The organism is Nitrosopumilaceae archaeon (assembly GCA_035631875.1).
Classification (GTDB): domain Archaea; phylum Thermoproteota; class Nitrososphaeria; order Nitrososphaerales; family Nitrosopumilaceae; genus TA-20.
Genome location: DASQHX010000010.1, coordinates 1 through 56695, shown reverse-complemented (window position 1 = coordinate 56695; position 56695 = coordinate 1). Strand labels below are relative to the sequence as shown.

The following is a 56695-nucleotide window of genomic DNA, read 5'->3' as shown; positions in this document are numbered from 1 at the left end:
CCTCCATGGGATCTAGAAAATCCCACAGAGTTTGAAACTTGGCTCACGCACCCAATAGATATTAACCATGATACAGTTGCGTCAAGTGTGGCTTTTCCATCAACAACATGCATATCTACAACATTTCAATGGCATGTCCACACCTCATCTTCTGATACATGGGTGGACGCAGCAGTAGAGATAAAATCTGACACTTCGAGCGGTGACACAACAGTTCTAGACAGTACATCTAACAAGAATTTTTTCTCTCCTGTCAATCTACCCAATTGTGGACAAGTTTTAGGGAAAATTGGCGGAGGTACAACTCTTAATGGAGTAAATCAACTTTTCGTTCAAAACACTACTCTTACTGGAATGCCTTTACTTAATCATCCAAAAACAGTATCAATTTGGTATAACGCTCCCACACCAGTTGCAAAAGAAGACTTCTCTTCCTTACAGCAAGATGTTACACCATATCCATCAGCTAGTACGTCAACTGCCTTCAGAACGGGTTTTCAGACAACAACTAGTATGGATGCATGGAAATTCTCGCCAAGCGGTACAACAAACATGCTGACAAAAACCCCCATACCTTTGGCGAACAGTTGGCATTATGCTGTTTATACTTACAATGGAACGACAAACATATGGTATGTTGATGGTGTAAGACAAACCTCCTCAAATACTGTTCCCCCAAGTGGTTTGCCTAATTCTCTTTATGTAGGTGCTTCTACTTCTACTAATAACGCCAATACACTAGCAGAATTTTTTAAAGGAAGTCTAGACGAATTCCGATACTCGACTACTGCTCGATCTGCTTCATGGATTGCTACAGAATACAACAATCAAGCATTTCCTAATACATTTTACAAAGTAGGGCCTCCTGAAAAGGTCACAGATACGAGAAGCTCTCAATAGAATTTTTTGCATATATTATTTTTTTGTAGTTAATGCATAAATTCCACCTGCACCATATGCAATTGCAATTAAAATTCTAGATGTTATCACAGCAATAGTTTGACTTGTAATGAATCCAGAGCTATCAATTACTATTGCAATAGGAATAGCAACAAGTGATATTATTGCAACAATTATTTGTTCACGGTTATCCAATCCACTATATTTTTTCATAAACAAATAAGTCGAGAGATTTCCCAAACCTATTCCTAGTAATATCAAATATTGATAAAAACTTGGAACTGCACCTATTGCAGCAAATGGCGCTGCCCAACACACGCCGTTTACAGCTTTGATATTTCTTGACCATTTTACACTATTTTTCATTCTTCCTTTAATTGATGAAATTATTTTACGAAACCTGCCAAAAATTATCCCAAACGTAATTCCAAAACTACCAAACCATATTATTCCATAATAAAAGGTTGCAGTTTTATTTACAAAAACAATTTCACTTAGGATAGATGCAACACCAACAGCTATTGAGACACCAATAAATAGAAGTCCAAATGCTCGTCTTACTTCAAGAGGATTTTGTTGCATAGATAATACTTGTTTTTCCTTTTTATGATAATTTAAAAGTTTGAAATTTGTTAATTTAATTAAGATTACTTTTCTTTATCATCGTACATGTCTGCCCAATGTTTCCTTTCTTCCATGTTTAAACTAGTATCAACACCTTCTGCTTTTTCTTTTATGAATTCAACTGCTCTTTGAGTTTCTATTGTTACATCTTTCGTAATTTTTCCAGACAGGAAACCTGCCATTCCTGTAAATTTATAATCTAAAACAGATTCAAGGTATGTACCACTGCCTCTTGGTATAAGGATAATATCTTTGGTGCCCTTGATTATTCCTTTTGTCCATTCTGTGTGTACTTTTTCTTTGGGATATAGAGTGATTGTCTGCAGGCACTTGTTGGTTTTGGCAAGTGTGACCTCACGTTTTACTTGGTTACTCTCATGAGAAATATTCCTTATCGAAGTAATAGAGGTCCAAAATTTTGGATCTTTATCAAGATCAGATACAACTTCCCATACCTTATCTACAGAAGCATTAATCTCAACAGCCGTTTTTATTTCAGTCATGCGTAACAGTATGTGCTTACATGATATATGTTTTAATTATCAAAATATATCAAATTCCAATTCGCTGGGTTTATTAAAATTCAAAGTAGAATGATCTTGTGAGTTATTCAAAAAAACCACTTGTTGGTATCATTATGGGTTCAAGTTCAGATAGCAAAATAATGCATGGAGCAGCTATTGTTTTAGAGGAATTTGGGGTAAAGCATGAAGACCAGATAGTATCTGCACATAGAACTCCAACAAGACTGTTAGATTATGCGAAACATGCAGAAAAAAACGGATTCAAAGTCATAATTGCAGGAGCTGGTGGTTCAGCTCATCTCCCAGGAATGATTGCGTCTCACACTATAATTCCGGTAATAGGCGTACCTATAATGGTGTATAACGACAAGTCTGGCAATTCGGATCGCTTCAAGTTTTCTGCATTTGGAGGATTGGATTCATTATTATCCATATCAGAGATGCCAACAGGTTCTCCAGTTGTAACGGTAGGAGTAAACAAGGCAACAAATGCAGGACTGTATGCTCTAAAAATACTTGCTAATGAATTTAGTGATATACAGCGAAAACTCAAGCAACACAAACAAAAACAACATAGTTTAGTGCTTAAAGAATCAGATGAGCTAAAAAAACTTGGATTAACTAGGTTTACAAATAAAAAATTCAAGAAATAAAATTATTTATCTTTTACAAACAAGTGTAATCTTTTATTACACACACAAATACATTTACAAATCTTCTTAACACAAAATGTTACAGATTGGCTTCTGGAAAAGTTTCTACCGAAGAAATATGGAATACAATTCAACAATATGGATTTGATCGAGAGTCTCTGGAACAATCACGACCAACCCACAATGAAATCTTGAAATTATATAACATGATTAAGAAAATCAAGGAAATAAAAAGAGACCATGAAACTATCAGACGCTTAAGAGAACATGTTGAAAAAATAAAAAACAGTAATGAACGTATCAAAAATTGAAGAATTAAAATTATGTTTTTTTAGATGCTTTGATTCTTTATTGTTCTAGTACAAAGAACTCTATTGATTGTTGTTTAGATCTGGTTCTGTTTTTTATTATTTCGCATATATGCGAGCCAGTACATGAGGCCAATAAAGACTGAACCTCCGACAATATTTCCCAAGGTAACAGGTAGCAGATTACTAACTATGCCCATATAATCAAGATGAGAAGTATCTACTGTTACCCCTGCTGTTTGCATGGCTGACAATAATGAAGGGTCGTTTTTTATCAGTGATGCGAATGTTAAGAAGTACATGTTTGCTACACAGTGTTCAAATCCCATGGCTATGAAAGCCGCAGTTGGAAACATTATTGCCAAGACCTTATCGCTAACCTTTTTGCTACTAGCTGCAAGATATATGGCTAAACAGACAAGACTGTTACAAAGAATTCCCAAGAAAAATGCGTCAACAAAACCAAGACTTACCTTATGGCTTGCTATCATCAATGCTTTTATTCCAAATTGATAACCATTACTAGTCCAGGCTTTGCTCATGTAGAGAACTCCCGCAGTTGCAGCCGCCCCTACAAAATTTCCAACATATACTATAATCCAATTTCTTAACAGCTTGGTTGGTTTTAGTTTTCTGCTTGCGATATTCATCATGCCCAAAGTATTTCCTGTGAACATTTGGGCGCCTGTAATGACTACAGCCATAAGTCCAAAGCTAAATAACAAACCACCAAATATTTGCGTAAAAGTACGAGTTACTATTATCTGACTTGTGGCAAATGTAAAGTAAACTCCAGCAATAGCAATTAATGCACCCGCCAGTATTGCAAGTATGAATGTTGAAAAGGTATTCGTATTTACCTTTTGCATATCTATTTGTGCTACTTTTTCTGCTGTTTCATTGGGTAATAATGAATTTGAAGAATCTGTTGGTAGTGCATTAGATGTTTCTTTAATGTTATTATAGAAATCTAAACTTCTCATATTGTCATCAACTTTAAAAGTTCCCAACTTTATGGCAAGAGCTATTTCTTTTGCATGATCTATTATCATTTCAGCTTTATTTGCACTTGTTTGCGCAATTTGGTCTTTTTTAAACAAATATTGTTTACCAAGAATCACTTTAAGTGCTTCATTGCTAGGGTACAACTCTTTTGCTAACAGCCGCACTTCAAAAAGGGACTTTAATAATAAATTCACTTCAGTGTTATTTTTTACTAGATTACTATCTCGTCCTACAAGTTTTTGGATCTTTTCTCTTAGCTCAAAACCTCCGTCGCGTTGCATTAGGCACAAATGCAATTCCCTGCTAATAAAGGAGGAGATGTAAATTTTTGTTTTACCCTAGTTTTATATAATTATATGATTCAGTAGGTATATGTCAAAATCAAACATGAACAAAAAGACAGGATTATGTGAAATAACTTGTGGTCTCCATACAATGCATGGTAACCTAATGAATCATGGGGTATTTCAAAAATGAAAGTTCTAGGCATAGATGATAATTCTGACATCAACATGCTTCTTGGGACTGTTCTGACTGCGTCTGGACATCAGTATACTTCTGTAACCGATGGAAGAGAAGGAATCAAACTACTTAAACAAAATCCATATGATGTTGTACTTTTAGACTTAGCCATGCCAGAGTTTAGTGGATTTGATGTTTTAGATTCCTTAAAAAAAGAAGGATTGATTGAAAAACAAAAGATCATACTACTTACTGCATCATCAATTACAGATGAAGAAATCAGTGAATTGTTAAAAACCGGGGTTCGTTCATATCTTAGAAAACCCCTCGATATAGATATTTTCGTGGAAAAAATTCAACAGGTTTACAGTGGCCAATGAATGGAAAAACACATTCAAAATCCAACAAGAGACTGGATGACCTACAAATACGTTCCAAGTCTATTGGAAAAGGCAAAATAAATATCATTAAGTCAAACGGTAAGACCAAAGAAAATAAAAAACGCCATCGACAACAATTATCGCAACTACAAAAATCAGACAACATTCTTACCACAGTTGAGCAAAAATACAAGAATCTATACGATAGCACACCTATTTTATTACGTACTGTTACAGTAAATGGCATCATTTTAGACTGTAATGAGGCATATGCAAAGGCTCTTGGTTATACAAAAGAAGAGGCAATAGGAAAGTCGATTTATGATCATACTGCGGAAAGAAGCATCGAAGCTATGAAAAATAATTTTAAAGAATGGATGAGCACCAAAAAAATTACAGAGGCAGAAATTTGGGCGAAAAGAAAAGACGGTAGTGTTTTTCCCACTCTACTAAGAGGTGGAAGTTTATACGATGAGCAAGGCAATTTGGTTGGACGAACAGTAGCATTGACAGATATGACAGAAACTTATCGTGCAAAAAAAATATTTGAAGAAAACCAAAAAGAATTACATGCACAGGTAAACCAACTAGTAAGATCAAATAGCCGCTTAAAAATAGCTGAACAAAGATACAGGACACTATATGAAAAATCTCCTGGTTTGCTGAGGACTATTTCTGTGGATGGAATTATTTTAGACTGTAATGAGGCATATGCAAGGGCACTTGGCTATACAAAAGAAGAGGCCATAGGAAAGTCGATTTTTGATCATACTGCGCAAATAAGTCACAAAGATATGATTGATAATGTAGAGATATGGAAGAAAACTCGTGAAATTTCACACCTAGAAATTTGGATGAAACGTAGAGATGGCAGTGTTTTCCCTGTTTTGATGAGTGGTGGAACCCTGTATGATGAGAATGGTAACCTAAGCGGAAGAACTGTAGTTTTAACTGATTTAACAGAAATTCATGAGACAAGAAAAAAACTTGAGCATGACGAAGCTCGCATACGATCCCAGTTTGAGGAGCTTGAAAAATCACATGGATTACTTTCACAAATGGAGCAAAAATACAGGACATTATATGAAAAAGCTCCAGGTCTGTTGCGTAGTATTACAACAGAAGGAGTTCTAACTGATTGTAATGAAACATATGCAAAGGCTCTTGGTTATACAAAAGAAGAGGCAATAGGAAAGTCATTTTATGATCATACTGCAGAAAGAAGTATCGATGATTTAAGGGAAAATCTTGAAGCGTGGAAAAAAAATGAACAAGTAGAACAAAAAGATATCTGGATGAAAAGAAAAGACGGTAGTGTTTTTCCTGCGATGTTAAATGGAACCAGCTTGTATGATGAGAATGGCAATCTTATTGGAAGAACTGTAGTTTTAACTGATTTAACAGAAATTCATGAGACACGAAATAAACTAATAGAAAAAGAAAATATGATAAGAGCACAATATGATGAACTCAAAAAATTAGACATTGCAAAAGAAGAATTTACCTCAATGATCTCCCATGAACTAAAGACTCCACTCACACCAATAATGGGGTGGTGTCAAGCACTCAAGAATCCAAAGATAATGGGACAAATTAATAATGCACAATCAATGGCTATAGATGCAATCTTATCTAATGCAACCAAACTCAGAGATCTGGTTACTGACATGTTAGATGCCCAAAAACTTGACATGAAGAAAATGAAATTTGATCACAAAGATGTAAATGTGACTGAAATGTTAGATTTCTTATCAAAGAATCTCCTTGTTGCCATGGAACCAAAGCATATTGAATTTATTAATTCAACCAAGGAGAATTTAATATTAAAAGGTGATCGCTCTAGGTTGGAGCAGGTTTTAAACAATCTTATTCTTAATGCTGTAGACTTTGTACCTGCCAATGGAGGAAGAATTGAAATGAGAGCAGAAAGAAATGATGACAAGGTTCTATTCACAGTCAAGGATAACGGCATGGGAATTCCAAAAGATAAACAACATCATCTTTTCACACAATTCTATCAGTTGGATACTTCTGCTACTAGAAAACACGGGGGTTCTGGTCTTGGTTTGTCAATATGCAAAGGCATTGTTGAAGCACTAGGTGGAAAAATATGGCTTGATAGCGATACTGGCAAGGGAACTTTATTTTATTTTACTATTCCAATAGAAACAAAACCTGAAATATTAGAGATTGAGAAACAAAACCAATTTTCACCTAAACCGGGGATCACGTAAAGAGTATTTTTATGAATAATCTAGACAGGTTTAGAGAAGAACTTCTTGCGTTATTCTCACATGAATTGAAAACTCCATTAACTCTGATAACAGGATGGTGCCAAGTTCTAACAAATCCAAAAATAGTAGGAAAATTAAATCATGAACAATTACAAGCATTAAATGTTGTATCAGCTAATGCAGCAAGATTGAGGAATGAAATAGACGATATACTTGATACCAATAAATTGATTTATGGAACAATGTTATTTTTATTTGAAGATATTGATGCAGATAAATTGGTTCAAAGAATCATAGGAAAACTAAAACCTGTTACAGATGAAAAAAATATCAACATTGTAAGTCTAGTTAAAGAAAAAACATTGCTTAGAACAGACCCATATAGATTAGAACAAATCATAACTAATCTTATTCTTAATTCAATCGATTTTGTGCCAAAGAATAACGGCATTATTAAGATAGGTGTGAAGGAAGAGAGTGAGCAAGTCACATTTTTTGTAATAGATAATGGAAAAGGAATACCTAAAAAAATGCAGGAAAAAATATTTGAAAAATTGGTCCAAGAGGATTCATCTTACAGAAGAAGACATCATGGACTGGGCTTAGGATTATTTCTATGTACAGGCATTATAGAATCTCTTGGTGGAAAGATATGGGTTGAAAGCAAATTGAACAAAGGATCAACCTTTTATTTTATTCATCCAAAATATGGAAATACTGGACGATTCTCATTATTACGACAAAAATCACACATGGCCATATCTGAATTATATCAATTTACTGAGAAAAAAATTCATCGCGAAAGGGAACAAGAGATGATTAGGCGTTTGAGAGCATATGTTGAAAAAATGAAAGATGAAGAGTTTGTGAAGTCAGTAGAAAAAATAGCGATATAAAAGAAACTTATCATTTCCACTTTACATCACATATTTGCAAGTAGATTCATTATTATCGTTGAGAAAAGATGATTCAAGTATTTGTGACCTCGTATTACAAACTAAATCAATTTAAGAGAGGTGTCAAACTCAGAAATTAAAAGCTTTCAATGACAATCATTTTTTATGGTTTAAATAAATCATGTACTCATTAAAATAATTAAAATTCCTTAAATTATGAGAAAATCATTGCAGTTGTAAAATTGTCAAAATTATGCTAGGTATTAGTGGTTCACCTTCTGGACGAATTGATTCTATACCCAATCCTTCATCTGCTACCTCTGCTGACATCATTATATTCAGTGCATCACCTTTTCTTAGACGTACAACCGATTGGTTAACGATTACATCTTTTACTGCAGGATCAGATATCACTGCTCTAACATTAGAGTTACGTACATCAACACCATTTAATCTCAGCCAAAAATCTATCCAACGCGGTTTGTCGCCTATTATCTTGCCAATTTGCAAACCAACAATAGCGAGATACATGCCTGATTGTTTTATGATAATATCTCCTTTTTCATTAAACTCTATAGGATGTTTTTCACCAAATGTATCTTCTTGAGAATGTAATATGACTTTTACAGGATCTAAACTGAGCGGTCTTTGAGTTATAGAAGACGAGAATTGACCAAATGCTTTCTGTTCTGGAATTGACATATGTTGAACTATTAACTGCAATAAAAAATTAATTAAACTTTCCTATTCAGAGTCTGTACAAGTTTAGTACATACACAGACATATTCATTGTTGATCAATTATAGAAGAATAAAACACAGATAACATAAAATCAGATATGAAAAATATGGTGCTAAAAAAATTAACTAAAATTTAATTTTGGTTTAATATGTAAAACTAAATTTATAACTGTCAATGATTTTGTAAAAAATAATTATTATCGCCATTAAGAAAATATCATCTAAATTCTTCACGGTACAATTCATATGTTAACATAAGCGGATTCAAATCTGATCATGTAACATCATATATTAAAATATAATTTAAATCCGTTTATTTTTGATATATTACAATTTGTTAATAATAAGTAACATGTGTTAATTTAAAATCCGTAAGACATATTCTAGTTCACTGTAAGAATCATAATACAAACCAACTCTATGTTAAATCTTTTTTTATATAATCTAGAAATCATTTTTATCATCCACAAAAAATTCTAATCAATATTAATCATAGGAATAATATTGAAACATTTTATACAATTATGATTTTATAGATTTATAAATAATTAACATCTATGCTAATTACAAAACAAGGAAATTATCACTATAATCTTTGCATCATAGAAAAATACCATATGATTTCATTTTACTGCATTTTGCGTCAAAGTCATTTCCATTTTTGGTAGTTGGTATTTTTATAACTCTATAGACATAATTTGAGTGAAATTGGTTCACATTACACTAAAACAATGTAATAATGCAAAATTTCAGGTGCAATGACATATGGAACAGATAGGATACCATAATGAGCATACTACTGTCCTAGAAAGAATATTCCCATGGACACAATCTGGTGCAACTATCAGAGTTTCTAATAAACCAAGCTACAATAAATTAATGAAAGACCAAACAAATGCAAGAGGGCCTACCCTATCAACCATATCTCAAACAGTACTCAAGAGACCAGATATGCCTCAATTAAATAAAGAAGAATTAATTGTAAATAAAGAAGAACCAATTGTAAATAAAGAAAAATTAATTGTAAATAACAAACAGAAATTCACATTGTCTAATGATCAAAAAGCTACATCAGTATTTGAAATGTGGAATCTAATTGAAAGTGTTGGCATTAAAAGAAATATGCTTAATAAAATATTTACAACTGATGAAGCCACATCGGAATTGTATCACGTTATTGAAAATAGAATACATTATGAGAGAGAGCAAGAGATGATTAACCGTTTGAGATCACATGTTGCAAAACTAAACGAATCTAATAAAATGAAAAAAGAAGTGATCAAGGAGGCTAAAATATGAAATTAATAGATAATAATATTCAGATTGGAGTTTTTGCATCTGCTGATGATGATTCTAATCTACAAGAACACCAAATGAGATTAGAAAAAATAAAAAATGAGCTTTTAAAATATGGATTAACATCAAATCAAGCCAAAGTTTTCATATTTCTTGGAAAACATGGACCAAAGTCTGGACCTGAAGTTTCCAAATCTCTTAATATAATAAGAACAGAAGCGTATCAAATTCTACATGCATTAGAAGGTAAAGGGATCATAACTGCTAAATTTTCATCTCCAACCAAATATGTCCCACTACCATTTGAACAAGCAATCTCTTCTTTAATTAATACTGAAAAAGAAAAAATAAACACACTTGCAAAAGAGGAAGATAATCTTACAGAATTATGGAAGAAAATACCTGCATATACAGTTGAAACAAATGAGATAGAAAATGAAAGATTACAGATGCTGGAAGGAGCTGCTCCGATTTATTCAAAGATTAAAAGTATGATAAAAAATGCAGAGAAGAGAATTACCATATTAGGAAGTGAAAAAGATATTGCAAGATTTCATTATGCAGATATTTTCGAAACGATTTCAGATTCTTTAACAGATGTAAGAATAATTCTTTCTCCTTCAACAGCTTTACCTAATTTTCTTGCTCGATTTGACAAGAAAAAGATTAGATTAATGTCTGTAGAAAAAACAGGCAATAGGTGCTTTATTATAAAAGATGATAATGAAGCGATATTATTTTTAAGAAATGCTACACATAATTCAGATAATGTATTTGCAATATGGTCAAACTCGAAATCTCTAACTGATTCAATACGTACCTTATTTGATTATTCATGGGCAAGTTCCAAAATTTGCTAATAATTTAATTATTTCAATGATTATATGTTTGATGATCATATGCACCGTTCAGTAGATGAAATGTTACAAGTCATTGAAAGTACTGGCATGAAACGAGAAATAATTGATCAGTATTTTTCAACAGCTGAAGATATCACAGAATTATATAATATAATTGAAAAGAAATTGCATGCCAAAAATGAACAAGAGATGATTAATCGATTAAGAGCCTATGTTGAAAAAATGAACTATGATTTATTAAAATTATTAGAAGCAGAAAATCAAAATACAAAAGGAAAGAAGATAATCAGGTAAATCTCTGAGTTATAATTAGATTTTACTGATAATATTTTAATTGTTAAATTCAAAGTGATTCTTAAACTTAACAAGAAAATTAATTAACCCATTTTAGTGGCGTAAAATCGTTGCTAAAAAATATCTTCAAAGTCAAAAAATATCACAGTTAGAAACAGGATTATTTCTATATTAAAAGAAATATCAACAAAATATTTATTCTTATTACATTTCAGATAAAGTTCTATTATGGAAATTAAAGAAATATTATACGATTCCATCAGAAATTATCAAGAACATAAAATAGTATCAGATATTGCACAAGGCGATAGCCCGCAGACAATAAATGCATTATGTAATGAATGCATGCCTATTCTTGAAAAAATAGAAGGGAAAAGATCTGAAAAAATAATTTCTTTTGCAGAGGCACTAATTCATTATCTACTAACAGTAGCATTAATTCCCAGCCAAAGAAAAATCATATTTTCCTCAATAGATGTAGATATTGTAATTCCGGATATCTCAACTCTTTCCTCAGTACCAGAAAACGCTCTTGTAATATCATTTCTAAAAACAAATGATCCGGTATCAATAAAGAAAAGAGTTACAGAATTAACAAAAATTCAACCACATAAAGAAAATATATGGTTTGTTCTCGAAAATGAATTTCCATTAGAAGTGAAAACCTACAAGATTGATAACAGTGACAAAGAACCATTTATGAATATTATAAATGACATTATTTGGTTTACCTCAAATAGAAAACAATCAAAACTTAAAATTTTTAAGATATAAGAGATTTTATATCGATATTTTTTTCAACATGTTCAACTAACTTTGTAGTATTATTCAAATCTCGGATAAAAGGAATTGTACCTAAAATTGGGATATTGGTAAGTTCATAAAGTGATGCTGGTGAATTTTTTTCTGCAGGTGTTCCTTTCTCATCAAAGTTATTTATGACAAGACCACGGATCTTAATTCCATAATCCTTACACATTTTACACGTCATTATAGTATGATTTAATGTACCAATTGTTGATCTTGTTACAATAATGGTCTCTATACCCATTTCTTTTATCATATCAGCTACAAAGAGATTTTTTGCAATGGGTGTCATAATTCCCCCAATTCCTTCAACTAATAATACTTCATGCATTGATAACAATTTTTTAAATTGTACAAAAATTAAAGGCATGTCAACAGACAATTCTAAAAGTTTTGTTGCGTCATAAGGCGAAGTTGGAAGTGGAAGAAATACAGGATTTATTAGATTTTCAGGATCTTTTATGGAAGTAGCCTCAACAAGTTTAGCAACATCAGATGATTTGAAACCTGTTTTGTTTTGATATCCAGTGGCAATTGGTTTCATTACCCCCACATCTATGCCTATCTTATGCATGGAACCGGCAAGACCAGCAATAATTGAGGTTTTTCCAACCCCAGTATCTGTGCCTGTTATAAAATAGGCCTTCACATAGGACAATTATCTCTGATCCTTAATAATTCACCGTACCATTATTATTGCCAAAGTTAGAATTTTTACTGATTGAATTCCAAAGATTTTGTGTGGCATCCATATACACAGATGAATGAATGGAAAAAATTTGATGTCATAACAAAAGGTAATGGTATGTGGCTAGTAGATTCAGAGGGAAACAAACTTCTTGATGGAGTAGCAAGCATGTGGTGTAATGTGTGGGGGCATTCTAAAAAAGAATTAGTTAATGCAATGATAAAACAAACAAAAAAACTGCAACATTCATCATTGTTTAATCTTACAAATGATCAAGCAGAGTTACTTGCTGAAAAACTTGTCAGGATTTCTCCTGGAATGAGCAAAGTGTTTTACTCTGATGATGGTTCAACTGCAATGGAAATTGCAATCAAAATGGCAATTCAATATTGGCAAAATATTGGACATAAAAACAAAATAAAATTTGTCACGTTAGAAAATGGATACCATGGAGACACTGTTGGTGCAATGTCAATTGGTTATGTTCCAACCTTTTTTTCCAAATTTAAAAACATATTATTTCCTGTAATTAAAACACCAACACCGCATAAATATAGAATGCCAGAAACATTTATGTTTAAAGAATATCAAGAACATTGTCTTGAAAAAATAGAAAAAATATTTGTAAAAAATAAAGATCTTGCAGCATTTGTAATGGAAAGTGGAGCGCAGGTTGCAGGCGGAGTAATAATTTATCCACCTGAATTCCAGAAAAAAATAAGTCAGTTATGTAAAAAATATGATGTTCTTTTTATTTTAGATGAGATTGCAACTGGTTTTGGAAGACTGGGTTCATTTATAGAATATCACACTCAAAAAAGCATTCCAGATATAGTCACCTATGGAAAAATGCTCACCGGAGGATATTTGCCACTTGCAGTCACTTTAACAAATCAGAAAATATACGATTCGTATCTAGGGAATTACAAGGAAATGAAGCATTTCTTTCATGGTCATACTTTTACTGGGAATCCTCTTGCATGTGCCACGGCCATTACAAATCTTGAATTATATGATAAAAATCATCTAATTTCAAAAAATAAAATTAAGTCAAAACAATTTGAAAAACGAATTAATGAGATTTCTAATTTGAGTATTGTAGGAGATGTGAGACACAAAGGCATGCTTATGGCAATTGAACTTGTAAGTAATAAAAATAAAAAAACTCCAATTAATCCAGATAAAAAAATACATCAAAAAATTTTCTTGGAAGCTAAAAAACATAAAATTTACTTGCGAACGTTGGGTCATATCATAATGCTTGTACCACCACTTGCAATATCTGAAAAAGAATTGGATTTCTTACTTGATGGTACTATGGATACTATAAAAAAAGTCACGAAGGATGTTTGAGAAAACTATCTCCTTCGCGCTCGTCTAAGTTTCATTTCGAGCTCCCTTATTCTGCGGTTGCGTACTGCAACAGACAATTTCAGTCTGTTTCCTTCTCGCCTTGCCATATCATGTGCTCTTCTAGCTCTGTTTAGAGCTGCATGCACTGTGATCATTTGTTTGCGTGTTGGCGCAGGCTTAGCTCGTCTCTTTGCTTTTTTTGATCGTCTTTTAGAAGCCATGCAAAACATGCAATGAGGAAATAATTAAGCATGACGCAGTAATTGTTTTCATTCAGATACACTTTAACGTGATGTGTTGTCATTTATGAGATAGATCTTAACCAATGCCGCAGATCCGTTCATGTCCAATATGTAAAAAAATACTGCAAACAAATGAAAGTCATAACTGTACCAAATCGAATTCAGAGTTGGCAATATGTAATAAATGCGGACAAAGATACAATGCATCACAAGGACACATTTGCCCTACTATGATCAATTGATTCCTTGTACAGACTAATAACGATGAAAAAAGCGTAAACCATCTATATTTTTTAGGTTTACAATTACAATAATCTTATTAATGGAATCAGAAAAACACTGACTATGAATTCAGAACAGATATTCATTTTACAATGCAAACAAAAAATTCTATCTAATCAAAAAATTAATGCAGACGAAGCTGCATCACTTATCAATGTTTCAGAAGACTCATTGAAATTCTTATCAGATGCAGCAAATGAAATTACAAGAAAATTTAATGGGAACGTAATAGATGTAGAGACATTAATTAATGCAAAAAAGGGTACCTGTCCTGAAGATTGTTCTTTTTGTTCCCAATCAGGATTTTATAAAACTGGTATTGACACATACAAGCTATTGCCGGCAGAAACCATAATGGAAAATGCAAAAATTGCAAAAGATAACGGAGTTAAAAGTTTCTGCCTTGTTTGTGCATGGCGAGGACCGTCTGAAAAGGATTTTGAGCAAATCTGTGAAATAATTAAAAAGGTAAACTCTGAGGTTGGAATAGAAGTAAATTGTTCACTTGGATTCATTAATGAAGATATGGCTATGCGTCTTAAAGAGCTTCATGTAAAAAGATACAATCATAATTTAGAGGCAGCAAGAAGCTTTTTTTCAAAGATATGTACTACTCACACTTATCAAGAAAGAATTGATACAAACAAAATTATCAAAAAAACAGGTCTTGAGCTTTGTTGCGGTGGAATTATTGGCATGGGTGAAACCAGAATACAAAGATTAGAACTTGGTCTTGACTTAGCAGATCTAAGTCCAGAAGAATGTCCAATTAACATTCTAGTTCCGCAAAATGGAACTCCGCTTGAGCTTCAAACAAAATTACCACTTTCAGAAATATTACGCACAATAGCTGTGTTTAGATTTTTAATGCCAAAAACAATACTAAAGATAGCAGGTGGTCGAGAAGTTCATCTTGCAACCGAACAAGAAAAAGCTCTTCTTGGAGGCGCAAACGGAATCATAACTGGAGGATATCTAACTATTGGTGGAAACACAGCTTATGAAGACATGCAGATGATTTCAAGAATAGGTCTTGACACATAAATTTAATTTTGTAAATGAAACCCTTGAAAAAATAAAAACAAGGAATCTTTACAGAAAACTACAAGACAATCGTGTGCAGGGGCAATACATATTATTTAAGAAAAAAAAACTTGTCAATCTTTGTTCAAATGATTATCTTGGACTAGGTAATGATAAAATTCCAAACATGCAATTGCAATCAAGTTCACGACTGGTAGCAGGAAATGACATATCCTTTAGCATGTTAGAGAAAAAACTTGCACGTCATAAATCCAAAGAATCTGCACTCATATTTCCCACAGGATACATGGCTAATCTTGGTTCAATACCACCACTTACACAAAAAGGAGCTCTAGTTCTCAGTGATGAGTTGAACCATGCAAGCATAATTGATGCATGCAGGCTCTCTGGGGCAAGAATCGTCGTTTACAGGCATAATGATATTGCCGATCTAGAGAAAAAGATTCGGCAAAAAGCAGATCGCAAGTTCATAGTTACAGAAGGTGTCTTTAGCATGAATGGTGATTTTGCAGAATTAAAGAAGATTTCAGAGATTGCAGGTAAAAACAATGCCACACTTGTCTTAGATGATGCACATGGAGATTTTGTAACAGGTCATGATGGAAAAGGTTCTGCCGAACATTTTGGTGTTGCAAATAAGATCGATGTCTATGTCAGCAGTCTAAGCAAGGGTCTAGGAGCTTTTGGTGGATATGTTGCATCGAGAACTGAAGTAAGAGATCTTATCGTAAATATATCTAGACCTTTTATCTATACTTCGGCATTACCAAGTTTTCTTGTGGAACTTGCACTAGAACGATTTTCTTCTAAACGTGAAAAACATAGAAAGAAACTCTGGAAAAATATCAAAATGATGCAAAAAGGACTCGATTCCATTGGATATGCTTTCAATTCGTCTAGTCACATAATTCCGATCATAATAGGATCTGAAAAGAAAGTAATGGAATTTGGCAAATATTTATTTGACAATGGCATATTTGCGCAACCAATCAGATATCCTACAGTGACACTAGGTTCAGCTCGAATAAGAATTTCGGTGACAGCATTACTTGCAGAAGAAAATATTGAAAAATCAATAGATGTGTTTGAATATGCTGGCAAAAAATTCGGAATTATATAAAATCAAGACGATTTGGTACAGATTTGGAAGAAGGCATTAATAATAAAACAGCAAAATTAAGTCATGGCAGACATTGGAATAGGTATAGCGGCATTAGCGGGTCTTGGTTCGTTTCTTGCTCCATGTATACTACCTATGATACCTGCATTTTTGGCATATATTTCTGGAACTACGTTGACTGATCTTCAAAGAAATAATGGAACTGTCAACATTGTTGCAAGCCGAATAAACATTATGCTTAATACGATTTTTTTTGTTCTTGGATTTTCAGTTGTCTTTTCTGTTATTGGCGTGATTTTAAACAGTGTTTTATCTAGCACAGCTGGAAACATTCTTGCCGGATTCAATCACATAGGTGGAATCATAATAATTGCGTTTGGTGTGTTCATGTTGTTATCTACTAAGCTTAAAAATCTAAATTTTGAAAAAAAATTTCTTCCAAACAGAACAAAAGCAAGTTATCCAATGTCATTTCTTTTTGGATTGGCATTTGCAACAGGTTGGACTCCATGCATTGGACCAATTTTAGGAAGCATACTTACATTAGCTGCAACATCACCAGGTCATGCATTTACATTATTGCTTGCGTATTCACTAGGGTTAGGAATTCCATTTCTTTTGATGGGGATTTTCTTTTCTAGATTTACAAGAATCATAAAAGCAATGAGCAAACATTTGAAATATTATTCAATAATTATGGGAGCTTTCATTATTTTATTGGGATTTCTAGTATTTACAAACCAGCTTGCAGCAATAGCAAGTTTTCCACTTTTGAACAATTTATTGTTAGGATGATAATATGAGATCAGAAATTAAAAGTGCAGTCATAGTTGGAATAATAGTAGTGGTTGCAATTGGAGCGATAGGCGCATATTTTAATTCCTTAGACATGTCAAAACCAACATCTACGCCTAATCAATCAAACAATATTCAGGCTACAAATGAGACAATACAGCCAAATGGTAACACACTTGCAACTCAACCTATGGCAAATACTACACTCCTTCCTATAGATGAAAGCCATAATTTTAAAGCTCCAGATTTGGTAGGAATATCAGGATACATCAACACTACACCAGATGATCTAAAGAATACTATGAAAAATAAAGTAATACTTTATGATTTTTGGACATATAGTTGCATAAACTGTATCAGAACACTGCCATACATTACTGCGTGGAATGAAAAATATGCAGACAAAGGATTACTCATAATAGGTGTTCATTCTCCAGAATTCGAATTTGAAAAAGATATTAACAATGTGAAATTTGCAGTTCAAAAATTTGGTATTAAATATCCTGTTGTACTTGATAGTGATCATCAAACATGGGCTGCATTTGGTAATCAATATTGGCCAAGAGAATACATTACTGATTATCAAGGCTACATACGACATGATCATATCGGAGAAGGAAATTATGATGAAACTGAAAAAGTAATTCAACAACTTTTAGATGAACGCAGTAAACATCTTGGATTAAATATTCAAGCGGATCAATCACTTGTAAACATGCCAGAATATCAATTTTCTAATTCTCAAACCCCAGAACTTTATTTTGGATATAATTTTGTGGAAGGAAGAAACTATCTTGGAAATTCCGAAGGATTCAATCCAGGTCAAACTGTAACATATTCTTTACCGACTCAGCAAAACAGGGACAATTATTATCTTGATGGAAAATGGCAGAATCTTCCAGATAGTATGAAACTTGTTTCAGACAATGGAAAAATTGTGCTTTCTTACTTTGCAAAATCAGTTCACATAGTAGCTGCAAATAATTCTACACTTCAGATCTCGCTTGATGGAAATTCGATAAAACCATCAGACTCTGGTGATGATGTTCAAAATGGAATTGCCCATATTTCTGAAAATAGATTATACAATATTGTTTTGACAAGTCAGGCAGGTCCACATACTCTAACTATAACAGCTAATCCTGGTTTTCAGATATACACATTTACCTTTGGCTGACAGCATTCAAAAATAATATTTCACAATTCGAATTTAGAAACATTATAAATCAATACATGTGACAATAAGAAATTGTAACCATAGATATCTGTCACTGCAGTTACATCATTGGGAAGAACATGACACCTTAAAGCCTAAAGTTTAATCACATTCAGTCAGAAATCATGAACTTTACCAATAAATGGAATCAGCAAAAAGAGAGTATATCTCAAAGAGTAATTGACAAGGTAAAACCAGACACACCACTTAAACCAAAAATTGATGAAGCGCAAAAAAGACTACAGCTTCAGATAGTAAAACTTGATTCCATAACTGCAAAATTACAAGAAAAAGATAATTTTATTTTCAAAAAGGTTGTTGAGGCAGTAAAACTTCAAAACAATCCATATTCACAAGCTTATGCTACAGAATTACATGAAATTAGAAAAATGAACAAGATGGTAACAAGTGCAAAACTTGCCATGGAGCAAATTCAACTCAGATTAAACACAATTTCTGAACTTGGTGATGTTGTAGTAACACTGAGTCCATGTATGTCAATAATAAAGGGATTAAGTGCTGGACTCGGTGGCCTTATGCCAGAAGCTAATTCATCAATGCAAGATCTCTCTAACATATTAGGAGATATTATGGCAGGTGCGTCAGTTAATGGAAATGCCAGCATTGCAATAGAGACTCCAAATGTGGACACATCAACCATATTAGAAGAGGCACATGCAGTATTAGAAGGTCAAGTGAGACAAACCATTCCAGATCTACCTACTTCTCTACCTTCCACTACACGCACTCAAGAGCCAACTACTTAGGTTTTTTCTTGCTTATTTCTTGAAGGATTTTTTTTATCCTAGAAATAGTTGGATAACTGTATCCTAATTTCCTATAATTTGCAATCATCATCTTCCAATTTTTTAATCTCCACTGTGCTTGTTCTGAAGTTATTGAGTGAATTTCACGCTTGATTATGCTTTTTCGTCCTACTTTTAGCACACCTGCATCTTTTGCAATCCATCTATTTTTTGCAAAGTGCAAACCTGCCAGAATTTCTTCAATAGGTATTTCGTTAAAATATTCTTGCATTTTTCTGATCTGTTGATCGGTTAGTTTTTTACTTGTCTTTAATGAAATTTCAAATTTTTCCATGCTTTGATTATTGAATTGATATCTAAATGAATTATGTGTTCTTTTATAATTAAATTGACTTTAAGCTAATCTAAAACATTATTTTTTACATCGTTGACAATCACAGTCAAATAGACCCATTTTTCCTAGACACTCGATATGCTTCTCATCAGAGCACTTGTAGCAAAGAACCATTCTAAACTTGAAAATATCAAAGTCACTATAAATTGCTATCATATCATATAAAATCAAAAGGCTTACAGGTAGTCAATTTACATATTACAATATGGAACGTAAAATCCCCGCACCAGATAAAAAAACATTGGAACACATGGCTACTCTAGACTGGAATGATCTTATGATATTCATGCATAAAAAATATGGTAAGAAATTTACTCAGGATTTTCTAAGAAATTACACGTATCGGTTACAAAAATTAAAGTGGCGTAAAAATCAAAAATGGAAATAAACGATAGAGAATCCCATATTTTGTTATTTTAAAGTTAAAAATAGGTGCTCTTTGTTTGCAATGCAATTCAATGCATACAGAGAGATTAAATCTTACGATAACATAATTAACTATCGGTAAGAAAATGGTGTCAGGGTATCATAATTCTGAACTTTTGAACTTCTTTGGAATAAAAGAGACAAGAAAGTATATTCGTATTTGCATAAGATGTGGTTCTGATAACATTCAACAAGAACAAAACTGTATTGAATGTAAAGATTGTGGCAAAATCCTTTCTACCAAACATAACTAATAGATTAGTTATGGCTAAATGAGTAGAATAAACGAGTAAAGTTTGGTATTTTGTGACATTAAATGGTACCAAATAATGTATTTTTTTAGAACATACAAGAAATTATGAATTACTAGTTCCATAGTAATACCAAGTCATTCGCCGATTGGGTCATATCATGTAACCCTTATCCCAGACCCTGACCCAACGGCTTTTTTATCCATTAATTTTATTTTATGAAAATTACAAATACTAATGATTTATCGAATAATTGATGGCCAAAAGCAGGGTGTTTACCAAGGAAGATGTAGTGGAATAAGGGAAGAGACCTATTTGGACCAAAAAATGAATCCGACAGATGAGGAATTTGCCTCTTTTGTAAGAATCAAAGAAACCATTCTTGATAAAGACGGTCAAGAGAGGAGCTTGTTACTGTCAAGAAGATGGATCCTATGTTCAGTGTTTGGATGAGGAAGAAAGAATTGCAGAACCCTAAAGGTGTTTTCAGAGACATAAAAAGTAATGAGAGTAATGGATCATAAGGAATCTGCACAGAATCTAATAGACGCTATGAGAATACATTACAACTTTATCAACGACCATAGTTCAATTAAGAAAACTCCTGCCTAACAAGCTGGGAATCAAGCTGGAACGGACAAAATAAGATTGAAAGTTTGATTAAACTGGCTTCAAAGCGATAGTATGTGACAATTTCTTTCTATTAGATTTGTATTGTGCAAGAACATCCACGTTATTAATAATCAATTTTAGATAGTTATGTAGAAATGGAGTCAGAAACATCTACAAGAGTAAGTAGACCTAAAGGGATCATTCCTATTGCGATTATCTAACACAATTGCAGGATTATTGTATACTACAAATGGTTTGTTGGCTAAATCACTCTCTGTATTCGAAATAACGATTGGTATAATTTGGTTAGGAACGGCGGTAGTTTTCTTTATTAGAAAAAAATGGTCAAGAATAATCATACTGGTAGTTGTCGGATATGAAATAATATCAACTTTCTATGTTCTACCGAATAAATTCAATTACCATGAAATAATACAAATTATACTCCGTGTATTCATTTTCTGTTACATGTGTAAACCAAGTGTCATTTCATATTACAATCAAAAAGATAGCATATCAACACCTGAAACTGAACAAAAAGAAGATCAGTAGTCTAACACCCAACTATTGAACAGAACTTAAATTCAAAACATCCAAATCTAAATGCCAAAAATCCATGAAAAAAGACCCAAGAATCTTGATAAAACTATGACAAAAGACGGGGTTGAGCTTTTAGTCATACCATAAAAGATCAGACCAAGTCTTACCAGGTAATGGGGATGTTTTTACCATTGGCTAGCATATGTACGCACAAATGTTAAACCCCCCACAAAAAATCGATTTTTTGAAAATATCACCCAATGTACAACATAGAGGAAATCAAGAGGGGTTTAGCTTTTATGACTAATTTTGAATTTTTCTAATTTTTCAAGTTTTATTGTTCTTTTACTTTAATTTGTAACTTGTACTTTTTCCCTTGCTTGAACTATCTCTATTTCTACAGTTTCTATGGGTTCATCTACAACATTTCTCTTAATGGAAAACATCTTTGGTTTATCAAAATCTTTAGTGCAGTCTGGACAAGCATAAACCAGTACCCTATGTTCGTTAGGAGCTTTTGGGTTAGAAAGACGGGGGTAATAGACTAATCTTCCCCCACAATCCACACAATATCTATTTGCGCGTCTTGTTCTGGCCAATGCGGACCTCCTGCATATATCCAGATGTTATGATCGGTATAAGATCTAAGTAGTCTAATAGAATAAACACAAATGTGATCGCATAACAATATTTCAAAACTCGAGTTTTGAAATATAAGGCACAAACACTAATTTTTAAAAAATAGAATCGTCGTAAACAAGATATAATATTTCATAATTCGAATTTAGAAATATAATAAGCGCCGCCCGTCAGACTTGAACTGACGACCAGCTGATTAACAGTCAGCTGCTCTACCACGCTGAGCTAGGGCGGCAATAGGTTTGTTCGTAGAATATGCGGATTTAATCCTTGCTAAGATTATTTTTGAATCCCATCAGATTTTTCAAATAAATAGATCCCATCTAAGAAAACTCTATGATCTTTGTTTTTGACTTTGGTATTTTGTTGTAAACTTGCTGCAGTTTGAGATACATCAGTTAAAACGGAACCTGTTATTATCACATCATCCCCTTTTGTAGTGACTTTGGTATTGCCTACTATCTTTGAAATACGAGCTGCACGCTCACCTTGAAAATTCTCTACTAGTATATTATCATCTTTTACTTTTACTGTTATTGGAAAGTGGGCATAAACTATCTTCATCTTGAAGGTATATCCTTGTTGAATACCTTTGATGAGAGTTTTAATGATGGATTCGGAGGTCTTGAATATAGCATAGTCTTTTTTTCTTATTCCAAGTGATTTTAGTATGATGTTTTTTCCGTTTACTTGCAAATCTACTGGTATTTTTTTAAAGTTTTTTCTTGTTTTACCTAATGGTCCTTCAACATTTAGTATTCTGTGTTTTTCGGTAACCTTAACATTCTCAGGTACCGGAATTGTCAATTCGTGGACTTCGATTTCTTTAGTAGACATATCCTATCAATAATCCTCCCAATCCTTTTGTTGTTGCTTCATGATGAGACATTACACCCTGATTTGTAGTAACTAAAAGCATACCACGCGAATATGAAGGAAGGTATTCATGTTCCCATTTAGCATAATCGTCTTTTTTTACTTTGAATCTAGGAGTGATTGCACCACATTTTGTTATTTTTGCTAAAAGTTGAATCTTGAATTTACCGCCTTTTTTATCATCAACGTGTTCAAATTCCCCAATATAGCTATGATTTTGAAGTGTCTTTAGTATTTCCATAGCAAGTTTTGATGATGGCAATACAATACACTCATCTTTTCTTCTAGCTTCAGTATTGAAAAGCGTAACAAATAGGTTTGAAATTATATTATTTGAAGGCATATTCTCACTTGAATTTTCTAAATCCTAATGATACCGCAACTTCACGAAAACAACGTCTGCATAAGTCTAGATCATATTTTTGAATTACAGCATTATAGTCTCCACACCGCTTACACCATCTCGAACCTTTGCCAAATTTGTGTACTGTTCTTCCTGTTACTGCATAATCTCTATTTTTTACCATTTATACTACCTCTATTCCAAATTCTTTGATCAGAAATGCCTTTGCATCTTCCCTTGTAATTCTGTGATGACGTCCAACGCTTGCCTTGTGTTTACTTCTAAATCTAATATTAAATCCAGGCCTAGCTAATGAAATTGATACATCCAATCCCAAAATACCAACATTAGGATCATATTTCACTTTCGGAATGTCGATATGTTCTTTTATTCCAAATGAAAGATTCCCAAAATCGTCAAAAGATGAGCCTTTTATCTGGTTACCTTTTGCTTCAAATAATCTTTTAATTAATTCAATTGCCGATTCTCGTCTAAGGGTTACAGCTACACCTATGGGTTCACCTTTGTGGACCCCCCAATCTCTTTGTGTTGCTTTTGCCATACGAGGACTTGGCTGTTGGCCAGCAATTTGTTCTAATGCACGCTTTGCTTTTTCAATTGGTTCACCTGATTTACCTACACCCATGTTTAATACTACTTTTGCAACGGTTATTTTCTTCATTTGGGATTCTAGTTTTTGCGACATAATATTCACTCTATTTGTATCACAGGCTTGTCTTTTCCTATTGCCATCACAAGCTCCGATGGAATATCAATTTGTCTTTCACCAATATCTACCAATGCACGTCGTGGAAGTACAAATGTTCCTTCTTTTATCTCAATAACTTTACCAACATGACCTGCATTAATTCCACTTTTAATTATGACCTGGGCACCTTTTTCTAATTTTATAATATCAAGAATTTTAGTCTCTGGAACTTGTATAACGCACGTATCACCGATATTTACTTTTGCGTCAGAGATCAGAGTACGACCATCATGAAATCCAATTTGCATTTTAGAATTTTTTATTGTAGCTTTTTTTGTTACTTGAAGTAATTTCTTAGTCTTTTCAGATGGATTTATCTTAATTGGCTGCAGTACAAAGGAATTCTTTGGTACCAGTCTATAAACATCTTGAATTCCTTCAAGCTCTATTACATCCATAAGACCAATTCCGTGGTGTAAAGAACGGCGTGTAACACCATCTACCTTTACTTTTCCTCCATAAATTACTGATTTTACTTCTCTTAGTGTATTTACAAGTTTTAAAGTATCACGTATAAAGACCGCGCTTGGTATTGCAAGATGTTTTGAGTGACCCCCAGGTTTTACAGTTACTACAAACCTAGAATTCTTTCTAGTTATGCCCCAAAAAACTGGAGCCATTTGACGTTTTAATTTCTTGCTTCCTGCTATGCTTACCATTACTTAGTCTCCTTTTTTACCGATTTAGCTGCTTTTGTTTGTTTTCCTTTTTTTTCTGGTAGTTTTTCTGATTTAGTAATTTTCTCTTTAGACTTTGTTGGTGTTTCTTTGATTTGTTTTGGTTTTTCTTTAATTTCAGGAAATTCTTTTGGTTTTGAAATTTCTTGAGATTCTATGGATTTTTCTTTTAGAGTTTTTGTTTTTTGTCCCTCAAGTCTGTTTTGTCTCCATTTATCCTCTAGATTTAAGCTAGTAATCATAAGATTTGACGTATGAATGTAAAGATCTACATTACCACCTTTGAGCTTTTCACGTTTTATTCCTTCAATTGCTACTCCATTTTTTTCTGAAGACACTTGAGTTACCTTACCTTCTATTCCTTTGAATTCGCCACGCATTACTTTTACATTATCGCCTTCAACTACACGCGCACTGTTTTTATTATATTTTTCTTGTAATTCTTTTGAAAGCATTGATCCCAGTTGTTTACTTTTAAAATGATGTGGTGCTTGGTAAATCATTCTGTTTCGTATTATTGTTGGCTTCATTTTATACCACCATGGATGCAAGGTTTGCTATTCTTGGCCACTTTTCTGATGCTTCTGCTGCAACAGGGCCTTTGATCTCAGTTCCCTTGATCTCCCCTTCAGGTGTAACCAATACACCTGCATTATCCTCAAAACAAAGTCTTACTCCACTTAATCTCTTAATTGGATATTTTTGTCTTATTACAACGGCTCCAAAAATTTGACCGCGTAATTCTCCTGGTCCTTTTTTGACAACTACATTTACAAAATCACCTACTGCCGCAGAAGGATATCTTGAAACTCTGGTTTTTGTTTTTTGTACCATTATAATTTCTAAAACTTTTGCGCCTGTATTATCTGCACAAATAATTTGAGCGCCTAGTGGAAGTGCTCTAGTAATATACGGTCTAAATTCTTGAACACCTTTTGCAGATACTGCACGACTTTTGGTTGCACCCATTATGATTTGACCTCCACGACTACAAATGAGACGCTCTTTGAGATAGGTTTACACTCTGCGGTTAGAACGATATCTCCTTCTTTTACATCAATGCAAGATGGTTTGTATGCATGTGTTTTGCTTTGACTTCTTGCGTATCTTTTGTATTTTGTAATAAACTTTGGAGTTTCTTGTTGAACAACAACCATTTTTGGAGCCTTGGCACTTACTACTTTGCCTTGAATCAATTTACCACGTACACTAAGCGTACCATGAAATGGACAAAGATGGTCAGTACATTCTGTTGTAGGAACAGTTACTGGAATTCCAATATTACGTGTCATGCCTTGCCTCCCAATCTTTCTTGCGGTCTTTTTGTTAGTAAGTTCCCGTTTACTATAGATTCATTTTTATCAAAAGAAAACTTCCACATAGTATTTTCTTTTGGTATTTTTTTAATGCCGTTTACTGTATTTAGAAATAACATTGATTTTGTTTCATCTAGAATCTTTCCTGAGATGCCAGTGATTTGTTCATTATTACTTTTCATTATCATAGCTTCTAAGCCTATTAGTTCGTGTTGGGGCAGATTTTCTTGAGTAATCATTGTTTTTTCATCTCGTTTAGTCTTGTTAACATTCTAGCAATATCTCTTCGCAATGGTTTCAATTTACCACTTTCTTTTTTAAGAGTACCTTTTGATGACTCTATGCGTAATTTTGTAAGTTCTGAACGAAGTTGTTCTAATCTACCTTTTAGATCAGTTTCATTGAATTGACGTATTGTTTTCATTTTCATTCGTGCCATTACTTTAATTCCTCTTCAATTTCTTCAAATGTCTCTACTTGTTCAACAAGTTTTTCTTCGATTGCAATTAATTCACTTTCAGTTCGTGGTTTTGTCGGATCTGCCGGAATTTCTGCTATTTCTTCTATTTCTTTTTCTTCGATTTCTTTTTCTTCTATTACCAACGGTTTTGCTATTACTGCTTCTTTTTTCATCGTTCTAAGTTCAAATTCTGGAATGTATCTTTCTTTTATTGCAATTCTAATTCGCACTCCAATCAGGCCCATCTTTGTTTGAACGTGGACAATATCTTCAGAAACTATAACATCTGCAAAATGACCAGCTCTAGGCAAAATTCCTTTACTATGTTTTTCAAAAGAGGAACGATCGCCTCTTAATTTTCCTGAGGTTGTAATTTGCACACCCATTGCGCCAGCATTCATTATTGTTTGCATGGTCCACATCACAGCACGTCTAAATGCAGTTCCTCTTGCAAGATGTTGAGACATCCTATTACACATCACACTTGGTTGAAGTTCTGGTCTAATGATTTCTATAACTGAAATTTGTGGATTTTTAAGATCAAAGTCTTTTTCTAAGACTTTTGTCAGATCACGTATTCCAGAACCTTTTCTGCCTATTACTATACCAGGTCTTGTAACATGCAACCCGACACGAGTTCCTGTCGGTGTCTTTTGTATATCAACTTCAGAAAACCCTGCTTCTTTAATTGCCTCTCTAAGATAATCTTTTAGAAGCATGAGTTTGTAACTATCATTTATCACATTTTTTACTGATGACATCTTAAATCTCCTGAGCTACGAGCTCTACATGTGTTAGTATGTCAACTTTTGGAGATGCTCTTCCCATTGCACGTGGAGTAAACCTTTGAAGTTTTCTTCCTTTATGCACAGTGGCATTTATTATTTTTAGTCTATCCAAATCCATTCCACGGTATTCTGCGTTTGATTCTAAATTATCAATAAGTTTAACAAATTCAGTGGCCGCTTTTTGTGGATATCGTCCAGCCATTACTCCTGTATCTGATTTATGTCCCACTTCGTTGTTATATCTTCTAAATGGCACTGCACGTTTCAATTTTATGACATCTTGCAGATAATCTCTGGCAGTTTCAATCGACATGCCTTTTATTTTAACTGCTATTTCACGTGCGTGTTTATGAGAAATTGTTTTTTCCCTAAGTGAAGCGCGAACGTGTCTTGTCCTATCATAATTTTGAAAAGAGTATTTGAATTGCATATTACTCACTTTAATGGCACATACAAGCTAGAACGTGATGCTCCGACACCTGGTGCTCCGTGTTGAACCCTTTTGTTTGTTAATGAAAACTCACCCAAATAGTGACCAACCATTTCTGGTTTTATTATTACTGGATGAAATTCTTTACCTGTGAAAACATTGATTGTAAGTCCTATCATATATGGAAGAATTATTAAATCTCTAAGATGAGTTTTAATTGGTGTGGCATTCTTCCCTGCTTTTACCAACTTTACTTCCTCTAGTAGTTTTCTTTTATTATCCGTAATGCCTCTAGTAAGAGACCTTCTAGCTCTTGCTGGAAACAGCTCAAAGAGTTTTTCTAAGGATAGAGTCTGTAATTCTTCTGTAGGCACTCCTCTATACTTGAATTCTTTAACCACACATATTCACCATCATTCGAAATGATTCAAAGCAGACCATATTATAGCATTCCTATCTTCGTTGCAAGATCCCTTGCCTTTTCTACAGTTTGGAATTTGACAAATGCCTTTTTACCATAAACTGTTCTGCAAACATTTACACTTACAGGTTCTTCTTTGTAAAGAATTTTTACTGCTTCCATGATTTTTGGTTTAGTAGAAGTGTCCTTAACTAGAAAACAAATTCTGTTTTCATTTTCAACTAGTGCAAATGTCTTTTCTGTAACATACGGTTTGAGTACAATGTGATTTGCTTCTTCTACATTCATCTTTTTATCACCATTAACTCCAAATGTGGAGATTTTATCTTTGCCAATTCCTCAATTGCGCCCTTTGAAAATACTGTTAGTCTTATTGGCTGAGCACCAGGAGCTAGATCTAATACACTCAAACTATTCACTGCTTTTACATCTACACCTAAAAATGTCCCAGTTGCTTTTGACAAATTCTTAGAGTCTTTTACTACAATCAATATGCTTTTTCCAATTTTTGATTTTCTACCCCTCAACTGAGGTTTTCCAGAACGACGCTTTAGTCTATTTTTTAATCTATCAATATCCTGTGTCAGATTAAGCGCTTCAAAAAATTTTGCAAGTTCTTTTGATTTTGATATAGATTCAATTTCATCAGAAACAACAATTGGAAACGATTCAAGTTTATCAATTTTATGACCACGTAATTTTACTAGTGATTCAGATGTAGTTGCCGCAATTGCAGAACACAAAGCAAGTTTATTTTCTTTTTTATTTAACATCTTGTAAGTCACTTTTTCTGTGGTAGGAGGATGTGCTTGTCTTCCACCTCGCACCATTGCAACACCGCCACCTTGGCCCTGTCTACCACCACCACCTCCATGCATCCTAGCAACTCTTGATTGATGATGACCTGTTGGAGGACTATTTGATTCTGCTACAACATTCATACCAGCAAGTGGATATCGTCCTTGAGTTTGAAACTTATGTGATTCTAAATTTATGTATGCACGATGTAAAAGATCTGTTCGCAGTGGTGTAGAAAAAACAAGTGGTAATTCGATCTCTTCTTGTTTTGAGCCATTTATTGAAAATACTTGTATGGTCATATCATTATCTCCAAAACTTTTGGCTGTGTAATTTTAGAAGTTCTGTGACGCATTGGAGAACGTAGTTTAACTAATCTTCTATAAGTTCCTGGAATTGAACCTCGTATTACAACAAAATCTCCTTCTACTAATCCAAAATGTTTGAATCCTCCTGCAGGATTAATTTTGAATTCAGAATTTTGTGTGTTACTCATTATCATTATCCTATTGTTGTATTGTGTTCTTTGATGAAAACCTCGTTGACCAGCTCTTGGAACAGTATACATGATAGTTGCCGGACTAATTGGACCTAATGTACCAAGTGCTCTTACACTTTTTCTTGATTTGTGTTGTTTCTTTTTTACTCCCCATCTTGTAATCGGGCCTTCAATTCCTTTACCTTTTGTTATGGCTGCAATATCAACATCAGCGCCTTTTTGAAAAACTTGATCAACTTTAACTTCTTTACCTAAAAGATCTTTAACAAACGCAAATTGTTTTTGTATATCTCCACCTTTTACTGCTATCTCAAAAACATAAGGTTTTTTTTGATCAATACCTGCTTGTCCTGGCAAAATGGCTGCAATGGCAAAAATTTCATCAATTCTTCCAAGTGATTTTTCTGCATGTTCAAGACTTTTTTCGTCAGATTTTGCTGTAAATAGCCTAGGCAATTCTTTTGGTAATTCTTTTGCATAAACATCAAAAGAAGAATCAATACCGTATCTATCTTTTGAATATCCTCTAACTCCAATTATAACAATTGGCGGTGTGACAACTACGGTTCCAAGGCTAACAAGTTGTTTGCCAAAGTTTGGAGTTTTATCTCGATCATCAATACTTGCTATTCTAATACAACCGGCTTTGAATCCAGCATGCGCCAAGAGTTTTGGCTGATCGCCTTCTTCTTGTGGCCAAGTACGAATTCTCGCTTCCATGCTCTTTGCTCTACCTCTTGGAAGATATGCAAGACTTCCTCGCCTTGGCTGACTATGTTTTCTATGGCCCATTGATAAACGCTAAATGTCGTAAACCCCATTATAAGTCTACTATTTAAAATACCAAATTATAGTAATTTTTTGCAAAAACGATCTAAAAATTATAAATGTGAAATCATAAACACAATAACAATACCACCTATTACAACACCAGCTAAACCAGCAATTATTGCAAAAAGTAATATGCGTTTTTGTTTAGACAATAAAAAATTATTCTATAAAACAATAATAAACTTACTTGCGAGTAAGAACATTTAAGATCGCCAAAGTACCAAGGATTGCTTCTTCTAGTCGTACAGTTTCAGTAGCCTGTTCAGGAAAGAAATTAAGATTCTGTGATTTTGGAATTTCTTTTATCGACACTCCAAGAATTTCATGTATTCCTCGTTCAGGAGTACCAAACACAACCAGTACTGGATTATTTGAAATTTCATCGAAATAATTTTGTGCTTTGTGTATGGGTTTGCCTTTTCTTGAGGTCAATATCACATTAGAATTCCATCCAGAAAGAAGTGCACGTAAATTTGCGCTTTCTTTTACCTCATATCCCCAATATTGCTTAATTTCGTTTCTAGAGATTTGCTTTGCCAAAAGTTCTGGATATCCAGCCTTAAATTGCATTGTGACTCTTTTTCCTACTTCATCATGTCCAGAATACAAAATGAGTTGTTCAAGTCCTACATCTACAGATTTTTTACCTCTTGCAAAAACTATCATTCCTTCTCTTATGTCTCCAGCTTTTACTTGTCTTGAATCTGATGTGTAAGAATGATGTGGAATTTTTAATGGACTTAAGCTTCCAGCAAACCGTAGTTCTGAAATTCTTTGGAAAAGTCCTCTTCTAAGATATTGCGGTGTTTCAAGATATTTTAAAATGGTGCGTATTAATGTTCTATCGCTATCACTTCCAGAGCTTTCATGATAAATGTAAATAGATTGTACACGAAAAATTGCACATGCCCTAGCTATTAAAGAAATTTTTGTTGATTTACCAAGATTTGTTGATTCATCACTTACTGAAGAATCTGGAATTGCAATTGAAAGTTTCAATGAAATAAAATCCTCTGTTGGATTATAAAATAGTAGAGATTATTTTTGTCTTTTAGCTGCAGAATCTTTTGCCTTTATAGCATATTTTTCAATATCTTTTTCTAAAGTTTTTGTTAGAACCTTTGTGTTGTTTAGTATTTGTGCCATTTTAACATGTTTTGTACCTTCTTTTTCTTCACTTACAAGATATATTGATTCAATGGCAAGTTCTGCTGCTTCTTCTAATGACATATCTTTTTTGTAATATTTTTCTAGGTATTCGGTTACCTGATCTGAACCAGAACCAATAGCAACCGCATCGTATGAGATGTATGTGCCACTTGGATCAGTCAGAAATACTGAACTTCCACTCTTGTCTATTCCAGCAATAATCAATGCCACTCCAAAAGGCCTAACTCCAGCATATTGAGTGAATTGTTGACATTGATCTGCAAGATGTTTTGCTACTGATTCTACCTCTATTGGTTCATCATAAATCATTCTGTTTGATTGTGAAAAAAATCTTGCATTATCAACTTGTGACCTAGCATCAGGAATGTATCCTGCAGCAGCAACTCCTATATGATCATCTACTTGAAATATCTTTTGCGTGATTTCTGAATTTTGTAATTTTCTTGGTTTTTCTTCAACTGCAAGAATTATTCCATCTTTACATTTTATCCCAATTGCAAGTGTTCCACGTCTTACTGTTTCAATTGCATATTCAACCTGGTAAAGTCTTCCATCTGGTGAAAAAACAGTAATTGCTCTATCATAACCTGCAGCCGCTGGTAACATTTCAATTTTCATACCTTTGAAGGTTTAATTTAAGTCTATACAGATGTGCGATCATGCATTTTGAGATCTTGTTTAACGGTCACAAAAATATTAGATCACTTCATCCAAAAACAATTGAGATAACAACAGAACCAAATCTTACATTAAATGGAGATTGTATCATTGGAGTTGAAGCATCTTGTGGTTGTAATGACATACCAGAACAAATGAAAACTCTTATGCTAAATTCTAAATCAGAAATTTTTTTTACAATATCAGTAAAAGATGTTTCCTTTAAGGTCAAAGGTAACGGCCATGAGAATTTAATTTTAACAAATCCTCATGACATTGTAATTAGAAAAAGCTCTTTTATCTGCCCTAGGACATTGGCAATTAATTGTGATCTGGCTTCAAATTCCATTCCTCGTCAAATGATCAAAACTCTACAAAATCCAGATTCAAAAGGAGTTTTTTCTATTGACATAAACTAGAATAATTTACTTTTTTTGTATAAAATTAGAACTATGATTTTCTAAGACTTTTGTTAGTGCCCTATTTACTATTTCTATTAAGAGGTATTGGTCATAGTTTTGTTCTGCACTAGTACGTTTTTCAATATTTTTCTTTTTTGATTTTGATATATTATTTTGAACAATATTTTTTATCATCTTTTGTATCGTTATAGATGCATCATCTATTGTTTTAGAATAATCAGAATCAAAGTTTGGAGGTACATCATATCCCAGAAGCTTAATTGATGTTCCATAAAATTTCATTACAGCTCCTCGAATTTCTTCCATTTTTACAATTTCCACAAGACCTGCCCGTTTTAAAACATCCAAATGATGTCTGATTGTAGTGGTAGCTTTATTGTAACCAGTTTTGTGCAATTCTTCCACTATTTGTTCTGCAGAAAATTGTTTATGATATAGAATTTGCAGGATCTTAATTCTTGCAGGGTCATCTAGTGCTTTTGCCTGCTCTATGTTAGTTGTAACGATTCTATTTATTTTGATTTCTTTTTGGAGTAAGGTCGACATTTCCTCCTTTGAATTATAATTATTACTAAAAGATCATGACATCATATTTTGTTATCTAATATGTTACTTTTTTTTATGTTACTAAAAATATTATTAAGGTTTTAAAAATATATCACTACTACTATTAAGAATACTTTATACTCACTAACATGCTAGTATAATTATCAATATTATACCATTCTTATACATATAGTACCATTACAAAAATTCCCAAAAATTTTGTAAAAAATAACATTTTGGGAAATTCTGGTCATCATGATATCACATAATTAGCAAAATAAGAAATTTTAAGGTTCGGTCTAAATTGAAATTCGAGTTAAAGTGAGTTACCAGTAATACGTTCGTATGCAGTAATGTACCTAGATGACATTTCATGCGATAGTTCGGATGGCAATTCTGGTGCTATTGGTGCTTTACCAGCATTTCTATCGTCTTCAAACTTTTTTTGATACCCATGTGTTGCCAACCAATCACGTAAAAGTTGCTTGTCAAAACTTTCTTGTATTTTACCTACTTGATATGCAACCTTTGGCCACATTCTATATTCATCAGGACCAATAGAATCACCTAACAATATTTCATTAGATGATTTTCCAAATTCTAATTTCAAATCAGCTAAGATGAATCCAGCTTTTTCTGATATTTTAGACATGTTTTTGTAAATATTAATAGATGTTTCTTCTAACCAATCATAATCTTTTGAGCTGATAAGACCCATATCAATAGCCATGTTTTTGGTAATTGGAAGATCATGTGTTTCCGATTTTGTTGTAGGATCAAATACAGGTTCAGGCATCTTTGCCGCAATTCTAGTATCAGTATTTTTCGGGATTGTGACTTGACCTTCCTTCCATCTCTGAATCAGACTCCCATAGAAATATCCTCTAACAACACATTCTATTGGAATCATTTCCATTTTTTTTACAACTATTTTGTCTTTTGTTTCTGTTCTTACATAGTGATTTGGTGTCTGAATTTTTTTGAACCAGAATTCAGCAAATTTGCAAAGAACTTCTCCTTTTCTTGGAATGGGAGTAGGAAACTTTACATCAAATGCAGAAACCCTATCACTAAAATGGAAAAGCAAATTTCCATCATCTAATTCATAAATGTCTTTTACCTTACCTGAACGAAGAAACTTCAAACACGCGTCGTTGATCAGCGTTAGATTTAAACTGATACAAAATACGTTCTGTTAGGAACCCATCATGCCTGGCATATTTATGGGAGTTCTATATGGTTTAGTAACATTGACTCCCTGATCTGTTGTTACAGTAACTTCCTGAAGATCACTTCCTGCAGATGGTGAGAGTATTACTTTTTCTCCAGGTTTTAACAATGGAATAATATCAGGTTTGCTACTCCCTCCATAGTCCACTCTTACATTAGTAAGAGACTCTTTTCCTATATTTCGAACTGTTACATGAGTATCAGTAACCAGTGATTGCTTATCCTTGAAAGGATCTAAAAATATAGCATATTTCTCAGTTGGTCCTTGTACAATTAACAAGACTGTAACTATTACAACGATAACAATACCACCACATATTACTGCAAGAAAATCTTTTCTCATAAAATAAAATAATTTATGGTTAATTATAAAGTCTATTTATAGTCTTGACTAGGTATAACAGAAAGAGTGGTGGTAGATAGAACGTTACTAACCCTACGGATCTTTTTAGTAATTATTAGTTCAATCTCCTTTCTTGTTTGAACTTGAACTTTTACAAAGATATCGTATTGACCATAAGTTCCAAGAACCTCCTTTACACCATCTATTTTCAAAATGGCATTCATAACATCTACCTCGTGTCCCATTTTGGCTTTTACCAACACATATGCTAATTCCAATTTATTCGCCTTTAATTTCAGCTCTGCTCTTAAAGATAGGTTTTATTCCAAGCGGAGAATAATCACCAGTAGAACAAGTAAAGCACATAGAATTAGTATCTATTCCAATCGCGTTTGCCAAATTTTTTGCATCATTATATCCCAAGAAATCTGCACCAACAACTTGTCGTACTTTTTCTACCATTTCTTCTTCAGAATATTCACCACTTTTATCAAAAAACGTCACAAGTTCTTCTTGTGAAGGAAAATCGATTCCAGCATAACACGGGTATTTTATTGGCGGAAATGTTATTACCATACTAATTTTTTTTGCTCCTGCACGTCGCAAGGCCTTGATGATCGCCTTTGAGCTTGTTCCTCTCACAAGACTGTCGTCAACTACAACTACGTGTTTACCATCAATAACTTGGGTAATCGGTATTATCCAACGGTTTATTTCTACTCTATCACTTTGATGCGGTTCAATAAAACTTCGTAATGGCCCCTTTCTACTGTATCTATCTTTTAACAAACCTTCTTCAAATTGAATTCCCAACTCCTGAGCATATCCTAGTGCTGCAGGTCTTGCTGAATCAGGTACAGGAATTACTATATCTGCATCTTTAATTGGAAACTTTCTTGCTAGATACTGTCCGATTTTTTTTCTTACCATGTAAATATTAGAACCTTCCATAACGCTAGAGGGATGTGCAAAATAGGTGAACTCAAACGAACAATGAGCCGGTTTTTTTTCTTCAGAAAACATTTCAGACTCTAAACCAGCATTACTAATTTTTATCAGCTCACCTGGCTTTACATCACGAATTAGTTGTGCTCCAACCGCTGCAAGTGCAGCAGATTCTGAAGCTACAATATATGTATTAGTATCTTTTCTAAAGCCAACAACCATTGGTCTAAATCCTTTTGGATCACGAGCTGCATATACTGCATTGTCATCAGATACAAAAGTAAAACAAAAAGATCCTACCATTTCATTTTTTAAAATTGATAATGCATTACCAAGCTTACCGTTTTCTGACATGAGTGAGACCAATCGCTTAGCAGCAATCAACGTATCACTAGCATTTTGTGGTGTAAAAGTACATCCTCCTACCATTCCTGATAATTCTTCAACGTTTGATATTGTACCATTATGTGCAATACAAAGATCTTTTACCTTTAATGGCTGAGCATTTTCCAAATTACTTCCTCCCATAGTAGAGTATCTTACGTGACCGATTGCAGCAGGAGATGCATACTCTCTTGTAACTTTGTCAAATTCTGAAACTGCAGAGGATACCAATCCAAGCTGTTTGTATGGTTGTTTTTTTGGAACCGCTACCCCCCATGCTTCTTGTCCTCTATGTTGAAGTGCTCTTAGAGAATCAATTATCATCGGAATAACATTTGCACCATCAAGACTGAAGATGCCTACAACTCCACAGTTTTCCTTAACCATGAGTAATCAGCGACTCCAATGAGTTTAGCCATTTGTCTTGTGCCTTATCAATCCTTAGATTGATAATTGTTTTTGTTTTGTTTCTAAATATTATACCAGAACCAGAAAATTTACCAATGAACGCATATGAGACATTTTTTTGTTTTAATAGAGATTTTATTTTATCAGAGTTCTTTGGGTCTATAACCAACAGATAACGAGAATGAGATTCAGAAAATAAAATCTCGTCAGGTTTTAGTTTTTGGCCGGGTATTTTATCTATTGATACCACACAGCCCATATTATTTGTAATACATAGTTCAGATACCGCCACTGCAAGACCGCCTTTTGAACAGTCATGAGCAGAATTTATCAATTCTTGATTTATCAGTTCCAATACGATTTGTTGATTTAGTTTGGAATATTTCATATCTACTGTTGGAGATTTTCCACCAATGATATCATGGACATATTCATAATATTCTGAACCACCAAGTTCATCTTTTGTTTCTCCTACAATAACAAGCATGTCGTTATTTGCAATTTTTTGTGCAAGTAATGGTTTTTTATCTATCAACCCAAGAACCCCAATCAACGGAGTAGGCTTTATTGGACCGTTGTCTGTTTCATTGTAAAAACTAACCTTGCCTCCAACACATGGAATTTCAAAATATTTTGCAAATTCTGATATTCCCTCTAATGATTCTTTAAATGTCCAAAAAATTTCAGGGTCCTCTGGATTTCCAAACTGTAAATGATCAACCATGCCAATTGGAGTAGCGCCAGTACAAACAACATTTCTACACGCCTCTTCAAAGCACCCTATGGCGCCTTGACGGGGATCAATGTAACATTGTTTAGAATTACCATCAATCTTTACGGACAGGAATTTACCGTTATCTAATCTGAGGACAGATGCATCGCACCCTGGTTTTATTACAGTTCTTATTCCAACTTCATGATCATACTGCCCATACACCCAGATCTTGCTTGCAATGTTAGGATTTGTAAGCATTTGAAGAAGTGTTCCAGTTAGGTTTTTTGGGGTATTTGGTTTTTTTATCTCTCTGATTTTTTTTAGATATTTTGGTTTTGATGCAGATCTATCTAAAAGTGGCGCATTTGCAATTACACTACTAGGCAGATTTGCTATTGTGTTTGTCTCAACTCTGACTTGCATCATTCTATCTTCTTTTACTTTGCCAATAACAGAATATGGGACTTTGAATTTTTCACATATTTTTTTTAATATTGGAAGTTTTTGTCTGTCCGTTATGACAAGCATTCTCTCTTGTGATTCTGAAACCATCAACTCTGTTGGGGACATACTAGCCTCCCTCTTGTGAATACGTGCAACGTCCATCTCTATTCCAACAGATAATGCGTCAGATGTTTCGGAAATAGCGCAAGAAAGACCTCCACCACCCAAGTCTTTCATTGCTTTTATGCAGTGTTGATCTCTTGCTTCAAGTATTGCTTCTATAACCAATTTTTCTATAAATGGATCTGGTATTTGAACTGCTGAACGGTTTTCTGATTCTAGCTTATCTGATGCAAATTGTGAGCCGCCAATTCCATCACGCCCAGTAGAACCTCCAATTAAAACAACAAAGTCGTCTTTATCTGCTCTATTTTTTATGAGTTTTTCTTTTTTACCAAATCCAATAGCTGCGACATCAACAAGTGCATAGTTTGTAAAACACTTATCAAATTCAATTTCACCGCCAATTGTTGGAATCCCAAGGCAGTTACCATAGTCTGCAATTCCACGCACTACATTTTTGAAAAGCCATCTTGCATGAGAATCTTTTTCAATGTCACCAAATCGTAAACCATCAAGTATTGCAATTGGCCTTGTTCCTGCAGATAAAATATCACGGATAACACCACCTACACCAGTAGCCGCACCACCATAGGGTTCAACAGCAGAAGGATGATTGTGACTTTCAATGTGTACTGTTACAACATAACCATCACCAACATCTAGAACCCCTGAGTCATAACCTGGACCAGAGATTACTCTATTTCCATCTCTAGGCAAAAGTTTCAAATGTTTTTTTGATGATTTGTATGAGCAGTGTTCTGACCATTCTGCTGCAATAATCTGTAATTCTACAGGACTAGGTTTACGACCAATTTTCTTTTCAAGAAAAACATGTTCTTGTGGAGTGAGACTCATTGTGCTACACCCAATGTATTCAACAGGGATTCAAAAATTAATGAAGCCGGTTTTGAATTCTTTGGATTAATAATAGATTCTGCAGATCTTTCAGGATGTGGCATCATGCCAACGACATTACCTTGTTTATTGCATAATCCAGCAATATCAAGCGAGGCCCCATTTACTTCCTCACCATATGTAAAAACAATCTGATTGTTTTTCTTTAATGATTTTAGTGTCTCCTTGTCAGCATAATACCTACCTTCTCCATTAGCAATTGCAATAGGAATTCTTTGATTTAGTTTTAATTTATTGGTAAATGGAGTCCTGTTATTTTTTACTATAATCTCAGTCCATTTACACATGAATGTAAGTGATGTATTTTTAAGAAGTGCTCCCGGTAAAAGTTCTGCCTCTACTAGAATTTGAAATCCGTTACAAACGCCCAGAATCGGCATCCCTTTTTCTGCCATTTTTTTAATGTCAGAAATTACAGGACTGTGAGCTGCAATAACTCCAGCACGAAGTCTATCACCATATGAAAAACCTCCTGGAAGAACTACCGCATCTATATTTTTTGGAAGTTCATCAGTATGCCAAACAAGTTCTGTTTTTAATTTAAAGACGTCTGAAAGTACATGATGCATATCCCGATCGCAGTTACTTCCTGGAAATACAATAACAGCAACTTTCACATTTCTTCATTGCTTGACAGTATTATTAAATTGAATCGAATGAAAATGAAATCATTTTTATCCTAATACTTTTTGGTACTAGCTATGGGTCAAGTACGTGACATCATGGTACGTAACGTGATTACCATAGAACATGACAAGACTGCAAAAGATGTCGCATTTTTACTTGCAGAAAAAGAAATCAGCTCCCTTGTAGTTATAAAAGACGGCACCCCGATAGGATTGGTTACAGAAAGAGACCTTGCTCGTAAAGTCTCAACTTCAGATAGGAAAAGTTCAGACGTGCCTCTCTCTGAAATAATGTCACATAATTTTCGATGGGTAGAACCTATGACTCCAATAGAGGATGCAGTTCAAAAAATGATTAATAAAAATATTCGTAGACTCCTTGTTCTTGAGAATGGGAATCTTGTTGGAATCATAACTGAAACAGACTTGGCAAAATACTTACGAAGTAAACTGTTGATAGATGGGGCCCTTGAGGATACCACTGCCCTTAACCGTAAGGTAGTAAAAAGTAGTTAGGCATCAAAACTTTCAACAGATACTTTACTTACAAGTGGATTATAAATTCTAAATTCATTACATAAATCCATTACAATTTTTTCAGCAATCTTTCGGTTTTTTGCATCTACATCAAATTTGAGTGTCTTTGCAGAGCGAACCTTTTTCACAGAAACGTTATGATCTTTTAGAACCAAGTCATTTAATATAGTATCGCCTTCAGGATCACTTATTTCTGGTTTATTTTCTATTGTCACATTCACTTTGAAAAATGTCATGTGATTTGTTTAATTGTAATTAATTTAAGCTTTGGCTATTCTGATTTTGTTTAATCAAAAAAACATACATATCTTCTCAATACCTCTGAAATTATAAACTAAAGTTCAACAATATTTTGATCAGAAAGGATTAACTTTAATAATATTATCAAAACAATTATGAGTTCAACGTTTAATCCAATTGAATACAAAATCAATACTAGAGCAAATTGGAATACTGTTGCGTCCCAATATCATAATAATTGGGCAAATAGTGATGCTGGACCTTTTAAATCTACAAAAGAATTGGTAAAAGCTGCAGAAATCAAACCTAGTGATTCTGTATTAGATGTAGCATGTGGAACTGGTGTAGTTTCAAAAGAAATTTCACGCCTACTTGGGAATTCAGGAAATCTTGTTGGAATAGATATCTCACGAATAGCGTTAGGTATTGCACAAAAATCAATTCAATTTAAAAATACAGATTTTATTGAGATGGATGCAGAAAATCTTGGCTTTCATGTAAATTTTGACAAAATAGTTTGTCAGTATGGTTTGATGTTTTTTCCAGATGTATACAAAGTACTAAAATCAATTAGAAATATTATGAAAAAAGATGGCAGAATAGCAATAGCAGTTCATGGAACACAGTCAGGTGTACCATATTTTAGTTGTATAATGAATTCAATTCTACACCATATTCCAGACATAAGAGTAAAAGGAACTCCAACGGTTCACAGATTTGGTGATCCGGAAGATTTGAAAAATGAAATAGGCACAGTAGGATTTGTAGATATAAAAATAATGAAATTCACTTTTGCTTATCATATAGGCAACTTTGAGGAATATTGGACAGATTACATGAATTCTACCGCAAATTCAATTTGGCAAAAAATTAAAACTAAGGGAATTGAAATAGTTGATGCAATAAAAAAAGAAGCAGAGCAAAACACTTCTCAATTTATTAAAAATGAAAAGATAGAATTTCCATGGGATGTTTTGATTGCTACAGCATCCAGATAATGAACTTTTGAATATAACACGATTCTTGTAGTCGTAATATCGTTATGATATGTTCTTTGCAAAAGTTTCCAAATCTGAATCAAACCATATCGTTTTTGCTTCTAGCCCTGCAGAGGTAAAGGAATTAATTGCAATATGGGAAAATTTTTGTTTTTTATTTATAGAACCATGTACATGTAAAGTATGTTTTGGAATGTAGACAACATCTCCTTTTTTAAGGAGAGTTTTTGAAAACTGCCTAATTTTCAAGCCTGTTTTTATAGTACCTCTAATTTTCTCATATGTGACAAGTATTCCCCTACCTTCAATCACAATTAGCGTCTGCCCTGCCTCATGGTAATGCAATTTAGTTTTAGCGCCTTTTTGGAAAGTTACATGGTATATTTTTTGTTCAAGTGATTTAATTATACGTGAAATGTCGTGTAGTAATACATTACCTACAAAATACTTCTTTTTTTGCAAAACAAGATTTCTATCTACATGTATAATTGAAATATTGTCTTTTTTCACTAGTGTTATTGATTTTTGATATTAAATAGTTGTTACGCTAATTATTTTTTAATACATCATCTATTAACTTGTCAATGTAATAACATTTTAAACCACCCTAACTTTCCTCTTACTTAATGCCAACGTAGCTCAGCCTGGCTAGAGCATCTGACTTGTAATCAGAAGGTCGAGGGTCCAAATCCCTTCGTTGGCTTTTTAAAAATAATAGACAAAAGTTAAGTAAGAACTAATTTGAAATGAATTTGTGCATAGAGGATACATTCTACTTAATTGTGATCTAGGAGCGGAAGAATACGTTGTAGAAGAACTAAAGAGGATTCCACAAGTAAAGAATGCGTTTGTGACATTTGGAGCATACGATATCATAATTGAGATGGAGGCAGATACGCAAGAAAACTTTGACAAGGCAATTTCTCTTAAAATACGAAGTATGCCAAGAGTCATAAGTACAATGACGCTAAATGTTGTAAATCAATAACAAATTAAAGAAATCAGAGTATTGTTAGAATCATATTTTATAAAAACATAATTTTGTTTTTTAGTCAAAATTTAGCGACGATCATTTTTCGAAGGATAATTATAGAAGTGAATTAACTTATCAGAAATTGGAAAAAATTGAATACGAAGGTACTGTTTGGGCAATAAATCATGGATTGCCAGAACCGTTACTTAATCATTGTATAAAAAAGCTTGTAGATTATGGAATAAAAAAAGAAGATATTGTCATTACTGATGCTCCCTCTGATGTAAAGATTGGAACTATTGTAGTAGACATTTGGCCATATCATTTGGAAGTGGGACGCGTTCGAACGGTAAGAAATGACTCATACATAAGTGGAAGCGTATTGATAATAGAGCTCAAGGCGGACGCTGAAGGAACATATATTGACTAGCCTCTTTCAAAAAAGTTCATGTTTTTTAGAATAGATTTATTTCATATCTGAAATTACCAACATTGTTGAAGAAGAAGAAAATTCCAAATCCAAAAAGAAAGATGCACATGGCAATTGTTGCAGGAGTGATAATAATTGGTCTAGTCATCATGTTCAATTATAATCTTGATCAGGCAAAAATATCAGGTCAGAGTTTTGGTGACAGTCTTGCACAATTGCAAAATGATCTCAAAAATGAAACTGCCAACTATGATGCAAAAATAATACAATATCAAAATGGAAACATAACAAAGCATGACATATTACAAATTTCAGATACACATACATCTGTTCTAAACAACATATTATCAAAATACAATAATCTAAAGCCGCCAGAGCCTTTTGCACCTTCTTTAGAATTATTCAAACTTTCTACTCAAGCTCAACTTGATAGTGATAAACTCTTAAAAGAATGGATTCAGACAGGGGATAATTCTACTAAGATCAGATCTGATCAACTCTTAGAACAGGCATTTAACTATGAATCAAGAGCTCTTGATTCATTTTACAAAGCCAAAACCAATTCAGAGTAGCTTTTTTATAATAAAATTACTACAGCAAACCTTGATTATTTAATACATCAAATGTAGATCGCAGCTCATCAAGTAAAGCATTTTTTTCTAAAGGAATCGGAACAGCAAACGAGATTGGAAAGGTAATACTTAACATATCTGGGTCTGTATGAGATACGCGGATTTTATGACTATGGTTTTTTTGAGATGCAATAAATTTTTGCCACCACACAATTCTATCTCTTACTTCATCTATTCTTGCTTCAAGATAATCCATTTCTATTTCATTATCAAGACTAAATATCCCAAATTTTATCATAGGAAGTAATAGGTATCCACCTGGGATTTTTTCGTGTTTTTTATGCATTTCCTCAATTACATCGTCAATTTTTTCTTGTGGAAATATATCGCCATACTCTGGAGCAAAATATCCGGCTATGTTTTTGTTCTCATCAAAGATTCGAAAATAATCTCCTTCTCGCTCAAGCCTCCATTGCATATTTGTTAGGTAAAAATGAATAATAATTAAGCCATTTGAGTTGTGCTCAAGCATTTTCCGCAAAAATAACCCTTACCAGTATTAAACATAGTAGAGTTCTTACACTGAGGGCACTCTTTGTTTATTCTATTGATTTCTATAGGCATGACAAAGAGTCTGCGATCAATCTAAAAAGAAACTAGGTCAACATTATGTTAGTATTTTCTCTAATTACATGATATCATGATGAATGCACTAGAATTTTTGTTCGTTTTCTTTAAAATCAAACATTATAAACGATAGTTTGAAATCTTAATTATTGGCTATCCCTGCAACAACCAAAGATTTCATCATTAATCTTATAGATTACTATATCAACGAAGCTTCTTCTTACAAACAGTTTGCACAAGAATATGCCCCTGATGTTAAAGACATTACAGTCACGACTTTTGGAATAATAATTGGTTGTGTATATTCAGGTTTTTTACAAGCTTATGCAAACCAGAAACAAAAACCAAGTCTTGATGATATTCAAGAATTTCATCAAATAATTAAACACAGAACAGCTCAAATTAAAAAAGGCATTTTAGATGCCAAAGTATAGTTTATTTACGTTAGAGATAAATTCCTACACTATTTAGGATCATACATGTCAGAAGTAATTCATTATCAAATTCAACAGCTTGTAGACAACGGTCAGACAGTTCAATTATCACTTGTTGAAGACGTACAAACAGAACCCATGTCACAAAAACAGCTCATGCTTGATGCGATAAATAACAAACTAGAGCCAGAACTCAGAGAACAAATAGCTCCATTTATTGAAGCAATACTTCAATCCCAGCCAACAATAGCAATAAAAAGTTACGCACAGACTGCGATAACAATCATCATGCCAAAACGCAGATATGAAAAGATGGGCAGCCCAAGTGTTGGACAAAAATTAGAGATAAATATTAAAAGTTTAAAGTAGTTTTTCTATTTCAGTTAACGAATAAAGTGGTAATGAGCATGTGAAATTTTTACATACAAAAACCTTAGTTCTTGTTTTGTCATATTCTTTTCCTGCAAAAAACGGATAGTTTTGTAGGTCTTCCAAATATTCTTCCTTTAGAATTGTCACCAGTATGGATTCTGGCAGAAATCGTCTAGTCAGATTTACATAAATCTCATCATTTTCTTTATTTAGTAAAGTGATCTCAGTTGGTTTTTGCAAATAGAGATACATTGCAATTAAAAGTTGCCCAAATCCAAACGGATTTTCTGCCGCCATTGTTGAAAGTGATTCCATTATCTTAACTGAAACATCAAGATACTTGATGTTTTGTGTAATATGATAGAGTCTTAGAAATGTGTTTGCTGCAACGGAATTTCCTGATGGGAGAGATAGATCGTAAATGTTTTTTGTTCGAATAATTAATTGTTCATGATTGTCTGCAGTGAAAAAAAAGTTTTTTTCATCCTCATCCCAAAAATGTTCAAGTAAATAATTTGCATAATAAATTGCAAGTTCGAGATATTTTTTATCTGGATTTGTTTCAAAGAGGTCTAAAAGCGCATTTGTAAAATAGGCATAGTCATCAAGATATGCCTTGAGCTTTGCCTGTCCGTCTTTATGTGTTCTTAAAAGCTCACCATTTTTTGTGAGATTTTTTTGTATAAAGTTCACACATTTTTCTGCAATTTCTAAAAATCTTGTTTGCCCTGAAATTCTAAATCCCTTGACAAACGCAGATATCATAAGTGCATTCCAGCTTGTAAGGATTTTTTCATCTTTTCCTGGCGCTACTCGTTTTGAACGTATTTCAAAGAGTTTTTCAGAGCATTTTTGTATGACCTCTTTTACTTCTTGCTCCGTTTTACCAAATTGAAATGCCACCGTGGAAATATTGATGTTATTATGTAATATTGTATGGCCTTCAAAATTTCCACCATCAACTACATCAAAATAAAGACAAAAAATATCAGCATCCTTGCCTATGATTTCTTGGATCTCATTTTTCTTCCAAACATAAAATTTACCTTCTTCACCTTCTGAATCTGCATCCTGTGCAGAATAAAATCCTCCATCAGATGAAGTCATATCACGTAATACGTATTGCAAAGTCTGATTTACAACCTCAAGATATCTTGTGTCTTTAGTAATTTGATATGCCTCTGCATAAACTATTGGTAAGAGTGCATTATCATATAGCATCTTTTCAAAATGCGGAACAAGCCATCGAGAGTCTGTAGAATATCTGTGAAATCCACCGCCTAGGTGATCATAAATTCCACCATTTGCCATCTTGTTTAGTGTTTTGAAAACAAACTCTTGAAATCTTGCAATTCCAGAAAGTTTTGAGTATCTTAACATAAAAGAAAGATTTGCTGCATTAGGAAACTTTGGAGCTTGTCCAAACCCTCCATTTATTGGGTCACCCATAGAAAGAAGGTTCAATGCAGCCTCATCAAGTATTGCTTTTTCTAGCTTTGTTGCTAAAGATATTGATTCGGTTTGTTGCAGTGCGTTCATGAAATTCTCAGTTGCAGATTCTACATCATTGGGTTTCTCTTTCCAAGCTTGTGATAATTGTCTAAGCAAACTACCAAAACCAGGTCTGCCATAGTTGTCCAATGGCGGAAAATAAGTACCAACATAGAATGGTTTTTGTTCAGGAGTAAGAAATACACTCAATGGCCAGCCTCCACTGCCAGTTGTTAGCTGACAAACTTTTTGATAAATATCATCAATGTCTGGACGCTCTTCTCTATCTACTTTGATATTAACAAAATTTTCGTTCATGATTTGTGCAATATCTTCATTTTCAAATGATTCGTGTGCCATCACATGGCACCAGTGACATGCACTATATCCAATGCTTAAAAAAATAGGTTTATTTTCATCCTTTGCTTTTTTTAACGCTTCTTCTCCCCAAGTATACCATTTTACTGGATTGTATGCATGTTGTAAAAGATAGGGGCTGGTTTCTTTTATGAGGTTATTTGCTTGCATATAATTCAAAGATTAGTTTGGTTATTTGTGTGTAATTCAAATGTTAAATAAAAGATAAAATTTCTTTTCGTATATGAATTGCAAGAGGTGTCATCACATTGATCAAGCTCATGAACCATCAGACAAAAACCGCTCTTTTGCAAAAGTAGGCAAATGCCTCATACCACAATGTTCATGCATCCAATACATAGATCCCATAGAAGAAATTGATGAAGATTTGCTTTAATTATTTCAAGTATTATTTTGTAGTAATGGCCAAGTTTTCATTAATGTTTGCAGATTTGTGTGTACCATTTGTAGTGGTTTGATTTACATTAGTTGATGTCATTGTCTGCTGTCCTGTTTGATGCAAAGTACTATTTGTGTTGTTTAATTTTTGAGAGATTATTGCAGATTCATTGCCATTATTCATAGTAGCATTAGTGTTAGTAACAGGAGAAACACTGGGCATGGTCACCGACGGTGTAGGTGTTATAGATGAAGCATTAACCCCACCTGTAGATGAGCCAGAACCTAATACCATCCTCAAATTATCTGCATAAGAAGGACTAAAAATTATTACATTAACATCTGGATCCTTATTAGCTACTTGTTGTGTTTGTTCGTCCGCAGTAGCATTAACAAGATGATCATCATGTTTACTCATAGATAATTTTGCACCAACAGGCATTGCATTGTTAAAGAAAATAATATTATAGCCTTGTGCTGGAGTAAAAGCTGCTACTTCTGCATGTGCCATCAAATCTACATTACTATCACGAGAGTTTCCAAATACAAGAATTTGTAATCCGTTGGCATTTTGTTGATACTGGTCTTGAAGTTTTTTTGTATCATTAATAGAATCAGTATGATCAAGCAACTTTAATTTTGCACCTACAGGCGCAGCATGATCAAAAGAGACAATGTTGTAACCTTGTTTTGTGGTCATGGCATCAATTTCTTGCCCAGCCATAAGTCCAGTACCAAAATGATAGTTACTTCCTATTGACCAGGAGATCAAGCCAATGACTGTAAGTGAAACAGAGATTACAATCATGGAATACCCTACTTTACGATAATTGTGAGGCTCTTTCATGTGCTTCAAAAAAATGTCAGCCTGAATTTAATCTTTTATTAAATGCCTTTCAGCTATCAATTTAGCAACATTTTAAAATAAATTACAAAATCCATTTGAATCATGAATCTGCTTTACGTTCAACTTTGAAGATTTGCAGTGTGAGCAAATCAATTGCCTTCTTTAGGTGATCAAATTCGTTTAAAGAGTGTAATTGGTTTTCAGCAAGTACCCTTAGCACACCAATAAGTGACTTTTGAAAGTTATCAGTTGCTGAAGCCTCAAGAGCATTCAATTTTGACATCAATACGTCCAGATCTTTTTGGGTTGGATGATGTCTTTTTTCCATATTAAACATTTTATTCACAACATAATATAGTCTACGTATGTGATTCTATGAAAAAACGCAAATCTTCAAATCTGTTTTAATAATTAAAATTTTAGAAAATTCTAATATTTTATTTGAATTAGGATGTTATTTTCAGGTTAGCGATGATTGCCACTTTATAATCTGTAATGCGCCACTAACAGTACTTTGGATTGGAGCATTTCTATAATCCCATGCTTTTACAATGATGTTTGACGTACCCATTGGTGCTTGTGGAGTTATCTTAAATGTCAGATACATGTAGTGTCCTTGCGTAGATGTACTAACTGTAACTGATTTGAATAATTTGTTAGGATCATGTGTTGTCAAACCAACACCTTTGTCATATGCTATCCATTCACCATTTGAGTAAACAGTAGGATTGTTACTAGCAGTTATGTAAAGTCCAACATGATTTAGGTATTGTACACCATCAGTATGAAATACCTTTAAGGTAACTGTTGATGGCACGTTAACGTAAAATGTCTGTGTTGGTATACTTTGGCTGAATTTGGATATATCAAAAGTACGACTATCGATTTTCAGTCCGTCATGATAGGTAAAATCATAGATATGACCAAATGATGGACCATGTGTTATACCATGTCCCCAAACTGCATATGCATTTGAACTAGTTCCTACATATGATGATATTAAAATCAGAAATATCGCAGCACTTGAAATTTTTAGAATTGTTTTATTCATTTCAGTGAATTCATACCCTATGATGGGGTATATAAGATTTTGACTTTCTATGTATGTTATTGTTTATTTTATAAAATTCATAGATGTACAGTCTTCATATTTTATGAAGATAAAGTTAAAACCCATACAATAAAATCAGATTTTATGATAGACGAAAAACTTGCTTTACTTGGTATCATTCTTCCTAGTCCTCCAAAACCAGCTGGCTCTTATGTTCCTGTTGTTGTCACAGGCAAACTTGTGTTTGTCTCAGGTCAAATTCCAATAAAAGATGGCAAGGTAGTATATTTGGGAAAGGTGTCAAAAGAGATTTCAATTGAGGATGCACAAAAGGCGGCCAAACTTTGCATAATAAATGCACTTGCCCAGATTAAAAATGAGCTTGGAAGCTTGGATAAAATCTCAAGAATCATTAGAGTTTCTGGATTTGTCAACTCTACACCAGAATTTACTGAGCAGCCCAAAGTAATTAACGCTGCATCAGACTTGATCTTTGAAATATTTGGAATAAAGGGACAACATAGTAGAATAGCCATAGGAGTTGCAAGCCTTCCCTTAAATTCATGTGTAGAAATCGATGTGATAGCAGAAATGATTTAAACTCTAAAAAAATCAAGTTTTTTATAATCAATGTGCCAATTTAGAATTAAATTTTTTTAGAAAAAGAGTTATCTTTTCTTTTGGTATGACTGCACCGCATGCCTTGTCATGTCCTCCGCCAGAGCCTCCAAGTTCAGTTGCCAGTGCATTAACGATTCTTCCAAGATGAACCTTGGATGCTCTAGAACCCCTAACTGATACAGCATAGATTCCATGGTCTTCTCTTAATTTGTAAGATACTCCTACATCTTTTCCTGACATACCTAAAACAAAATTTACAACCATGCTTGCACCAGAGTCTGTAACCTCCATGTATGCAAGATTTTTCATGGTTTTCATGTTATCTTTTACTTTTTGAATCACGCCAGAGATTTTTTCTGCCTGTAAACGTGCAAATTCAAAGGCATTTGGAATGTCATGCGGATATTTTGCCTCACTTAGTTCATCTACAAGATAAAGCAGATATTCACTGTCTTTTTGGTGGCTCACAATAGTAAATGTGAGAACAGTCGCTTCAAGCAAAGCAAATTGTCTATCAAATTTTTGAAGAAGTTTTGAGCCCAATGGCCTATCTTCCATATAATCAGTTATTGCAGAGCATGCAGCTACAAAAGCGCTGTGATCTGTCATCTTTTTCTTAAACGCATCATATACCTGAACTGTAGTGCATTCATTGACGTTATGAATTAGTTTAACTTTGAGTGATTTGATTTTCTTTTTTACATTTTCATCCAAATCATGGTGATCAATATATGTAATTGAAATTCGTTTTTTTCTAAGAGCTGATAACAACTCAATAAATTGGTCTTGATTAGTTTTACTTAGACCCAGGTCACAAATATACAAAGTTTTCAGAGAGTCGTTATTTTTTAGCTGTTCAAGCTCAGTCATAAGACCTGGATAGTCAACCAGTTTTGTTTCACCACCAAATGCTTGCCTAACAAGTGAAGCAGCACCTATTCCATCTGCATCTTCTTTATGAGAAACACATACTATACTAGTTCTTGTCATAGAATTATCAAGGCAGAATGACCCTCATTTAAACCAAAAATATTCAAACTGTTTTCTTTGCATTCATGAAAATTTTGAATCGAGACACAAGATTTTGATGTCCTGCCACATCTTGTAAAACAACACAATACATATCGTAAAATGTTATTCCAAGCAATCTTGATTCCCTGTCAAGCTGACCTATCTCTTCAAGAACTTCGGGGTCATTTGAAACTAGGACAAATTCATCAACTAGTTTTATGAAACTGTCTTCCATTTCACTCATTTTCAATCTTTTTTGAAAATTTGTGCTATATGGCACAAAGTTGTCAGATTAGACAAACTGCTTAATTTTTGACTGCTTTCCTGTATGTAACTTTTCTAAAAGACAAGAACATTTTAGCAAATTTCCATATACTGGAGTGATGTTTCCAGATGCAAACAAGGTAAAAAAAGCACTCGTAAGTCTAGCCCTGGAAGAATCATTACTTGAAATAGGTAGCACCAAACTATTGCATGATGTTTTTAGGATACTATATGAAAAGTTCCAGTCTTATTTGCCTGATTGCTATGATCATCCAGAATATCTAAGTAGCATATTTGCTGAGCTTGATAGTGGAACGGCTAATGTTTTCTTAGAATTACTCAATGAGAAATTAGTGGAATTCTCCTACCAAAAACCAATTGGGGAATTTTTAGTAAAAATAAACAAAATAAAATGCACAGTAAGTTAAGAAAATTTTAGGATTAAAATTTGTATTTAGTTACGCTGTACCATGTTTTAGTATGGTATAATTTTAATACGTATTTTTTGCAGTAATACTAGTGCAAACAAAAAACATTGGTCTTCGCAATATCGAGGTAGCTGATACAAAGATTTCTGCAATTGATGGCATAAATGGCAAACTAATTTACAGAGGATATGACATTTTGGACCTTGTCAAAAAATCTACATTTGAGGAAACTGCATGCATGTTACTCAATGATGATCTTCCGTCAAAAGCAGTACTTGCTGAATTTAATGACAAACTTGTTACTTCACGTGAAGTCCCAGAAGGTCTAGAGAAAAACCTCAAGAATTTGCCAAAAACAGCAAACCCCATGGATGTTTTGCAGTCTTCTGTGGCAATACTTTCTGCATATGACAATGAAAAATCAGATGATAGGCCTACAAATTATGCCAGAGCCATTAATCTTATTTCCAAACTACCAATAATCACATCATGCTGGGACAGAATTCGCAATGGAAAGGAAATCATTCAACCATCAAAAGATCTTAGCCATGCCGCTAATTTTCTTTACATGCTTACAGGAAACATACCAGATAACGAATTTGCCAGAATTTTTGACATTTGTTTGATTTTACATGCGGAACATAGTTTTAATGCATCTACTTTTGCCGCAAGAGAAGTTGCATCCACACGTGCTCACATGTATGCTGCAGTCAGTGCTGCCATTGGTGCACTAAGCGGTGAATTGCATGGCGGAGCTAATTTTCAAGTAATGAAGATGCTTTTAGATATCAAGACTGAAGAGAACGTTGAACCATGGATTAAAGAAAAACTTGTTCAAGGTAAAAAAATAATGGGAATGGGTCATGCTGTATACAAGACATTTGATCCGCGTGCCGAAGTGCTCAGAGAATTATCAAGACGATTATCTGAAAAAACAGGAGACCCTTGGTATAAAATTACAAAAAAAGTTGAAGACATTACAGAAGAAGAGATGAAAAAGGTAAAAGGATCAGATATTTTTCCAAATGTGGATCTTTACAGTGCATCTGCTTACTATATGCTAAAAATTCCAATGGATTTGAATACGCCAATTTTTGCAATCTCTAGAGTTGCAGGATGGACAGCTCATATCATTGAAGAAAAATTTGCCGAAGCTGCACCAAAACCAATGCTTTACAGACCAAAAGCAGTCTATGTGGGAAAATATTGCGGGCCGTCAGGATGCGAATACGTACCTCTAGAAAAAAGGCAACAATAAGTGATTTAAATGAAAATACCAATTGGCATCATTATTGTGATAGGAGTTTTACTTTTGAGCATTTTTCTTATTACTGAGTTTATCTTTCCTGACATTATTTGTAAAGTAATTCATAGATCAGATATCAAAACATCTGCAGGACAATACAATCCCAATTTGTTAAGTGATATTTGTTCCGGAATTACATAAAACTAGTTTCTAGTAGATAACCATTCTTTTGCTTTGATATCAATATCATATCTATGCAATACATGAAAGACCATCTCATAAAATGTCAGACCACGTTTGTGCGCTTCACCATCTATCCATTTCAGACCTTCTGCAAGCTCTGGGTCATATTCAGAAAACTCTACTAATTCATCTACCATATTAGTGAAGAAAGAGTTTGCCTCTAACACGCCATCAAGTTTTCATTTTTATTATTCAGTGCTATATTCAAAATATATAGACAATCAACGCCTTTTTGGTTGACATATGGATCATCTCTGTTATTTTGATGGTGATGAGAAAATGATCTCATGGGTCATCAAAAATGATGAGACAATGTTTGAGCAGACGCGAGATCATGCTGAGATCTATTTTGATAAAATATCAAAAGAGCAATCAAAATACATTGCACTTCATGTTGGGATCTTTTGGGCAATCGGTAGAATCATAATAAAAAATGGGGATACCGTAAAGATCATGCTTGATCTAAAATCAATGCATGAACACTTGACTGGAAAAAAGCAAGATCATGATCATTTAATAGAATCACGAATTAGTTTCATAAAACAGATAATAGAACAACGAAATATTCAGATTCAATTTGAAATAATCGAACCATCACAAAACATTGCTACAAAACTATTGTCTGCTTAACAATACACCAATATCCATAAGATTTGTGTGTGTAGGTCCAGTAAATATCAGACCTTTATGCTTTTTAAAAAAATAGTACGAATTGTTGTTTTTTAGAAAATTACGTATATCATGAATATCTTTTGAGATTTCCATGATTGCACCACTTGCATCAGTATTTCCATCTTTTCCATCAGTGCCACACGATGCAATTACAATATTTTTTCTATTGTTTTGAATCTTGCCAAACATAGATAGGACTAGCTCTTGGTTTCTTCCTCCCTTTCCATTTCCTATTACTTTAACGGTAGGCTCACCACCAAAAATAAGACAAGAATGCTTTTTCATTGGAAATGATTGCAGTAGATTTTTTGCAACAAGTGTAACATCACCAGATACAGAGTGGATTATACCTGCAGTATATCCAAGCTGTCGTGCTCTTTGCATCATCACATCAAGACAGTCATTGTTTGTAGCAATGATATGATTCTTTATTTTCGAAGATTTTGGAGTCTCTGGTATTTTATTATGAATTCCAAGATCTAATCTTTTTAGAACACCTTGTGGTATGTGTTTTTTAAGGCCATATTTTGTTAATATTTTATCTGCATCTTTGAAGGTGGTCTTATCAAAATATGTAGGCGCTGATGCAATATCTGACAGGTCATCACCAACAACATCAGACATTACAAGCGATACTGCATCACATATGAGACTTTCTGCCAGTTTTCCTCCTTTAATTTTTGAGAGATGTTTTCTTATACAGTTTATTTCTTGTATGTTTGCACCTGATTTTAATAATAAACTAGTGGTAATTTTTTTGTCTAAAAGTGATATGCCATCAGGTAGTGAAACAAGTGAAGAGCCTCCACCAGATATTAAAAATATTATAAAATCAGACGGTCTTTTATTTTTTAAAAATTCTACAATTTGTTTTCCTGCATGAACACTCTGTTTATTTGGTACTGGGTGGCCAGCATAAAGAATCTTGAATTTTTTATTTACCAATACAGACTGGGTACCACATGGAATCACTATAATGCCACCATTAATTCTGGCTAGAGAAAAGACTGCTTTTGCCATAGAATCTGCAGCCTTGCCAAATCCAACAACAAAAATTCTAGCATATTTTGAGAGCAATATAGTCTTTTTACCTATAACTAGCCTGTCTTTTTTTACAATTTTTCTTAACGTATCACCAGGCAATGCAGCTTCTAGTCCTGCTTCTATAATACGTAACGCATCTTTTTTTTCCTGATTTGTAGCAAGCTCTTTAAAATTTTTTATTATCATAAGTCAAGGTGATTAACAAACTTATGATTATTGTATCTTATGTAGTAAAAACACTAATTATTGATGATAAAAAGTAGTATAATTTAACTAGAGAAAATGCAATTATAATAAAATAGGCAAACTCTATTCATTTTTTAGATTGTTCTAGTCGTCTCCGTGTTTATCACCAGAGTGATTTTGTTTTTGTTTGGATTTGCCATTTTCTCCATGCTCACCATTTCCATCATCAGAATTCTTTTCACCATTGTGATTACCATTGTTTTTATCATTATCAGAGTTCTTTTCATCATTGTTATCCCCCTTATCAGAATTCTTTTCATCATTGTGATTACCATTGTTTTTATCATTATCAGAGTTCTTTTCATCGTTGTCATCATTATTACCACCTACACTTCCTGGAGTTGAACCTGAACCTCCAATGGTTATGATAGTAGAAATTGGAACAGAGTTTGAGGTACTAGGACCAAAGTTGGTATTGCCAGAATATGATGCAGTTAAAGAATATGTTCCTACAGGTATAGAAGACGTAGTAAATATTGCCTGACCACCTGACAATGCTACTGGAGAACCAAAGTTGGTTCCACTAAGTAATAATTGTACAGTGCCAGTTGCGGTACTTGGTGAGACTGTTGCTGTAAATGTGACAGAGTGACCAAATATTGTAGAAGTGGTGTTTGAGCTCAATGAAATTGTGCTGCTGGTGATGGTAACCTGGTTTACAGTCTGTGCCAATTGAGCACTAGTGCTTGTCGCATCATTTGTGTCACCAAGATACTTTGCTACAATGTTGTGTGAGCCTGCTGATAATGATGATGTGGTAAAGGTTGCATGACCTGATGATACTACACCTGTGCCAAGTATCGTACTTGAATCATTGAACTGTACTGTTCCTGTTGCTGTACTTGGTGAGACTGTGGCTGTAAATGTGACAGAACTGCCTATGGTTGATGGGTTTTGTGATGATGTGAGGGTTGTTGCGGTAGTAGTTAATGTAATCTGGTTTATGATCTGTGTTAATGCGCTGCTACTAGGAATGTCATTTGTGTCACCAGAATATGCAGCAGTTATGGTATGAGTTCCTACCGATAATGAAGATGAGCTAATGGTAGCAGTGCCGCCTGATAGTGTAACTGGAGAGCCAGTGTTTACTCCATCAATTGCAAACTGTACGGTGCCAGTTGCAGTGTTTGGTGTGATAGTTACAGTAAATGAAACTGATTGTCCAAATGATGATGGGTTGGCTGATGATGATACTACAGCTGTTGTAGTGGTGATTTGGTTTACTGTTTGTGTTAGTGCAGACGAATTGCTTGTCGCATCATTTGCATCACCAAGATACTTTGCTACAATGTTGTGTGAGCCTATGGATAATGATGATGTGGTAAAGGTTGCATGACCTGATGATACTACACCTGTGCCAAGTATCGTACTTGAATCATTGAACTGTACTGTTCCAGTTGCTGTACTTGGTGAGACTGTTGCTGTAAATGTGACAGAGTGGCTGATGGTTGATGGGTTTTGTGATGATGCGAGTGTTGTTGTGGTAGTAGATATGCTGATCTGGTTTACAGTTTGCGTGAATGTACTTGTACTTGGAGCATCATTTGCATCGCCAAGATATTTTGCGACAATATTATGAGAACCAATTGATAATGATTGTGTGGTAAATGTTGCCTGACCAGACAATATTGTACTTGTACCAAGTATAGTAGATGGGCTGGTGCTTGAATCATTGAACTGTACTGTTCCGGTTGCTGTACTTGGTGAGACTGTTGCTGTAAATGTGACAGAGTGGCTGATGGTTGATGGGTTTTGTGATGATGTCAGGGTTGTTGTAGTGATGGTTACCTGGTTTACAGTCTGTGCCAATGGAGCACTAGTACTTGCCGCATCATTTGCATCGCCAAGATACTTTGCTACAATGTTGTGTGATCCTATGGATAATGATGATGTGGTAAAGGTTGCATGACCTGATGATACTACATCTGTGCCAAGTATCGTACTTGAATCATTGAACTGTACTGTTCCGGTTGCTGTACTTGGTGAGACTGTGGCTGTAAATGTTATAGATTGACCAAATATGGTAGAAACAGCATTTGAGCTCAGAACTGTGGAGGTTGATACTGGAGTTGCGAACTGTCCACCAGTACCAAAGGCCGAGTAA

The 56695-nt window shown here is 33.8% G+C and carries 76 protein-coding genes and 2 tRNA genes (1 of these 78 cut by a window edge); 32 read left to right on the top strand and 46 right to left on the bottom strand.

Annotation, left to right across the window (positions count from 1 at the left end; translation table 11 throughout):
• A protein-coding gene (locus VEU72_05265) for a DUF2341 domain-containing protein (protein HYL66542.1) crosses the window boundary here: on the top strand, positions 1-900 show its final stretch. 2028 nt of this gene lie to the left of the window's left edge; 900 of the gene's 2928 nt are visible here — the last part of the coding sequence; the start codon falls outside the window, past its left edge; it ends in the stop codon at positions 898-900.
• A 15-nt stretch (positions 901-915) separates the two neighbouring features.
• On the opposite strand, the gene VEU72_05260 is transcribed toward VEU72_05265, so the two are convergent.
• Complete coding sequence (locus VEU72_05260; protein HYL66541.1) at positions 916-1482, bottom strand: hypothetical protein; 567 nt, start codon at positions 1480-1482, stop codon at positions 916-918.
• 65 nt (positions 1483-1547) lie between these two features.
• Positions 1548-2027 carry an SRPBCC family protein gene (locus tag VEU72_05255; GenBank protein ID HYL66540.1) on the bottom strand — a complete coding sequence of 160 codons (480 nt, stop codon included), beginning with the start codon at positions 2025-2027 and terminating at the stop codon, positions 1548-1550.
• Between the two features lie 98 nt (positions 2028-2125).
• Here VEU72_05255 and purE point away from each other — a divergent pair, with 98 nt between their 5' ends.
• Both purE and VEU72_05245 read left to right on the top strand, forming a co-directional pair.
• Positions 2126-2701 (top strand): 5-(carboxyamino)imidazole ribonucleotide mutase, encoded by a 576-nt coding sequence (gene purE, locus VEU72_05250; protein HYL66539.1) that lies wholly within the window; start codon positions 2126-2128, stop codon positions 2699-2701.
• Positions 2702-2787: 86 nt separating this feature from the next.
• The gene (locus VEU72_05245) at positions 2788-3012 is read left to right on the top strand and encodes a hypothetical protein (GenBank protein ID HYL66538.1); all 225 of its coding nucleotides are present in this window, start codon (positions 2788-2790) and stop codon (positions 3010-3012) included.
• 74 nt (positions 3013-3086) lie between these two features.
• Here VEU72_05245 and VEU72_05240 read toward each other — a convergent pair whose 3' ends face one another.
• The gene (locus VEU72_05240) at positions 3087-4295 is read right to left on the bottom strand and encodes a formate/nitrite transporter family protein (protein HYL66537.1); all 1209 of its coding nucleotides are present in this window, start codon (positions 4293-4295) and stop codon (positions 3087-3089) included.
• 192 nt (positions 4296-4487) lie between these two features.
• On the opposite strand from VEU72_05240, the gene VEU72_05235 reads away from it, so the two are divergent.
• Genes VEU72_05235 through VEU72_05225 form a run of 3 tightly spaced genes read left to right on the top strand, consistent with a single transcriptional unit; the run spans position 4488 to position 7986 of the window.
• Positions 4488-4856 carry a response regulator gene (locus VEU72_05235; protein ID HYL66536.1) on the top strand — a complete coding sequence of 123 codons (369 nt, stop codon included), beginning with the start codon at positions 4488-4490 and terminating at the stop codon, positions 4854-4856.
• Entirely contained in the window at positions 4853-7090 is a 2238-nt protein-coding gene (locus VEU72_05230; GenBank protein ID HYL66535.1) for a PAS domain-containing sensor histidine kinase, read from the top strand. Before VEU72_05235 ends, VEU72_05230 begins: the two co-directional genes overlap by 4 nt.
• Before the next feature lie 11 nt (positions 7091-7101).
• Complete coding sequence (locus tag VEU72_05225) at positions 7102-7986, top strand: HAMP domain-containing sensor histidine kinase (GenBank protein HYL66534.1); 885 nt, start codon at positions 7102-7104, stop codon at positions 7984-7986.
• A gap of 225 nt (positions 7987-8211) precedes the next feature.
• Here the strand turns inward: VEU72_05225 and VEU72_05220 are convergent, their stop codons facing one another.
• Complete coding sequence (locus VEU72_05220; protein ID HYL66533.1) at positions 8212-8688, bottom strand: hypothetical protein; 477 nt, start codon at positions 8686-8688, stop codon at positions 8212-8214.
• Positions 8689-9491: 803 nt separating this feature from the next.
• On the opposite strand from VEU72_05220, the gene VEU72_05215 reads away from it, so the two are divergent.
• The 4 genes from VEU72_05215 to VEU72_05200 all read left to right on the top strand — a co-directional run bounded on the left by VEU72_05215 (position 9492) and on the right by VEU72_05200 (position 11950).
• Complete coding sequence (locus VEU72_05215) at positions 9492-10025, top strand: hypothetical protein (GenBank protein HYL66532.1); 534 nt, start codon at positions 9492-9494, stop codon at positions 10023-10025.
• Positions 10022-10882 (top strand): helix-turn-helix domain-containing protein, encoded by an 861-nt coding sequence (locus tag VEU72_05210; protein ID HYL66531.1) that lies wholly within the window; start codon positions 10022-10024, stop codon positions 10880-10882. Before VEU72_05215 ends, VEU72_05210 begins: the two co-directional genes overlap by 4 nt.
• Positions 10883-10906: 24 nt before the next feature.
• Complete coding sequence (locus VEU72_05205; protein HYL66530.1) at positions 10907-11176, top strand: hypothetical protein; 270 nt, start codon at positions 10907-10909, stop codon at positions 11174-11176.
• Positions 11177-11404: 228 nt separating this feature from the next.
• Positions 11405-11950 carry a hypothetical protein gene (locus tag VEU72_05200; protein HYL66529.1) on the top strand — a complete coding sequence of 182 codons (546 nt, stop codon included), beginning with the start codon at positions 11405-11407 and terminating at the stop codon, positions 11948-11950.
• Here VEU72_05200 and bioD read toward each other — a convergent pair.
• Entirely contained in the window at positions 11940-12632 is a 693-nt protein-coding gene (bioD, locus tag VEU72_05195) for a dethiobiotin synthase (GenBank protein ID HYL66528.1), read from the bottom strand. The two genes, VEU72_05200 and bioD, sit on opposite strands and share 11 nt — an antisense overlap.
• Positions 12633-12704: 72 nt before the next feature.
• Here bioD and bioA point away from each other — a divergent pair, with 72 nt between their 5' ends.
• Positions 12705-14024: an adenosylmethionine--8-amino-7-oxononanoate transaminase gene (gene bioA / locus VEU72_05190; protein HYL66527.1), complete on the top strand. Its 1320-nt coding sequence runs from the start codon at positions 12705-12707 to the stop codon at positions 14022-14024.
• Between the two features lie 5 nt (positions 14025-14029).
• On the opposite strand, the gene VEU72_05185 is transcribed toward bioA, so the two are convergent.
• The gene (locus tag VEU72_05185) at positions 14030-14245 is read right to left on the bottom strand and encodes a hypothetical protein (GenBank protein ID HYL66526.1); all 216 of its coding nucleotides are present in this window, start codon (positions 14243-14245) and stop codon (positions 14030-14032) included.
• A gap of 366 nt (positions 14246-14611) precedes the next feature.
• Here VEU72_05185 and bioB point away from each other — a divergent pair, with 366 nt between their 5' ends.
• From bioB to VEU72_05160, 5 genes are all read left to right on the top strand, one after another.
• On the top strand, positions 14612-15592 hold the full coding sequence (gene bioB / locus VEU72_05180) for a biotin synthase BioB (protein HYL66525.1): 981 nt from the start codon (positions 14612-14614) through the stop codon (positions 15590-15592).
• Complete coding sequence (locus VEU72_05175; GenBank protein ID HYL66524.1) at positions 15582-16712, top strand: aminotransferase class I/II-fold pyridoxal phosphate-dependent enzyme; 1131 nt, start codon at positions 15582-15584, stop codon at positions 16710-16712. The genes bioB and VEU72_05175 overlap by 11 nt, the downstream gene beginning before the upstream one ends.
• Positions 16713-16775: 63 nt before the next feature.
• Positions 16776-17507, top strand: coding sequence for a cytochrome c biogenesis protein CcdA (locus VEU72_05170; protein ID HYL66523.1), 732 nt, complete (start codon positions 16776-16778; stop codon positions 17505-17507).
• Positions 17508-17511: 4 nt separating this feature from the next.
• On the top strand, positions 17512-18684 hold the full coding sequence (locus VEU72_05165) for a redoxin family protein (GenBank protein HYL66522.1): 1173 nt from the start codon (positions 17512-17514) through the stop codon (positions 18682-18684).
• A 164-nt stretch (positions 18685-18848) separates the two neighbouring features.
• A complete protein-coding gene (locus VEU72_05160) occupies positions 18849-19490 on the top strand; it encodes a hypothetical protein (GenBank protein ID HYL66521.1) in 642 nt (213 codons plus the stop codon).
• Here VEU72_05160 and VEU72_05155 read toward each other — a convergent pair.
• A complete protein-coding gene (locus VEU72_05155; GenBank protein HYL66520.1) occupies positions 19483-19824 on the bottom strand; it encodes a hypothetical protein in 342 nt (113 codons plus the stop codon). The genes VEU72_05160 and VEU72_05155 overlap by 8 nt on opposite strands.
• A gap of 265 nt (positions 19825-20089) precedes the next feature.
• Between VEU72_05155 and VEU72_05150 the strand changes: the two genes are divergently transcribed.
• The gene (locus VEU72_05150; GenBank protein HYL66519.1) at positions 20090-20272 is read left to right on the top strand and encodes a hypothetical protein; all 183 of its coding nucleotides are present in this window, start codon (positions 20090-20092) and stop codon (positions 20270-20272) included.
• Between the two features lie 1791 nt (positions 20273-22063).
• Here the strand turns inward: VEU72_05150 and VEU72_05145 are convergent.
• From VEU72_05145 to psmA, 20 genes are all read right to left on the bottom strand, one after another.
• Entirely contained in the window at positions 22064-22312 is a 249-nt protein-coding gene (locus VEU72_05145) for a hypothetical protein (GenBank protein ID HYL66518.1), read from the bottom strand.
• A gap of 201 nt (positions 22313-22513) precedes the next feature.
• Positions 22514-22587, bottom strand: a tRNA-Asn gene (locus tag VEU72_05140).
• A 44-nt stretch (positions 22588-22631) separates the two neighbouring features.
• Complete coding sequence (locus tag VEU72_05135) at positions 22632-23189, bottom strand: 50S ribosomal protein L6 (GenBank protein ID HYL66517.1); 558 nt, start codon at positions 23187-23189, stop codon at positions 22632-22634.
• A complete protein-coding gene (locus VEU72_05130; protein HYL66516.1) occupies positions 23179-23571 on the bottom strand; it encodes a 30S ribosomal protein S8 in 393 nt (130 codons plus the stop codon). Before VEU72_05130 ends, VEU72_05135 begins: the two co-directional genes overlap by 11 nt.
• A 4-nt stretch (positions 23572-23575) precedes the next feature.
• Entirely contained in the window at positions 23576-23755 is a 180-nt protein-coding gene (locus VEU72_05125; protein ID HYL66515.1) for a 30S ribosomal protein S14, read from the bottom strand.
• Positions 23756-24277, bottom strand: a complete 522-nt coding sequence (locus VEU72_05120; protein ID HYL66514.1) for a 50S ribosomal protein L5 — start codon at positions 24275-24277, stop codon at positions 23756-23758. It abuts the gene before it with no gap.
• Between the two features lie 5 nt (positions 24278-24282).
• Complete coding sequence (locus VEU72_05115; protein HYL66513.1) at positions 24283-24999, bottom strand: 30S ribosomal protein S4e; 717 nt, start codon at positions 24997-24999, stop codon at positions 24283-24285.
• On the bottom strand, positions 24999-25547 hold the full coding sequence (gene rplX / locus VEU72_05110) for a 50S ribosomal protein L24 (protein ID HYL66512.1): 549 nt from the start codon (positions 25545-25547) through the stop codon (positions 24999-25001). The genes VEU72_05115 and rplX overlap by 1 nt, the downstream gene beginning before the upstream one ends.
• Before the next feature lies 1 nt (position 25548).
• Positions 25549-25986 carry a 50S ribosomal protein L14 gene (locus tag VEU72_05105; protein HYL66511.1) on the bottom strand — a complete coding sequence of 146 codons (438 nt, stop codon included), beginning with the start codon at positions 25984-25986 and terminating at the stop codon, positions 25549-25551.
• Complete coding sequence (locus VEU72_05100; protein HYL66510.1) at positions 25986-26309, bottom strand: 30S ribosomal protein S17; 324 nt, start codon at positions 26307-26309, stop codon at positions 25986-25988. Before VEU72_05100 ends, VEU72_05105 begins: the two co-directional genes overlap by 1 nt.
• A complete protein-coding gene (locus tag VEU72_05095) occupies positions 26306-26572 on the bottom strand; it encodes a ribonuclease P protein subunit (protein ID HYL66509.1) in 267 nt (88 codons plus the stop codon). Before VEU72_05095 ends, VEU72_05100 begins: the two co-directional genes overlap by 4 nt.
• Positions 26569-26772 carry a 50S ribosomal protein L29 gene (rpmC, locus tag VEU72_05090; GenBank protein HYL66508.1) on the bottom strand — a complete coding sequence of 68 codons (204 nt, stop codon included), beginning with the start codon at positions 26770-26772 and terminating at the stop codon, positions 26569-26571. The genes VEU72_05095 and rpmC overlap by 4 nt, the downstream gene beginning before the upstream one ends.
• Positions 26772-27554: a 30S ribosomal protein S3 gene (locus VEU72_05085; protein HYL66507.1), complete on the bottom strand. Its 783-nt coding sequence runs from the start codon at positions 27552-27554 to the stop codon at positions 26772-26774. The genes rpmC and VEU72_05085 overlap by 1 nt, the downstream gene beginning before the upstream one ends.
• A gap of 1 nt (position 27555) precedes the next feature.
• On the bottom strand, positions 27556-28011 hold the full coding sequence (locus tag VEU72_05080) for a 50S ribosomal protein L22 (GenBank protein HYL66506.1): 456 nt from the start codon (positions 28009-28011) through the stop codon (positions 27556-27558).
• A gap of 5 nt (positions 28012-28016) precedes the next feature.
• A complete protein-coding gene (locus VEU72_05075) occupies positions 28017-28412 on the bottom strand; it encodes a 30S ribosomal protein S19 (GenBank protein ID HYL66505.1) in 396 nt (131 codons plus the stop codon).
• Positions 28413-28453: 41 nt separating this feature from the next.
• Positions 28454-28720, bottom strand: a complete 267-nt coding sequence (gene rplW / locus VEU72_05070; protein HYL66504.1) for a 50S ribosomal protein L23 — start codon at positions 28718-28720, stop codon at positions 28454-28456.
• On the bottom strand, positions 28717-29532 hold the full coding sequence (gene rpl4p, locus VEU72_05065) for a 50S ribosomal protein L4 (GenBank protein ID HYL66503.1): 816 nt from the start codon (positions 29530-29532) through the stop codon (positions 28717-28719). Before rpl4p ends, rplW begins: the two co-directional genes overlap by 4 nt.
• Entirely contained in the window at positions 29529-30521 is a 993-nt protein-coding gene (locus VEU72_05060) for a 50S ribosomal protein L3 (GenBank protein HYL66502.1), read from the bottom strand. The genes rpl4p and VEU72_05060 overlap by 4 nt, the downstream gene beginning before the upstream one ends.
• A 222-nt stretch (positions 30522-30743) precedes the next feature.
• The gene (locus VEU72_05055) at positions 30744-31559 is read right to left on the bottom strand and encodes a putative RNA uridine N3 methyltransferase (GenBank protein HYL66501.1); all 816 of its coding nucleotides are present in this window, start codon (positions 31557-31559) and stop codon (positions 30744-30746) included.
• A gap of 39 nt (positions 31560-31598) precedes the next feature.
• The gene (psmA, locus tag VEU72_05050; GenBank protein ID HYL66500.1) at positions 31599-32336 is read right to left on the bottom strand and encodes an archaeal proteasome endopeptidase complex subunit alpha; all 738 of its coding nucleotides are present in this window, start codon (positions 32334-32336) and stop codon (positions 31599-31601) included.
• Between the two features lie 53 nt (positions 32337-32389).
• Between psmA and VEU72_05045 the strand changes: the two genes are divergently transcribed.
• Positions 32390-32806, top strand: coding sequence for a DUF371 domain-containing protein (locus VEU72_05045; GenBank protein ID HYL66499.1), 417 nt, complete (start codon positions 32390-32392; stop codon positions 32804-32806).
• 6 nt (positions 32807-32812) lie between these two features.
• On the opposite strand, the gene VEU72_05040 is transcribed toward VEU72_05045, so the two are convergent.
• The 7 genes from VEU72_05040 to purQ all read right to left on the bottom strand — a co-directional run bounded on the left by VEU72_05040 (position 32813) and on the right by purQ (position 39479).
• Entirely contained in the window at positions 32813-33355 is a 543-nt protein-coding gene (locus tag VEU72_05040) for a winged helix-turn-helix domain-containing protein (protein ID HYL66498.1), read from the bottom strand.
• Between the two features lie 316 nt (positions 33356-33671).
• Positions 33672-34499 carry a phosphoribosylaminoimidazolesuccinocarboxamide synthase gene (gene purC, locus VEU72_05035; protein ID HYL66497.1) on the bottom strand — a complete coding sequence of 276 codons (828 nt, stop codon included), beginning with the start codon at positions 34497-34499 and terminating at the stop codon, positions 33672-33674.
• Positions 34500-34550: 51 nt separating this feature from the next.
• Positions 34551-34928, bottom strand: coding sequence for a hypothetical protein (locus VEU72_05030; protein ID HYL66496.1), 378 nt, complete (start codon positions 34926-34928; stop codon positions 34551-34553).
• Between the two features lie 32 nt (positions 34929-34960).
• Entirely contained in the window at positions 34961-35206 is a 246-nt protein-coding gene (locus VEU72_05025; protein ID HYL66495.1) for an Lrp/AsnC ligand binding domain-containing protein, read from the bottom strand.
• Position 35207: 1 nt separating this feature from the next.
• The gene (gene purF / locus VEU72_05020) at positions 35208-36644 is read right to left on the bottom strand and encodes an amidophosphoribosyltransferase (protein HYL66494.1); all 1437 of its coding nucleotides are present in this window, start codon (positions 36642-36644) and stop codon (positions 35208-35210) included.
• Complete coding sequence (gene purL / locus VEU72_05015; GenBank protein HYL66493.1) at positions 36637-38802, bottom strand: phosphoribosylformylglycinamidine synthase subunit PurL; 2166 nt, start codon at positions 38800-38802, stop codon at positions 36637-36639. Before purL ends, purF begins: the two co-directional genes overlap by 8 nt.
• On the bottom strand, positions 38799-39479 hold the full coding sequence (purQ, locus tag VEU72_05010) for a phosphoribosylformylglycinamidine synthase subunit PurQ (GenBank protein HYL66492.1): 681 nt from the start codon (positions 39477-39479) through the stop codon (positions 38799-38801). The genes purL and purQ overlap by 4 nt, the downstream gene beginning before the upstream one ends.
• Positions 39480-39563: 84 nt before the next feature.
• On the opposite strand from purQ, the gene VEU72_05005 reads away from it, so the two are divergent.
• Entirely contained in the window at positions 39564-40004 is a 441-nt protein-coding gene (locus tag VEU72_05005) for a CBS domain-containing protein (GenBank protein ID HYL66491.1), read from the top strand.
• Here VEU72_05005 and VEU72_05000 read toward each other — a convergent pair.
• Positions 40001-40261: a phosphoribosylformylglycinamidine synthase subunit PurS gene (locus tag VEU72_05000; GenBank protein HYL66490.1), complete on the bottom strand. Its 261-nt coding sequence runs from the start codon at positions 40259-40261 to the stop codon at positions 40001-40003. The two genes, VEU72_05005 and VEU72_05000, sit on opposite strands and share 4 nt — an antisense overlap.
• Positions 40262-40420: 159 nt before the next feature.
• Here VEU72_05000 and VEU72_04995 point away from each other — a divergent pair, with 159 nt between their 5' ends.
• Positions 40421-41263, top strand: a complete 843-nt coding sequence (locus tag VEU72_04995; GenBank protein HYL66489.1) for a methyltransferase domain-containing protein — start codon at positions 40421-40423, stop codon at positions 41261-41263.
• Between the two features lie 42 nt (positions 41264-41305).
• Here VEU72_04995 and VEU72_04990 read toward each other — a convergent pair whose 3' ends face one another.
• Positions 41306-41773: a cupin domain-containing protein gene (locus VEU72_04990; GenBank protein HYL66488.1), complete on the bottom strand. Its 468-nt coding sequence runs from the start codon at positions 41771-41773 to the stop codon at positions 41306-41308.
• Between the two features lie 118 nt (positions 41774-41891).
• Between VEU72_04990 and VEU72_04985 the strand changes: the two genes are divergently transcribed.
• From VEU72_04985 to VEU72_04970, 4 genes are all read left to right on the top strand, one after another.
• Positions 41892-41966: transfer RNA gene (locus VEU72_04985), tRNA-Thr, on the top strand.
• Between the two features lie 51 nt (positions 41967-42017).
• Positions 42018-42251 (top strand): Lrp/AsnC ligand binding domain-containing protein, encoded by a 234-nt coding sequence (locus VEU72_04980; GenBank protein HYL66487.1) that lies wholly within the window; start codon positions 42018-42020, stop codon positions 42249-42251.
• 127 nt (positions 42252-42378) lie between these two features.
• The gene (locus tag VEU72_04975; protein HYL66486.1) at positions 42379-42666 is read left to right on the top strand and encodes a hypothetical protein; all 288 of its coding nucleotides are present in this window, start codon (positions 42379-42381) and stop codon (positions 42664-42666) included.
• A 65-nt stretch (positions 42667-42731) separates the two neighbouring features.
• Positions 42732-43238 carry a hypothetical protein gene (locus VEU72_04970; GenBank protein HYL66485.1) on the top strand — a complete coding sequence of 169 codons (507 nt, stop codon included), beginning with the start codon at positions 42732-42734 and terminating at the stop codon, positions 43236-43238.
• 19 nt (positions 43239-43257) lie between these two features.
• Here the strand turns inward: VEU72_04970 and VEU72_04965 are convergent, their stop codons facing one another.
• Complete coding sequence (locus VEU72_04965; protein HYL66484.1) at positions 43258-43716, bottom strand: hypothetical protein; 459 nt, start codon at positions 43714-43716, stop codon at positions 43258-43260.
• Positions 43717-44014: 298 nt separating this feature from the next.
• Here VEU72_04965 and VEU72_04960 point away from each other — a divergent pair, with 298 nt between their 5' ends.
• Positions 44015-44299: a hypothetical protein gene (locus VEU72_04960; GenBank protein HYL66483.1), complete on the top strand. Its 285-nt coding sequence runs from the start codon at positions 44015-44017 to the stop codon at positions 44297-44299.
• A gap of 45 nt (positions 44300-44344) precedes the next feature.
• On the top strand, positions 44345-44668 hold the full coding sequence (locus VEU72_04955) for a hypothetical protein (protein HYL66482.1): 324 nt from the start codon (positions 44345-44347) through the stop codon (positions 44666-44668).
• Here VEU72_04955 and VEU72_04950 read toward each other — a convergent pair.
• Complete coding sequence (locus tag VEU72_04950; GenBank protein HYL66481.1) at positions 44660-46690, bottom strand: thioredoxin domain-containing protein; 2031 nt, start codon at positions 46688-46690, stop codon at positions 44660-44662. The two genes, VEU72_04955 and VEU72_04950, sit on opposite strands and share 9 nt — an antisense overlap.
• A 73-nt stretch (positions 46691-46763) precedes the next feature.
• Here VEU72_04950 and VEU72_04945 point away from each other — a divergent pair, with 73 nt between their 5' ends.
• Positions 46764-46916 carry a hypothetical protein gene (locus tag VEU72_04945; GenBank protein ID HYL66480.1) on the top strand — a complete coding sequence of 51 codons (153 nt, stop codon included), beginning with the start codon at positions 46764-46766 and terminating at the stop codon, positions 46914-46916.
• 12 nt (positions 46917-46928) lie between these two features.
• Here the strand turns inward: VEU72_04945 and VEU72_04940 are convergent, their stop codons facing one another.
• From VEU72_04940 to VEU72_04930, 3 genes are all read right to left on the bottom strand, one after another.
• The gene (locus VEU72_04940) at positions 46929-47765 is read right to left on the bottom strand and encodes a hypothetical protein (GenBank protein HYL66479.1); all 837 of its coding nucleotides are present in this window, start codon (positions 47763-47765) and stop codon (positions 46929-46931) included.
• Positions 47766-47865: 100 nt separating this feature from the next.
• A complete protein-coding gene (locus VEU72_04935; GenBank protein HYL66478.1) occupies positions 47866-48093 on the bottom strand; it encodes a hypothetical protein in 228 nt (75 codons plus the stop codon).
• 132 nt (positions 48094-48225) lie between these two features.
• Positions 48226-48816: a hypothetical protein gene (locus VEU72_04930; GenBank protein ID HYL66477.1), complete on the bottom strand. Its 591-nt coding sequence runs from the start codon at positions 48814-48816 to the stop codon at positions 48226-48228.
• A gap of 144 nt (positions 48817-48960) precedes the next feature.
• On the opposite strand from VEU72_04930, the gene VEU72_04925 reads away from it, so the two are divergent.
• Positions 48961-49416, top strand: coding sequence for a RidA family protein (locus tag VEU72_04925; GenBank protein HYL66476.1), 456 nt, complete (start codon positions 48961-48963; stop codon positions 49414-49416).
• A 27-nt stretch (positions 49417-49443) separates the two neighbouring features.
• Here the strand turns inward: VEU72_04925 and VEU72_04920 are convergent, their stop codons facing one another.
• Together VEU72_04920 and VEU72_04915 are read right to left on the bottom strand one after the other, a co-directional pair.
• Positions 49444-50427 (bottom strand): DHH family phosphoesterase, encoded by a 984-nt coding sequence (locus VEU72_04920; GenBank protein HYL66475.1) that lies wholly within the window; start codon positions 50425-50427, stop codon positions 49444-49446.
• Between the two features lie 43 nt (positions 50428-50470).
• Positions 50471-50692, bottom strand: a complete 222-nt coding sequence (locus VEU72_04915) for a hypothetical protein (GenBank protein ID HYL66474.1) — start codon at positions 50690-50692, stop codon at positions 50471-50473.
• A 139-nt stretch (positions 50693-50831) separates the two neighbouring features.
• On the opposite strand from VEU72_04915, the gene VEU72_04910 reads away from it, so the two are divergent.
• From VEU72_04910 to VEU72_04900, 3 genes are all read left to right on the top strand, one after another.
• Positions 50832-51140: a hypothetical protein gene (locus VEU72_04910; GenBank protein HYL66473.1), complete on the top strand. Its 309-nt coding sequence runs from the start codon at positions 50832-50834 to the stop codon at positions 51138-51140.
• 91 nt (positions 51141-51231) lie between these two features.
• On the top strand, positions 51232-52398 hold the full coding sequence (locus VEU72_04905; protein HYL66472.1) for a citrate/2-methylcitrate synthase: 1167 nt from the start codon (positions 51232-51234) through the stop codon (positions 52396-52398).
• A 9-nt stretch (positions 52399-52407) separates the two neighbouring features.
• Positions 52408-52587 carry a hypothetical protein gene (locus VEU72_04900; GenBank protein ID HYL66471.1) on the top strand — a complete coding sequence of 60 codons (180 nt, stop codon included), beginning with the start codon at positions 52408-52410 and terminating at the stop codon, positions 52585-52587.
• A gap of 2 nt (positions 52588-52589) precedes the next feature.
• Here VEU72_04900 and VEU72_04895 read toward each other — a convergent pair whose 3' ends face one another.
• Positions 52590-52766, bottom strand: coding sequence for a hypothetical protein (locus VEU72_04895; protein ID HYL66470.1), 177 nt, complete (start codon positions 52764-52766; stop codon positions 52590-52592).
• A gap of 142 nt (positions 52767-52908) precedes the next feature.
• Here VEU72_04895 and VEU72_04890 point away from each other — a divergent pair, with 142 nt between their 5' ends.
• A complete protein-coding gene (locus tag VEU72_04890) occupies positions 52909-53259 on the top strand; it encodes a hypothetical protein (protein ID HYL66469.1) in 351 nt (116 codons plus the stop codon).
• Here VEU72_04890 and VEU72_04885 read toward each other — a convergent pair.
• On the bottom strand, positions 53245-54531 hold the full coding sequence (locus VEU72_04885; protein HYL66468.1) for a DUF4147 domain-containing protein: 1287 nt from the start codon (positions 54529-54531) through the stop codon (positions 53245-53247). The genes VEU72_04890 and VEU72_04885 overlap by 15 nt on opposite strands.
• 144 nt (positions 54532-54675) lie before the next feature.
• On the bottom strand, positions 54676-56695 hold a 2020-nt coding region (locus VEU72_04880), incomplete at its 5' end, for an Ig-like domain repeat protein (GenBank protein HYL66467.1).

Coding starts and splice junctions, on each gene's coding strand:
- VEU72_05260 (HYL66541.1), bottom strand. CDS start 1,482: ATGCAACAAAATCCTCTTGAAGTAAGACGAGCATTTGGACTTCTATTT.
- VEU72_05255 (HYL66540.1), bottom strand. CDS start 2,027: ATGACTGAAATAAAAACGGCTGTTGAGATTAATGCTTCTGTAGATAAG.
- VEU72_05240 (HYL66537.1), bottom strand. CDS start 4,295: ATGCAACGCGACGGAGGTTTTGAGCTAAGAGAAAAGATCCAAAAACTT.
- VEU72_05235 (HYL66536.1), top strand. CDS start 4,488: ATGAAAGTTCTAGGCATAGATGATAATTCTGACATCAACATGCTTCTT.
- VEU72_05230 (HYL66535.1), top strand. CDS start 4,853: ATGAATGGAAAAACACATTCAAAATCCAACAAGAGACTGGATGACCTA.
- VEU72_05225 (HYL66534.1), top strand. CDS start 7,102: ATGAATAATCTAGACAGGTTTAGAGAAGAACTTCTTGCGTTATTCTCA.
- VEU72_05220 (HYL66533.1), bottom strand. CDS start 8,688: ATGTCAATTCCAGAACAGAAAGCATTTGGTCAATTCTCGTCTTCTATA.
- VEU72_05215 (HYL66532.1), top strand. CDS start 9,492: ATGGAACAGATAGGATACCATAATGAGCATACTACTGTCCTAGAAAGA.
- VEU72_05210 (HYL66531.1), top strand. CDS start 10,022: ATGAAATTAATAGATAATAATATTCAGATTGGAGTTTTTGCATCTGCT.
- VEU72_05205 (HYL66530.1), top strand. CDS start 10,907: ATGTTTGATGATCATATGCACCGTTCAGTAGATGAAATGTTACAAGTC.
- VEU72_05200 (HYL66529.1), top strand. CDS start 11,405: ATGGAAATTAAAGAAATATTATACGATTCCATCAGAAATTATCAAGAA.
- VEU72_05185 (HYL66526.1), bottom strand. CDS start 14,245: ATGGCTTCTAAAAGACGATCAAAAAAAGCAAAGAGACGAGCTAAGCCT.
- bioB (HYL66525.1), top strand. CDS start 14,612: ATGAATTCAGAACAGATATTCATTTTACAATGCAAACAAAAAATTCTA.
- VEU72_05170 (HYL66523.1), top strand. CDS start 16,776: ATGGCAGACATTGGAATAGGTATAGCGGCATTAGCGGGTCTTGGTTCG.
- VEU72_05165 (HYL66522.1), top strand. CDS start 17,512: ATGAGATCAGAAATTAAAAGTGCAGTCATAGTTGGAATAATAGTAGTG.
- VEU72_05160 (HYL66521.1), top strand. CDS start 18,849: ATGAACTTTACCAATAAATGGAATCAGCAAAAAGAGAGTATATCTCAA.
- VEU72_05155 (HYL66520.1), bottom strand. CDS start 19,824: ATGGAAAAATTTGAAATTTCATTAAAGACAAGTAAAAAACTAACCGAT.
- VEU72_05150 (HYL66519.1), top strand. CDS start 20,090: ATGGAACGTAAAATCCCCGCACCAGATAAAAAAACATTGGAACACATG.
- VEU72_05135 (HYL66517.1), bottom strand. CDS start 23,189: ATGTCTACTAAAGAAATCGAAGTCCACGAATTGACAATTCCGGTACCT.
- VEU72_05130 (HYL66516.1), bottom strand. CDS start 23,571: ATGCCTTCAAATAATATAATTTCAAACCTATTTGTTACGCTTTTCAAT.
- VEU72_05125 (HYL66515.1), bottom strand. CDS start 23,755: ATGGTAAAAAATAGAGATTATGCAGTAACAGGAAGAACAGTACACAAA.
- VEU72_05120 (HYL66514.1), bottom strand. CDS start 24,277: ATGTCGCAAAAACTAGAATCCCAAATGAAGAAAATAACCGTTGCAAAA.
- VEU72_05115 (HYL66513.1), bottom strand. CDS start 24,999: ATGGTAAGCATAGCAGGAAGCAAGAAATTAAAACGTCAAATGGCTCCA.
- rplX (HYL66512.1), bottom strand. CDS start 25,547: ATGAAGCCAACAATAATACGAAACAGAATGATTTACCAAGCACCACAT.
- VEU72_05105 (HYL66511.1), bottom strand. CDS start 25,986: ATGGGTGCAACCAAAAGTCGTGCAGTATCTGCAAAAGGTGTTCAAGAA.
- VEU72_05100 (HYL66510.1), bottom strand. CDS start 26,309: ATGACACGTAATATTGGAATTCCAGTAACTGTTCCTACAACAGAATGT.
- VEU72_05095 (HYL66509.1), bottom strand. CDS start 26,572: ATGATTACTCAAGAAAATCTGCCCCAACACGAACTAATAGGCTTAGAA.
- rpmC (HYL66508.1), bottom strand. CDS start 26,772: ATGGCACGAATGAAAATGAAAACAATACGTCAATTCAATGAAACTGAT.
- VEU72_05085 (HYL66507.1), bottom strand. CDS start 27,554: ATGTCATCAGTAAAAAATGTGATAAATGATAGTTACAAACTCATGCTT.
- VEU72_05080 (HYL66506.1), bottom strand. CDS start 28,011: ATGCAATTCAAATACTCTTTTCAAAATTATGATAGGACAAGACACGTT.
- rplW (HYL66504.1), bottom strand. CDS start 28,720: ATGAATGTAGAAGAAGCAAATCACATTGTACTCAAACCGTATGTTACA.
- rpl4p (HYL66503.1), bottom strand. CDS start 29,532: ATGACCATACAAGTATTTTCAATAAATGGCTCAAAACAAGAAGAGATC.
- VEU72_05060 (HYL66502.1), bottom strand. CDS start 30,521: ATGGGCCATAGAAAACATAGTCAGCCAAGGCGAGGAAGTCTTGCATAT.
- psmA (HYL66500.1), bottom strand. CDS start 32,336: ATGTTACCAGCGGCTGCAGGTTATGATAGAGCAATTACTGTTTTTTCA.
- VEU72_05045 (HYL66499.1), top strand. CDS start 32,390: ATGCATTTTGAGATCTTGTTTAACGGTCACAAAAATATTAGATCACTT.
- VEU72_05040 (HYL66498.1), bottom strand. CDS start 33,355: ATGTCGACCTTACTCCAAAAAGAAATCAAAATAAATAGAATCGTTACA.
- VEU72_05030 (HYL66496.1), bottom strand. CDS start 34,928: ATGAGAAAAGATTTTCTTGCAGTAATATGTGGTGGTATTGTTATCGTT.
- purF (HYL66494.1), bottom strand. CDS start 36,644: ATGGTTAAGGAAAACTGTGGAGTTGTAGGCATCTTCAGTCTTGATGGT.
- purL (HYL66493.1), bottom strand. CDS start 38,802: ATGAGTCTCACTCCACAAGAACATGTTTTTCTTGAAAAGAAAATTGGT.
- VEU72_05005 (HYL66491.1), top strand. CDS start 39,564: ATGGGTCAAGTACGTGACATCATGGTACGTAACGTGATTACCATAGAA.
- VEU72_05000 (HYL66490.1), bottom strand. CDS start 40,261: ATGACATTTTTCAAAGTGAATGTGACAATAGAAAATAAACCAGAAATA.
- VEU72_04995 (HYL66489.1), top strand. CDS start 40,421: ATGAGTTCAACGTTTAATCCAATTGAATACAAAATCAATACTAGAGCA.
- VEU72_04965 (HYL66484.1), bottom strand. CDS start 43,716: ATGCAATGGAGGCTTGAGCGAGAAGGAGATTATTTTCGAATCTTTGAT.
- VEU72_04955 (HYL66482.1), top strand. CDS start 44,345: ATGTCAGAAGTAATTCATTATCAAATTCAACAGCTTGTAGACAACGGT.
- VEU72_04950 (HYL66481.1), bottom strand. CDS start 46,690: ATGCAAGCAAATAACCTCATAAAAGAAACCAGCCCCTATCTTTTACAA.
- VEU72_04945 (HYL66480.1), top strand. CDS start 46,764: ATGAATTGCAAGAGGTGTCATCACATTGATCAAGCTCATGAACCATCA.
- VEU72_04940 (HYL66479.1), bottom strand. CDS start 47,765: ATGAAAGAGCCTCACAATTATCGTAAAGTAGGGTATTCCATGATTGTA.
- VEU72_04935 (HYL66478.1), bottom strand. CDS start 48,093: ATGGAAAAAAGACATCATCCAACCCAAAAAGATCTGGACGTATTGATG.
- VEU72_04930 (HYL66477.1), bottom strand. CDS start 48,816: ATGAATAAAACAATTCTAAAAATTTCAAGTGCTGCGATATTTCTGATT.
- VEU72_04925 (HYL66476.1), top strand. CDS start 48,961: ATGATAGACGAAAAACTTGCTTTACTTGGTATCATTCTTCCTAGTCCT.
- VEU72_04920 (HYL66475.1), bottom strand. CDS start 50,427: ATGACAAGAACTAGTATAGTATGTGTTTCTCATAAAGAAGATGCAGAT.
- VEU72_04915 (HYL66474.1), bottom strand. CDS start 50,692: ATGAGTGAAATGGAAGACAGTTTCATAAAACTAGTTGATGAATTTGTC.
- VEU72_04910 (HYL66473.1), top strand. CDS start 50,832: ATGTTTCCAGATGCAAACAAGGTAAAAAAAGCACTCGTAAGTCTAGCC.
- VEU72_04900 (HYL66471.1), top strand. CDS start 52,408: ATGAAAATACCAATTGGCATCATTATTGTGATAGGAGTTTTACTTTTG.
- VEU72_04895 (HYL66470.1), bottom strand. CDS start 52,766: ATGGTAGATGAATTAGTAGAGTTTTCTGAATATGACCCAGAGCTTGCA.
- VEU72_04890 (HYL66469.1), top strand. CDS start 52,909: ATGATCTCATGGGTCATCAAAAATGATGAGACAATGTTTGAGCAGACG.
- VEU72_04885 (HYL66468.1), bottom strand. CDS start 54,531: ATGATAATAAAAAATTTTAAAGAGCTTGCTACAAATCAGGAAAAAAAA.